Annotated in this window: 52 protein-coding genes (1 of these 52 cut by a window edge); 29 read left to right on the forward strand and 23 right to left on the reverse strand. The window is 69.0% G+C overall.

From position 1 onward, the window contains the following. Positions 1 to 49: 49 nt before the first annotated feature. From ACLJK8_RS04360 to ligD, 8 genes are all read right to left on the reverse strand, one after another. On the reverse strand, positions 50 to 409 hold the full coding sequence (locus ACLJK8_RS04360) for a hypothetical protein (protein ID WP_413148878.1): 360 nt from the start codon (positions 407 to 409) through the stop codon (positions 50 to 52). A gap of 85 nt (positions 410 to 494) precedes the next feature. After that, positions 495 to 1,118: a phosphoribosylglycinamide formyltransferase gene (purN, locus tag ACLJK8_RS04365; protein ID WP_413148879.1), complete on the reverse strand. Its 624-nt coding sequence runs from the start codon at positions 1,116 to 1,118 to the stop codon at positions 495 to 497. 3 nt (positions 1,119 to 1,121) lie between these two features. Continuing rightward, entirely contained in the window at positions 1,122 to 2,180 is a 1,059-nt protein-coding gene (gene purM / locus ACLJK8_RS04370) for a phosphoribosylformylglycinamidine cyclo-ligase (RefSeq protein ID WP_413148880.1), read from the reverse strand. Positions 2,181 to 2,243: 63 nt separating this feature from the next. Continuing rightward, positions 2,244 to 3,032 carry an exodeoxyribonuclease III gene (locus ACLJK8_RS04375; protein ID WP_413148881.1) on the reverse strand — a complete coding sequence of 263 codons (789 nt, stop codon included), beginning with the start codon at positions 3,030 to 3,032 and terminating at the stop codon, positions 2,244 to 2,246. A 6-nt stretch (positions 3,033 to 3,038) separates the two neighbouring features. After that, entirely contained in the window at positions 3,039 to 3,671 is a 633-nt protein-coding gene (locus ACLJK8_RS04380; protein WP_413148882.1) for an alpha/beta family hydrolase, read from the reverse strand. After that, the gene (locus ACLJK8_RS04385; protein ID WP_413148883.1) at positions 3,671 to 4,738 is read right to left on the reverse strand and encodes a tetratricopeptide repeat protein; all 1,068 of its coding nucleotides are present in this window, start codon (positions 4,736 to 4,738) and stop codon (positions 3,671 to 3,673) included. The genes ACLJK8_RS04380 and ACLJK8_RS04385 overlap by 1 nt, the downstream gene beginning before the upstream one ends. Beyond that, positions 4,735 to 5,640 (reverse strand): Ku protein, encoded by a 906-nt coding sequence (locus ACLJK8_RS04390; protein WP_413148884.1) that lies wholly within the window; start codon positions 5,638 to 5,640, stop codon positions 4,735 to 4,737. Before ACLJK8_RS04390 ends, ACLJK8_RS04385 begins: the two co-directional genes overlap by 4 nt. A gap of 28 nt (positions 5,641 to 5,668) precedes the next feature. Next, the gene (ligD, locus tag ACLJK8_RS04395; RefSeq protein WP_413148885.1) at positions 5,669 to 8,293 is read right to left on the reverse strand and encodes a DNA ligase D; all 2,625 of its coding nucleotides are present in this window, start codon (positions 8,291 to 8,293) and stop codon (positions 5,669 to 5,671) included. A 252-nt stretch (positions 8,294 to 8,545) separates the two neighbouring features. Between ligD and ACLJK8_RS04400 the strand changes: the two genes are divergently transcribed. The 5 genes from ACLJK8_RS04400 (at position 8,546) to ACLJK8_RS04420 (ending at position 13,726) form a co-directional block, all read left to right on the forward strand. After that, complete coding sequence (locus tag ACLJK8_RS04400; protein ID WP_413148886.1) at positions 8,546 to 9,328, forward strand: 3-hydroxybutyrate dehydrogenase; 783 nt, start codon at positions 8,546 to 8,548, stop codon at positions 9,326 to 9,328. 81 nt (positions 9,329 to 9,409) lie between these two features. Next, positions 9,410 to 10,504 (forward strand): YihY/virulence factor BrkB family protein, encoded by a 1,095-nt coding sequence (locus tag ACLJK8_RS04405; RefSeq protein WP_413148887.1) that lies wholly within the window; start codon positions 9,410 to 9,412, stop codon positions 10,502 to 10,504. 21 nt (positions 10,505 to 10,525) lie between these two features. Beyond that, positions 10,526 to 11,635: a potassium channel family protein gene (locus ACLJK8_RS04410; protein ID WP_413148888.1), complete on the forward strand. Its 1,110-nt coding sequence runs from the start codon at positions 10,526 to 10,528 to the stop codon at positions 11,633 to 11,635. A 236-nt stretch (positions 11,636 to 11,871) separates the two neighbouring features. Then, complete coding sequence (locus ACLJK8_RS04415) at positions 11,872 to 12,156, forward strand: hypothetical protein (RefSeq protein WP_413148889.1); 285 nt, start codon at positions 11,872 to 11,874, stop codon at positions 12,154 to 12,156. Between the two features lie 94 nt (positions 12,157 to 12,250). After that, on the forward strand, positions 12,251 to 13,726 hold the full coding sequence (locus ACLJK8_RS04420; protein WP_413148890.1) for an exopolysaccharide biosynthesis polyprenyl glycosylphosphotransferase: 1,476 nt from the start codon (positions 12,251 to 12,253) through the stop codon (positions 13,724 to 13,726). Between the two features lie 10 nt (positions 13,727 to 13,736). On the opposite strand, the gene ACLJK8_RS04425 is transcribed toward ACLJK8_RS04420, so the two are convergent. After that, on the reverse strand, positions 13,737 to 14,390 hold the full coding sequence (locus tag ACLJK8_RS04425) for a glutathione S-transferase (RefSeq protein ID WP_413148891.1): 654 nt from the start codon (positions 14,388 to 14,390) through the stop codon (positions 13,737 to 13,739). A gap of 132 nt (positions 14,391 to 14,522) precedes the next feature. Here ACLJK8_RS04425 and ACLJK8_RS04430 point away from each other — a divergent pair, with 132 nt between their 5' ends. After that, entirely contained in the window at positions 14,523 to 15,728 is a 1,206-nt protein-coding gene (locus tag ACLJK8_RS04430) for a polyhydroxyalkanoate depolymerase (protein ID WP_413148892.1), read from the forward strand. Positions 15,729 to 16,080: 352 nt separating this feature from the next. On the opposite strand, the gene ACLJK8_RS04435 is transcribed toward ACLJK8_RS04430, so the two are convergent. The 4 genes from ACLJK8_RS04435 to ACLJK8_RS04450 form a co-directional block, all read right to left on the reverse strand. After that, the gene (locus ACLJK8_RS04435) at positions 16,081 to 17,610 is read right to left on the reverse strand and encodes a GMC oxidoreductase (protein ID WP_413148893.1); all 1,530 of its coding nucleotides are present in this window, start codon (positions 17,608 to 17,610) and stop codon (positions 16,081 to 16,083) included. Beyond that, positions 17,600 to 17,812, reverse strand: a complete 213-nt coding sequence (locus tag ACLJK8_RS04440; protein ID WP_413148894.1) for a hypothetical protein — start codon at positions 17,810 to 17,812, stop codon at positions 17,600 to 17,602. The genes ACLJK8_RS04435 and ACLJK8_RS04440 overlap by 11 nt, the downstream gene beginning before the upstream one ends. A gap of 125 nt (positions 17,813 to 17,937) precedes the next feature. Further along, positions 17,938 to 19,017, reverse strand: coding sequence for a dipeptidase (locus ACLJK8_RS04445; protein ID WP_413148895.1), 1,080 nt, complete (start codon positions 19,015 to 19,017; stop codon positions 17,938 to 17,940). Positions 19,018 to 19,165: 148 nt separating this feature from the next. Continuing rightward, entirely contained in the window at positions 19,166 to 20,764 is a 1,599-nt protein-coding gene (locus ACLJK8_RS04450) for an ABC transporter substrate-binding protein (protein WP_413148896.1), read from the reverse strand. Between the two features lie 272 nt (positions 20,765 to 21,036). On the opposite strand from ACLJK8_RS04450, the gene ACLJK8_RS04455 reads away from it, so the two are divergent. The 3 genes from ACLJK8_RS04455 to ACLJK8_RS04465 all read left to right on the forward strand — a co-directional run bounded on the left by ACLJK8_RS04455 (position 21,037) and on the right by ACLJK8_RS04465 (position 24,117). Further along, complete coding sequence (locus ACLJK8_RS04455; RefSeq protein ID WP_413148897.1) at positions 21,037 to 22,527, forward strand: carboxypeptidase M32; 1,491 nt, start codon at positions 21,037 to 21,039, stop codon at positions 22,525 to 22,527. A gap of 250 nt (positions 22,528 to 22,777) precedes the next feature. Beyond that, positions 22,778 to 23,629 carry a BadF/BadG/BcrA/BcrD ATPase family protein gene (locus ACLJK8_RS04460; protein ID WP_413148898.1) on the forward strand — a complete coding sequence of 284 codons (852 nt, stop codon included), beginning with the start codon at positions 22,778 to 22,780 and terminating at the stop codon, positions 23,627 to 23,629. After that, complete coding sequence (locus ACLJK8_RS04465; RefSeq protein WP_413148899.1) at positions 23,626 to 24,117, forward strand: GNAT family N-acetyltransferase; 492 nt, start codon at positions 23,626 to 23,628, stop codon at positions 24,115 to 24,117. The genes ACLJK8_RS04460 and ACLJK8_RS04465 overlap by 4 nt, the downstream gene beginning before the upstream one ends. Before the next feature lie 32 nt (positions 24,118 to 24,149). Here ACLJK8_RS04465 and ACLJK8_RS04470 read toward each other — a convergent pair whose 3' ends face one another. The 3 genes from ACLJK8_RS04470 to ACLJK8_RS04480 all read right to left on the reverse strand — a co-directional run bounded on the left by ACLJK8_RS04470 (position 24,150) and on the right by ACLJK8_RS04480 (position 26,467). Next, positions 24,150 to 24,434 carry an acylphosphatase gene (locus ACLJK8_RS04470; RefSeq protein ID WP_413148900.1) on the reverse strand — a complete coding sequence of 95 codons (285 nt, stop codon included), beginning with the start codon at positions 24,432 to 24,434 and terminating at the stop codon, positions 24,150 to 24,152. Between the two features lie 117 nt (positions 24,435 to 24,551). After that, the gene (gene rimO, locus ACLJK8_RS04475) at positions 24,552 to 25,946 is read right to left on the reverse strand and encodes a 30S ribosomal protein S12 methylthiotransferase RimO (RefSeq protein WP_413148901.1); all 1,395 of its coding nucleotides are present in this window, start codon (positions 25,944 to 25,946) and stop codon (positions 24,552 to 24,554) included. A gap of 119 nt (positions 25,947 to 26,065) precedes the next feature. After that, the gene (locus ACLJK8_RS04480; protein WP_413148902.1) at positions 26,066 to 26,467 is read right to left on the reverse strand and encodes a c-type cytochrome; all 402 of its coding nucleotides are present in this window, start codon (positions 26,465 to 26,467) and stop codon (positions 26,066 to 26,068) included. A gap of 283 nt (positions 26,468 to 26,750) precedes the next feature. On the opposite strand from ACLJK8_RS04480, the gene ACLJK8_RS04485 reads away from it, so the two are divergent. Together ACLJK8_RS04485 and ACLJK8_RS04490 are read left to right on the forward strand one after the other, a co-directional pair. After that, entirely contained in the window at positions 26,751 to 27,131 is a 381-nt protein-coding gene (locus tag ACLJK8_RS04485; RefSeq protein WP_413148903.1) for a RidA family protein, read from the forward strand. Between the two features lie 125 nt (positions 27,132 to 27,256). Further along, positions 27,257 to 27,883, forward strand: coding sequence for an outer membrane protein (locus ACLJK8_RS04490; RefSeq protein WP_413148904.1), 627 nt, complete (start codon positions 27,257 to 27,259; stop codon positions 27,881 to 27,883). Between the two features lie 28 nt (positions 27,884 to 27,911). Here ACLJK8_RS04490 and ACLJK8_RS04495 read toward each other — a convergent pair whose 3' ends face one another. Beyond that, complete coding sequence (locus tag ACLJK8_RS04495) at positions 27,912 to 29,315, reverse strand: helix-turn-helix domain-containing protein (protein WP_413148905.1); 1,404 nt, start codon at positions 29,313 to 29,315, stop codon at positions 27,912 to 27,914. Between the two features lie 122 nt (positions 29,316 to 29,437). Here ACLJK8_RS04495 and ACLJK8_RS04500 point away from each other — a divergent pair, with 122 nt between their 5' ends. From ACLJK8_RS04500 to ACLJK8_RS04520, 5 genes are all read left to right on the forward strand, one after another. After that, positions 29,438 to 30,970 (forward strand): acyl-CoA carboxylase subunit beta, encoded by a 1,533-nt coding sequence (locus tag ACLJK8_RS04500; RefSeq protein WP_413148906.1) that lies wholly within the window; start codon positions 29,438 to 29,440, stop codon positions 30,968 to 30,970. A 147-nt stretch (positions 30,971 to 31,117) separates the two neighbouring features. Then, positions 31,118 to 31,363: a hypothetical protein gene (locus ACLJK8_RS04505; protein ID WP_413148907.1), complete on the forward strand. Its 246-nt coding sequence runs from the start codon at positions 31,118 to 31,120 to the stop codon at positions 31,361 to 31,363. A 43-nt stretch (positions 31,364 to 31,406) separates the two neighbouring features. Continuing rightward, entirely contained in the window at positions 31,407 to 31,757 is a 351-nt protein-coding gene (locus ACLJK8_RS04510) for a hypothetical protein (protein WP_413148908.1), read from the forward strand. A 180-nt stretch (positions 31,758 to 31,937) separates the two neighbouring features. Then, positions 31,938 to 32,117: a hypothetical protein gene (locus tag ACLJK8_RS04515; RefSeq protein ID WP_413148909.1), complete on the forward strand. Its 180-nt coding sequence runs from the start codon at positions 31,938 to 31,940 to the stop codon at positions 32,115 to 32,117. A gap of 134 nt (positions 32,118 to 32,251) precedes the next feature. Beyond that, a complete protein-coding gene (locus tag ACLJK8_RS04520; RefSeq protein WP_413148910.1) occupies positions 32,252 to 34,252 on the forward strand; it encodes an acetyl-CoA carboxylase biotin carboxylase subunit in 2,001 nt (666 codons plus the stop codon). A 4-nt stretch (positions 34,253 to 34,256) separates the two neighbouring features. Here the strand turns inward: ACLJK8_RS04520 and ACLJK8_RS04525 are convergent, their stop codons facing one another. Next, positions 34,257 to 34,826 carry a DUF4174 domain-containing protein gene (locus ACLJK8_RS04525; protein WP_413148911.1) on the reverse strand — a complete coding sequence of 190 codons (570 nt, stop codon included), beginning with the start codon at positions 34,824 to 34,826 and terminating at the stop codon, positions 34,257 to 34,259. 90 nt (positions 34,827 to 34,916) lie between these two features. Between ACLJK8_RS04525 and scpA the strand changes: the two genes are divergently transcribed. The 12 genes from scpA (at position 34,917) to ACLJK8_RS04585 (ending at position 50,657) form a co-directional block, all read left to right on the forward strand. Continuing rightward, entirely contained in the window at positions 34,917 to 37,049 is a 2,133-nt protein-coding gene (gene scpA, locus ACLJK8_RS04530; protein WP_413148912.1) for a methylmalonyl-CoA mutase, read from the forward strand. A gap of 62 nt (positions 37,050 to 37,111) precedes the next feature. Next, entirely contained in the window at positions 37,112 to 39,388 is a 2,277-nt protein-coding gene (locus tag ACLJK8_RS04535; RefSeq protein ID WP_413148913.1) for an NADP-dependent malic enzyme, read from the forward strand. A 40-nt stretch (positions 39,389 to 39,428) separates the two neighbouring features. After that, positions 39,429 to 41,333, forward strand: coding sequence for a propionyl-CoA synthetase (locus ACLJK8_RS04540; protein ID WP_413148914.1), 1,905 nt, complete (start codon positions 39,429 to 39,431; stop codon positions 41,331 to 41,333). A 153-nt stretch (positions 41,334 to 41,486) separates the two neighbouring features. Continuing rightward, entirely contained in the window at positions 41,487 to 41,693 is a 207-nt protein-coding gene (locus ACLJK8_RS04545) for a hypothetical protein (protein ID WP_413148915.1), read from the forward strand. Positions 41,694 to 41,732: 39 nt separating this feature from the next. Beyond that, positions 41,733 to 42,020 carry a molybdopterin-dependent oxidoreductase gene (locus ACLJK8_RS04550; protein ID WP_413148916.1) on the forward strand — a complete coding sequence of 96 codons (288 nt, stop codon included), beginning with the start codon at positions 41,733 to 41,735 and terminating at the stop codon, positions 42,018 to 42,020. Between the two features lie 38 nt (positions 42,021 to 42,058). Beyond that, positions 42,059 to 43,711, forward strand: a complete 1,653-nt coding sequence (locus ACLJK8_RS04555) for a sensor histidine kinase (RefSeq protein WP_413148917.1) — start codon at positions 42,059 to 42,061, stop codon at positions 43,709 to 43,711. 72 nt (positions 43,712 to 43,783) lie between these two features. Then, positions 43,784 to 45,304 (forward strand): response regulator, encoded by a 1,521-nt coding sequence (locus tag ACLJK8_RS04560; protein ID WP_413148918.1) that lies wholly within the window; start codon positions 43,784 to 43,786, stop codon positions 45,302 to 45,304. 11 nt (positions 45,305 to 45,315) lie between these two features. Continuing rightward, positions 45,316 to 46,725 (forward strand): sigma-54-dependent transcriptional regulator, encoded by a 1,410-nt coding sequence (locus tag ACLJK8_RS04565; protein WP_413148919.1) that lies wholly within the window; start codon positions 45,316 to 45,318, stop codon positions 46,723 to 46,725. A gap of 95 nt (positions 46,726 to 46,820) precedes the next feature. Beyond that, a complete protein-coding gene (locus ACLJK8_RS04570) occupies positions 46,821 to 47,219 on the forward strand; it encodes a cytidine deaminase (protein ID WP_413148920.1) in 399 nt (132 codons plus the stop codon). Next, positions 47,216 to 48,043, forward strand: coding sequence for a deoxyribose-phosphate aldolase (gene deoC / locus ACLJK8_RS04575; protein WP_413148921.1), 828 nt, complete (start codon positions 47,216 to 47,218; stop codon positions 48,041 to 48,043). The genes ACLJK8_RS04570 and deoC overlap by 4 nt, the downstream gene beginning before the upstream one ends. Before the next feature lie 14 nt (positions 48,044 to 48,057). Then, a complete protein-coding gene (gene deoA / locus ACLJK8_RS04580; RefSeq protein WP_413148922.1) occupies positions 48,058 to 49,365 on the forward strand; it encodes a thymidine phosphorylase in 1,308 nt (435 codons plus the stop codon). Further along, positions 49,365 to 50,657: a phosphopentomutase gene (locus ACLJK8_RS04585; protein WP_413148923.1), complete on the forward strand. Its 1,293-nt coding sequence runs from the start codon at positions 49,365 to 49,367 to the stop codon at positions 50,655 to 50,657. Before deoA ends, ACLJK8_RS04585 begins: the two co-directional genes overlap by 1 nt. Here ACLJK8_RS04585 and ACLJK8_RS04590 read toward each other — a convergent pair. Further along, the gene (locus ACLJK8_RS04590; RefSeq protein WP_413148924.1) at positions 50,633 to 50,980 is read right to left on the reverse strand and encodes an ArsC family reductase; all 348 of its coding nucleotides are present in this window, start codon (positions 50,978 to 50,980) and stop codon (positions 50,633 to 50,635) included. The two genes, ACLJK8_RS04585 and ACLJK8_RS04590, sit on opposite strands and share 25 nt — an antisense overlap. Positions 50,981 to 51,171: 191 nt before the next feature. Between ACLJK8_RS04590 and ACLJK8_RS04595 the strand changes: the two genes are divergently transcribed. Next, positions 51,172 to 52,581 (forward strand): phosphomannomutase, encoded by a 1,410-nt coding sequence (locus tag ACLJK8_RS04595; RefSeq protein ID WP_413148925.1) that lies wholly within the window; start codon positions 51,172 to 51,174, stop codon positions 52,579 to 52,581. A gap of 43 nt (positions 52,582 to 52,624) precedes the next feature. On the opposite strand, the gene rhaM is transcribed toward ACLJK8_RS04595, so the two are convergent. The 4 genes in view from rhaM to ACLJK8_RS04615 are tightly spaced (each overlapping or abutting the next) and all read right to left on the reverse strand, a layout consistent with a single transcriptional unit that may run on beyond the window. Beyond that, positions 52,625 to 52,939 (reverse strand): L-rhamnose mutarotase, encoded by a 315-nt coding sequence (gene rhaM, locus ACLJK8_RS04600; RefSeq protein WP_413148926.1) that lies wholly within the window; start codon positions 52,937 to 52,939, stop codon positions 52,625 to 52,627. Beyond that, positions 52,939 to 53,943 (reverse strand): ABC transporter permease, encoded by a 1,005-nt coding sequence (locus tag ACLJK8_RS04605; RefSeq protein WP_413148927.1) that lies wholly within the window; start codon positions 53,941 to 53,943, stop codon positions 52,939 to 52,941. Before ACLJK8_RS04605 ends, rhaM begins: the two co-directional genes overlap by 1 nt. Then, positions 53,940 to 54,917, reverse strand: coding sequence for an ABC transporter permease (locus ACLJK8_RS04610; RefSeq protein WP_413148928.1), 978 nt, complete (start codon positions 54,915 to 54,917; stop codon positions 53,940 to 53,942). Before ACLJK8_RS04610 ends, ACLJK8_RS04605 begins: the two co-directional genes overlap by 4 nt. Next, a protein-coding gene (locus ACLJK8_RS04615; protein WP_413148964.1) for a sugar ABC transporter ATP-binding protein crosses the window boundary here: on the reverse strand, positions 54,917 to 55,995 show its 3' portion. 409 nt of this gene lie beyond the right edge of the window; only the last 1,079 of its 1,488 coding nucleotides appear in the window; its start codon lies beyond the right edge, outside the window; it ends in the stop codon at positions 54,917 to 54,919. Before ACLJK8_RS04615 ends, ACLJK8_RS04610 begins: the two co-directional genes overlap by 1 nt.

The raw sequence follows: 55,995 nt of genomic DNA on the forward strand, positions 1-55,995 counted from the left end.
TCCTCGGGATGCCCGAAACGTTCGGGCGGGGTCGTTGTCCTCGGCTTCGTCATCCGATGCCCGGGGGGCCACGTGCCGGGTTTGGCGGCGCGTCGCGCGTGGTCGGCGGCGCGGCCGCGGCCCGGATGCGATGCGGGGCAAGCACCATGTCCCATGAGACGCCCAGCGTCGGAGGCTCGGGCGGCGCCGCGGGACCAAAGGGGCGGCAGGCTTCGCAATGCGTGATCGAAGTGGGTTCGCCGCCGCAGAGATCGGCGAGCCGGCCGCCCATGGCGAGATAGGCGTTGAGCGCCGCCTCTTCCGGGCCGCCACTCGCCAGCCGATGGGCGACGGCGGCGCCCGAGGTCGCGAGCGTCAGCGCGAGGGTGAGCGCGAGGCCGAGCAGGCGGCGGAGATGCGGCGCGGTCATGCTTCGCTGATAGCCGAAGCGCGGCCCGTCTCCAAGCGTGGTCTCGGAAGGTAAGGGCTCGGGGCGTGGGTCGAGGCGCGCCGTCTCAGGACGCGGGCTCCTCGGCGCGGAGCAGCGCGAGCTTCCGGCGATCGCCCGAGACGAACCGGCGCAGCACGGCCGGGTAGAGCAGGTGCTCGACCGGGAGTAGTCGCGCGGCGAGTGTCTCCGGACTGTCCTCCGGACGGACCGGGATCACCGCCTGCCCGAGGATCGGCCCGGCGTCGAGTTCCGGCGTCACCTCATGCACCGTGCAGCCATGCACCGCCATCCCGGCTTCGAGCGCGCGGGCATGGGTGTGAAGGCCGGTGAAGAGCGGCAGGATCGAGGGATGGATATTCAGCATCCGGCCCTGCCAGGTCTCGATGAACCCGGTCGTGAGCACGCGCATGAAGCCCGCGAGGCAGAGCAGCTCGGCGCCCGAGGCGCGGAGCGGCGCCATCATTTCCGCCTCGAAAGCGGCGCGGTCGCCCTTGAACGGCCTGTGATCAACGGCCGCGGTCGGCACGCCGAGTTCCGCCGCGAGTTCGAGCCCCTTCGCGCGTGGATCGTTCGAGAGCACCAGTACCGGCTCCGCCGGATGCTCAGGGTCGGCGAGCATCGCGCGCACGAGCGCGATCATGTTCGAGCCGCCGCCCGAAATGAGGATCGCGACGCGGGTCTTCCTCATCGCTCAGAGCGCGCCCCGGTAGCGGACACCCGCGCCCTCGGTGAGCGTGCCGATCCGGGTCACCGTCTCGCCCGCCTTCGCGAGAGTCTCGGCGATCGCCTCGGCCCGGTCGGCTGCCACGACGGCGACAAGGCCGATCCCGCAGTTGAACGTCTTCAGCATCTCGGCGTCCGCGATACCGGCCGTCCCGCGCAGCCAGCCGAAGACCGGGGGCAGGGTCCAGGCGTCGAGGTCGATCTCCGCGCCGATCCCCTCGGGCAGGATGCGGGGCAGATTCTCGGTCAGCCCGCCGCCGGTGATATGGGCGAGGCCGTGCACGCCGCCCTGGGCGATCGCGGCGAGCGCCGGCTTCACATAGATCCGCGTCGGTGCAAGCAGCGCCTCGGCGAGCGTGGTCTCACCGGAGGAACCCTCACCGAAGGGGCAGGGCGCGTCCCAGGCGAGATCGGCGCGCTCCACCACCCGCCGCACGAGGCTGTAGCCGTTGGAATGCACGCCCGAGGAGGCGAGGCCGAGCAGCACATCGCCCGCCGCCACGTCGCGCGGCAGGCTCGCGCTTCGCGACATCGCGCCGACCGCGAAACCCGCGAGGTCGAAATCGCCCGCCGCGTACATGCCCGGCATCTCCGCCGTCTCGCCGCCGACGAGCGCGGCGCCCGCCTGGACGCAACCCTCGGCGATGCCCTCGACCACGATCGCGGCCTCCGCCGGGTCGAGCTTTCCGGTCGCGAAATAGTCGAGAAAGAACAGCGGTTCGGCACCCTGACAGACCAGATCGTTCACGCACATCGCGACGAGATCGACGCCCACCGTGCCAAGCTGGCCCGTGTCGATCGCGACGCGGAGCTTGGTGCCGACGCCGTCGGTCGCGGCGACGAGGATCGGATCGTCGTAGCCCGCCGCCTTCAGGTCGAAGAGCGCGCCGAACCCGCCGAGGCCCGCCATGACGCCCGCGCGGTCGGTCCGTTTCGCCGCGGGCTTGATCCGCTCGACCAGCGCGTTGCCCGCGTCGATATCCACACCGGCGTCGGCATAGGTCAGCCCCTTCGCCTCTTCGCTCACGTCGCTCTCCATCCTTGCGCGGCGCCTGCTCTACCGCGGATCAGGGCGGATGGGAACCGCTCCTCAGGCCCGCCGCCGCGCGCGGCCGAGCCGGACCCAGACCGGCGCATGGTCGCTGGCGTTTTCCGCCGCGCGGACCTCGCGATCGACGCCCGCCTCACGCAGCTGCGGCGCGAGATCCGGCGACAGCAGCAGGTGGTCGAGCCGCATCCCGCCATCGCGCTCGAACCGGTTCCGGCGGTAGTCCCAGAAGGTGAAGACCGACCCCTCGGGATGGAGTGCGCGCAGCGCGTCGGTCCAGCCCTGGGCGATGAGTCGCGCGAAGGCCGCGCGCCCCTCCGGCGAGATCAGCGCGTTTCCGTCGTAGGAGCGGGTCTCATAGATGTCGCGCGGCTCCGGCACGATATTGTAGTCGCCCGCGAGCACCACGGGGACCGCCGCCGCCAGCAGGTCCGCGGCATGTGCCTCGAACCGATCGTGCCAGACGAGCTTCGCGTCGAACTTCGGTCCCGGCGCCGGATTGCCGTTCGGCGCGTAAAGGCAGCCGATCAGGATGCCGCGCACCGCCGCTTCGATGTAGCGGCTCTGCGCCGTCGCGTCCTCGCCCGGCAGCGCGTCGCGGGTCATCACCGGCACCGCGTCGCGTGCGAGGATCGCGACACCGTTCCAGGTGCGCTCGCCGCGCCAGACCGCGCCATAGCCCGCCTCTTCCAGCCTCTCGCGCGGGAACCGGTCATGCGCGGTCTTCAACTCCTGCAGGCAGACCACATCCGGCCGCGCGACCTCCAGCCAGTCGAGCAGGTTTCCGATGCGTCTCGTCAGCCCGTTGATGTTGAAGGTCGCGATACGCATCGCGGGTCAGCGGACCGCCTCCGCGAAGGCCCGGGTCCGCTCGGCGACGGTCGCGAGATGATCGGCGGCGCTGAAGCCCGAGACCGACCTGCGGGGCTTCAGATCATGATCGCCGTCCTCGAGCCAGACGATCTCGATCCGCTCCGAGAGCGTGTAGCCCGCCACATCGTCGCGCGTGCCGAACGGGTCGCGCGTGCCCTGAAAGATCAGCGCCGGCGTGGCGAGATGCTCCAGATGCGCGGTCCGCGTGTTCTCCGGCTTGCCCGGCGGGTGGAACGGATAGCCGAAACAGACGAGCCCCGCGACGCGCCGCTCGGCGTGGAGTTCATCGGCGATCATGCTCGCGACCCGCCCGCCCATCGACTTGCCGCCGATCAGGATCGGCCCCTCGGCCGCGAGCGCGGCGACCGCTGCACGATACTCGGGAATCACCTTCTCCGCGCGGGGCGGAGGTTTGCGGCCGGTGCCGCGCCGGCGGCTCGCCATGTAGTCGAATTCGAACCGGACGACCCGCAGCCCCGCGCCCGTGAGCGCCGCCGTCAGCGCCGTCATTCCGGCCGAATCCATCGCCGCCCCCGCGCCATGCGCGAGAACGAGCTTGGGTCCGTCCGCGGGGCCGTCGATCAGAAAATCCGGCATCAGCCCGCCGCGTCCCGCTGTCCGCGAACGAAGGCGATGCCGCGCGCCGCGCGCCGCGCCCATTCGGAGGTCGAATCGAGTTCCAGATACCGCTCCCACCAGCGCGCCGCCGCCGCGAGATCGCCCGCGTCGAATTCGAGCGACGCGAGATTGTAGACCGCGTCGGCATAGCCCGGGTCGATCGCGATCGCCCGGCCGAGATAGTCACGCGCCCGCGCCACCCGACCCCCCGCGCGCATGAGTCCTGCGAGGTTGAACCAGGCCTCGACGAAATCCGGGTCGATCGAGACGGCGCGGAACAGCGCCTCCTCCGCCTCGCGTTCCCGCCCGGAGGCGCGCAGGCAGTTCGCGCGGTTGAAGGCGGCGTCGCTGTCGTCCGGATCGGCGGCGAGGCAGCGGGCATAGAGCGCGGCGGCGCCGGCGAAATCCTCCGCCGCCTCGGCCGCCTCGGCCTCGGCGAAAAGCCGGTCGGCATCCGCGCCCGGGCCCTCGAAGCCGAGCAGAAGCTGCCCGTCCAACTCGCGCAATTCCTCGCCATGGCGGGCGTAGATCGCGCGGTCCTCGCCCAGTTCGAGCGATTTCGCCGTGAGCGAGACCGCCGGTCCCTGCCGGTGCACCGACCGCGCGATCGCGGCCCAGTCGGCGCCGCCCGCGATCAGGCCCGCGTATTTGCGCGCGAGGATCACGTCGCGGAAGGCATAGGGTTCCGCCTCCGCCGCGAAACCGTCGAAGAGCGACAGCATGTCGAGCGCGTGCGCCCGGAGCCCTGAGCGGGCAAGCACTTCGGCGCGGGTAAGCGCGCGCTCATCCTCCGGCGCGACCTCGGCGACGAAACGCAGGAAAGCGTTCTCGCTCAGGAGCCGTCGCCCGGCGGCGCCGGCCACCTCGGCCTCGATCGCCTCCGCGTCGAGCCGGCGCAGGAGCGAGCGGCCGAAGACGATGATCCGGGTTCGCCGCGTGACGCCGCGATGCAGGGTACCGCCCCGGGCGGCAACGGCACGGGCGGCGAGGCGCCGGGGCAGGCTGTCGAGCGCGCCGACGAGGCCGACCGCGAGGCGGGAGGTCACGATGTCGCCTTGGCCTTCGTCGCGCGCGGGCTCCGCGTCCCGGCCGCCGCGCGTTTCGGCTTCGGCGCCGGCTCCTCGGCTTCGCCGCCCGCGGCCGGCTTGGCCTTGGCGCGGCTCTTCGCCGGCGGCTTGGTCTGGCTGAGGCTCGCCTTCAGCGCGTCCATCAGGTTCACGACATTGCCGCGTTCCGGCGCGGCGGCGACGATCGGCTTGTGACCCTTCAGCTTCTCCTTGATCATCGCCATCAGCGCTTGCTCATAGCGGTCGGGATAATCACCCGGATCGAATTTCGTCGTCTTCTGCGCGATCAGCGCCTCGGCGAGCCCCAGCATCTCGGCGTCCGGCTTCTCGTCCGGGATCGAATCGAAATAGGCCGAAGTCGCGCGCACCTCGGTCGGGTTGCGGAGGGTCTGGACGAACATGCCCTTGTCGAGCGCGCCGATCGTCACCACCCGCTCGCGGCTCGACAAGACCAGCCGGGCGATCGCGAGCTTCTTCGCGTCCTTCAGCGCCTCGCGGAGCACGATGAAGGTCTCCTCCGCCATCGCCCCGTCGGGCGCGAGGTAATAGGGCGCGTCCTGCCAGATCGTATCGACCTCGTCGGCGTCGACGAAAGCCTCGATATTCATGGTGTGGTTCGATTCGATCTGCACCGCTTCGAGGTCGGCATCGTCGATGATGACGTATTTCTTGTCCTCGTATTCGTATCCGCGCACGAGATCGGAGCGCTCGACCAGGCCCAATTCCGGATCGACCGGCTTGATGTTGATGCGGTTGTGCGTGTCCTTGTGGAGCTGGTTGAAGCGTACGCGGTCCGAACTGCTCGTCGCGGGATAGAGCCGGACCGGGCAGCTGACGAGGCTCAGCTTCAGATAGCCCTTCCACGTGGCGCGAGGTGCCATGTCCTTCTCCCCTCAACCGCGCCCGCCCTCAGGGCAGGTCGCGCGCATACTCGTCCATGTCGGCCCAGGGATCGCCGGAAGCGGCGACCAGATCGGGCAGGGTAGCGTAATTCAATTCGCCCGGCCCGTCGATTGTTTCGAGATCATCCCAAGTCAAGGGCGCCGAAGCGGGCAGATTTCCGCGCGCGCGGAGCGAATAGGGCGCGACCGCCGTCGCGGAGCGCGCGTTGCGGTGGAAGTCGATGAAGATCCGGTTCTTGCGGTTCTTCTCACCCATGACCGTGACGAAGGTCTCGGGCGCCGTCTTCGCAACCGCCTCCGCGATCGCCGAGGCCGCCCTGTGCGTCGCCTTCCAGTCGAGCTTCCGCGTCACCGGCACGACCACATGCACCCCCTTGCCACCGGAGGTCTTGGCGAAGGGGACGAGCCCCATCCCGCGCAACGCCTCGGCGACGTGGCGCGCGGCGTGGACGATCTCGCGCCAGCCGATCCCCTCTCCGGGGTCGAGGTCGAAGATCACCCGGTCGGGATGCTCCGGGTCGTCCTTGCGCGCACCCCAGCAATGGAACTCGACGACGCCGAACTGCGCGAGCGCGAGATAGCCCTTCGCGTCGTCGATGGTGAGATAGGTCTTGGACTCGCCATCGGAATCCCTGAACGGCATCGTGCCCAGCGCCTTCGGCATCCCCGTGAACGGGTGGCGCTGGAAGAAGCAGTCCTCGGGCTTGCCGGTCGGGCAGCGGACCAGCGAGACCGGACGGCGCAGGATGAGCGGCAGCATCGCCTCGCCGATCTTCGCGTAATAGACCGCGACATCGAGCTTGGTCGGCCCGGAGCGGCCGAAGAGCCGGCGCTCGGGATTGGTGATCGAGATCTGGGCGAGGTCGGCGTCGGTGATCATGCGTTGCCTCGGCTCCGGCGCCGCCCGCCGCGTCGCCGTTTCGGCCGACCCGGTTCGACCTTGTGCGAGCCCGCGCAGGCCGAGGAAAACCGCGTGGCGCACCGAGTTGTTCCCGGTGCGCGTCGAATAGCGGATGCGCGCGCTCAGCACCGGGCGGACCGCGATCACGTCGCGCGGCGCCTCGGGGAGCGGCGGGGCGCCGTCGCGGAGCGGTTCGAGCCGGTCGAGCAGATCCGCCATCGTGCCCGCGTCGAAGCCGGTCCCGACCTTGCCCCGGTAATGAAGCTCGTCCCCCTCCCATTCGCCGAGCGCCAGCGCGCCGAGCCCGCCCGCGCGCGCCGAGGCGGTATAGCCCGCGATCACGAAATCCTCCGTCCGCGGCGCCTTCGCCTTGAGCCAGCTCCGCGACCGCCCCGGGCGATAGGGCGCGTCGGCGCGTTTCGAGACGACGCCTTCGAGCCCCATCTCGCCCACACGCTCGAAGAAGGCGGGGCCGTCGCCCTCGACATGATCGCTGAACTGGATCGCCCCATGAGTCGAGCCGGCGGGTGTCGCGGCGATCAGGGACGCGAGCAGCGCCTTGCGCCGGCCGAGCGGCACGTCGCAGAGGTCCCAGCCGTCGAGATACGGCAGGTCGAAGGCGAAGAAGGTGAGCCGCCCCTCCGGTCCTTCGGAGAGCGCCTTCTGCAACCCGGAAAAATGGCTGACACCCTTCGCGTCGAGCGCGACGATCTCGCCGTCGATGATCGCGTTCCGGTGGCCGAGCGCCTCGAAGGCCGCGCCGAGATCGCCGTAGCGGTGTGTCCAGTCGAGCCCGCCCCGGGTGATGAGCCGGGCGGTACCGCCCTGAAGAAAGGCCATGGCGCGATAGCCGTCGAACTTGATCTCGTGCAGCCAGCCGGACCCCTCCGGTGGCGCCTCGGCCGCCGTCGCGAGTTGCGGCGCGAGGCTCTCGGGCATCTCCGCCTTGACCGCGCCCTTGAGCGCCCCGGGACGGATACGTCTGGCGCGGGGCGGGGGAGCGGGCTCCGCCAGGAGATCCTCGGCGCGGCGGCCGGTTCTGACGCTTTCCGGCCGTTCCGCGAGAACGTCCGAGCCGGGGGCGGCGGCGAAGTCCTTCTCCTTGATGAGCAGCCACGGCACCTGCCGCTCGCCCTCCCTGGGTCTGAGCCGCGCGAGCATCCAGCCGCCACGGAGCTTTTCGCCGGCGAGCCGGAACTTGAACGCGCCCTTGGCGAGATCGGCCGCCGCGTCGCCCATCGGCGCCCATGTCCCCTCGTCCCAGACGATGGTCGGACCACCGCCGTATTCGCCCTTGGGGATCACGCCTTCGAAATCGGCGTAGTCGAGCGGATGATCCTCGGTCTGGACCGCGAGCCTTCGGTCGGCCGGATCGAGCGACGGGCCCTTCGGCACGGCCCAGCTCTTCAGAACGCCGTCGAGTTCCAGCCTCAGGTCGTAGTGTTTCGTGGTGGCATGGTGCTCATGGACGACGAAACGGTCGCCGCCACGCGCGCGCGCGTCCGGCTCCCCGTCCACCCCCGTCGCACCTTCCGGCTCGGCCGTCCTCCCGAAATCGCGCTTCCGGCGATAGGCGCCGAGCGCGCCATCCGAATGCTCGGCCGGATTCTTGTCCGAATGTTCGGCCGGATTCTCGCCCGGATCTTCGCCGGGATTCTGGGCCGCATGCCCGTCCTGGCGCTTCTTCGGGCCGGATGCCGTCTTCGCCGGTGCTCCTTTCCGTGCTCCCACCCGCGGTTCTCCCGGTGCTGCGCGCGGGGACGTTCGCGCATCTGACATGGAAGGAGGCTAGGGCAGCGCCGGTTTCCGTGCAATCGCATCGCGGCGTCCCGGATCGGGCGATGGCGCCCCGGTTCCCGACACGACCGGTGGGGAACAGGCCTTGATTTCGGCGCCGCACCCGTAACTGATACCGGGGACATCGGCGCCCAGGGGCTTCGCAACCGGCGCCGATCGGACCGAAACGGGACCAAGGAGACCAAGATGGCTCGATTTGACGGAAGAGTGGCGATCGTGACCGGCGCCGCCAGCGGCATCGGCAGGGAGATCGCCCATGCCTTCGCCGCGGAGGGCGCCATCCCGGTCATCGCCGACCTCAACCTCGAAGCCGCCGAGAAGACCGCGCAGGAGATCCGCGACAAGGGCGGCGAGGCGATGGCGGTTGCGATGGACGTGACGGACGAGGCGGCCGTCGACAAGGGCGTCGACGCGGTGGCCGAGAAATACGGCCGCGTCGACATCCTCGTCAGCAACGCCGGCATCCAGATCGTGAAGCCGCTGGTCGAATTCGACCTCGCCTCCTGGAAGAAGATGCTGGCGATCCATCTCGACGGGGCGTTCCTGACAACGCGCGCCTGCCTGCGGCACATGTACAAGGCCAATTACGGCCGTGTGATCTACATGGGCTCGGTCCATTCCAAGGAAGCTTCCAAGCTCAAGGCGCCCTATGTCACGGCCAAACACGGGCTCACGGGCCTTGCCAAGACGCTCGCCAAGGAAGGCGCCGAACACAACGTGAGCGCGAACGTCGTCTGCCCCGGATTCGTCCGGACACCGCTTGTCGAGAAGCAGATTCCGGAACAAGCGAAGGAGTTCGGCATTTCCGAGGAGGATGTGGTCAGGAAGATCATGCTGAAGGACACCGTGGACGGCGAGTTCACCACCACGGGCGATGTGGCGGACGCGGTGCTGTTCTTCGCGGCGGCGAAGAACTGCGTCATGACGGGCCAGTCCGTGGTGGTGAGCCACGGCTGGTTCATGCAGTAGGGACGCGGCTTCATATGGCAAGGCCGAGGCGGGCCCGGGACGCTGTTCCGGGTCCGCCTCGCGACGGAGGAGGACGGACACTTGGCGCGGAGCCCAGAGCGGGAGGAACCCGAGCGGGAGGAGCCCGAGCGCGAGGAACCTGAGCGCGAGGACGCGGAAGACGAGACCCTGCCGCCCGATCCGTGGCGGGACGAGGATCGCGAGACCCACCCGGACGTGAGCGCGCTGCCCACCGGCCGCCCGGCGCGGGACGCCAGGCAGCCGAGCGAGCTCAACCGGCGCGCTTGGAAGGGCGTTCTGGCGCGGGTGTGGAACGGCATCTCGGAGGACCACCTCTCGATCATCGCGGCGGGGGTGGCGTTCTTCGGCATGCTCGCGGTCTTCCCGTCGATCGCGGCGCTCATTGGCATCTATGGCGTCTTCGCCAATCCCGACGCGGTGGCGCAGAACCTCGAACGCGTGCGGCCCGTGCTGCCGGGCGATGTCTACACGCTGCTCGAGAGCCAGGTGGACCGGCTCCTGACGGCGGGGACGAGCAGTCTCGGGATCGCGTCGCTCATCGCGATCGTGCTCGCCCTCTGGAGTTCGCGCGCCGGGGTGATGGCGCTGATGGAGGGGCTCAACATCGTCTATCGCGAGCGCGATACCCGCAACATCGTCTGGATCTACGCAAGCTCGTTCCTGCTGACCGTGATCGTCCTCGCGATGGCGATCCTCGCGCTCGTCGTGGTCGTCGCCCTGCCGGCGGTGCTGACCTTCCTGCATTTCGAGAATTTCGGCGCGCTCGGCGCCTGGCTCGCCCGCGTGCTGCCGCTGCTCATTCTCGGCGTGGCGGTCGTTTTCGTGATCGGCGTGCTCTACCGGATGGGGCCGCACAGGAAGCCGGCGCGCAAGCGCTGGGTGACGCCGGGAGCGTTCCTCGCGACCTTCGGCTGGGTTCTCGCCTCCTATCTGCTCTCGACCTATATCTCGCGGTTCGCGAACTTCAACGAGACCTACGGCTCGCTCGGTGCGATCATCGCGCTCCTGCTCTGGCTCTATGTCTCGGCCTTCGTGGTCCTGCTCGGTGCCAAGTTCAACGCGGAGATGGAGCTTGCGACGGAGCACGACACGACCGCCGGACCGCCGCGCCCGATGGGAAAACGGGGCGCCTATGTCGCGGACCATGTCGCCTGACAGCATGTCGCCCGATCCCCGATGCGCCGCCCGATAGTCAGGGAAAGCCTGCGCCTCAGACGGCGGAGCGGCCCCGAATGGCGCCGCGTCGCCATGCGGGCCTCGGTCGCGATCGGGCTGATCGGGCTCACGCTCGCCGTCTACTGGTTCGACCGGGAGGGTCTGAGGGACAATATCGACGGGGATATCTCGTTCCTCGACGTGCTCTATTTCACGATGATCACCGTGACCACGGTCGGTTACGGCGACATCGTGCCGGTCACCGACCGGGCGCGGCTCTTCGACACCTTCCTCGTCACGCCGATCCGCCTCTTCGTCTGGCTGATCTTTCTCGGAACCGCCTATGAGCTGCTGTTCCGCAATGTCTGGGAGAAATGGCGCATGAGTCAGATCCAGTCGCACCTGCATGGCCATGTCGTCGTCGTCGGCTACGGCGCCACCGGCGCCGAGGCGGTCGCGGAACTCCTGCGAACGGGCGTGCCGCCGCAACGGATCGTCGTCGTCGATCAGAACCCGCGGTCGGTCGCGGCCGCGGCGGAGCGTGGCGTCGCGGTGCTCGAGGGCGACGCGACCCGCAACGAAACGCTGGAAGCGGTCCGGATCGACCGCGCCAAGTGCATCGCGGTGACCGCGGGCCGGGATGACACCTCGATCCTGATCGTGCTGACCGCGCATGGCATCGCACCGCATCTGCCGATCAGCGTCGTCGTCGCCGCGCAGGACAACGAGCCGCTGGCGCGGCAGGCCGGCGCGGGCACCGTCATCAACCCGGCGAGCTTCGCCGGGCTCCTGCTCGCGGGCTCCGCGCATGGGCCGCATATCGCCGAATACATGGCCGATCTCGCGGCGATCGGCGGGGATGTCATGATGCGCGAACGCGGCGTCGCCCCGGACGAGGTCGGCCGGCCGCTCTCCACGATCGCGACCGGAATCGGCCTGCGTGTGATTCGCGACCACGAGAGCTTCGGATTCTGGCACGACGGCGCGGCGATGCTTCAGGAGGGTGACCATATCATCGAGATCGTGCCCAGGGATCGAACCGGCGAGCGAACTGGGGAGCGAACCGGCGAGCAGGCCGGGACGCGGGCCGCCGACAAGGGCCATGAAAGGGGCGATGACGTGTCCTCCTGATCACGCCACCCCGACGACTACGGACCGCGACGCAGCTCGCGGCCAGGACGATAGCTCACGGAGACCTCACGGCCGCGGTGGCAGACGAGCAACAATTCGTCAACTCGGATAACGGACCCTTGCCGGTACGGGCCGCGACCTGCAAGACTGTGCGTGCCTGGTCAGCGGGAATTATTCAGCGCGAATTATGCTGAAACAACGAGAACATGGCCGGCGGCACAAAAGAGGAACCGAGCATGACAGACTCTCTTTCGAAAGCCATCTCGGCCTGGGATGGCAAGCGCCTCCGGGTCGTCACGACACTGGGCGAGTTTCAGGGCGAGGTCCGCGAGGCCGGCGACTGGCTCACGCTGATGGACGCGGAGGGGGAGGAAAGCGCCCTGATCCTGCGCGGCCATGTCGTCGCGATCGGCCTGATCGACACCGAGTTCGAGCCCCATCCGGAGCTTGAGACCTTCATCGACGAAGTCGAGGAGGTGCCCGGCATGGGGGTCTTCGCCAAGGCCGTCGGCCACTGCTGAACGTGGCGGGGTCCGAAAACGCCCGGCCGGAAAGCGGGTCTTAACGCTCGCCGCCGATAGTGCTCCCCGGAGTGGGGAGCAGGGACTGTCGGCGATGAACGTGATCAATATCGGAAGCGGACGCGCGCGCGGGGCGGAACCGACGCCAAGCGACGACGCGACGATGAGCGAGGCCGCCCGCGGGGTCGCGCGCACGCTTCGGCGCGCGTCGCTCTCGCCGGCCGAACCCGCGCTGATCGCGGCGAGCCTCGATTTCGCGGCGGCGGCGCTCGCCTTCGCACTCGCGGCGGCGACCGGCCCAGCACCTTTGGACGCGCGCGCGCTGGCGGGGGCCGCGGTCTGCGCCGCCGTGGTCGTCGGGAGCATTCACGCCTCGGGGGGCTACCGGCTCGCGGCGCTGCGCAGGTTCGGGCGCGGGCTTGGCGTCTTCACCCTCACGGCCTCCCTCGTCTGGGCGACCGGTTTCGTGCTTGGCTGGACCGCGGGGCGGCCCGAGGCCTGCCTCGGGTTTCTCGCGTTCCTCGGCGTTCCGGCGCGCGGGCTCGCTTCGGTGCTGAGCGGCTGGGCACGGGATTTCGGGCTGATCGAGCGGCGGGCGGTGGTGATCGGAGGCGGCCCCGAGGCCGAGCGGCTCATCACCGGTCTCGCCGCCAATCCCGACAACGACATTCGCGTCCGCGGCCTCTTCGACGACCGCGCCGCCGGGCGCTCGCCGGCGGTGACGGCGGGAATCCCGCGGCTCGGCACGACGCGCGAACTGATCGCCTTCGCGCGCGCGGCGGAGATCGACATGCTGATCGTGGCCCTGCCGCTCGCGGCGACCGCGCGAATCCAGCAGATCCTGCGGCCGCTCTCCGTCCTGCCGCTCGACATCCGGCTTTCGACCTACAGCGCGGACATGGGCTTTCGCCGCGCCGGCGCGGGTGGCGCCTTGCGCGTGCTGGGCTCGCGGCCGCTCGACGCGCGGGGCGCGATCCTGAAGCGGGCGATGGATCTCGTGGGCGCGAGCCTCGCGCTCGTCCTGCTGGCCCTCCCGATGACACTGGTCGCGCTCGCGATCCGGCTCGACAGCCCGGGGCCGGCGCTGTTCCGCCAGCCGCGGCACGGCTTCAACCACCGCCCGGTGCTGGTCTGGAAATTCCGCTCGATGTACGCGGACGACTGCGATCCCGCCGCGCGCCGGATCGTGACCAAGGACGATCCCCGCGTGACCCGAGTCGGTCGCTTCATCCGCAAGTACTCGATCGACGAACTGCCGCAGCTCTTCAACGTGCTGCGCGGGGAACTCTCGCTCGTCGGACCGCGCCCGCACGCCGTCGTCGCGATCACGAGCCAGCAGGTGGCCTTCGCCGAGATCGTCGACGGCTACGCGGCGCGGCACCGGATGCGGCCGGGGATCACCGGCTGGGCACAGATCGAGGGCTGGCGCGGTGAGGTGGACGACCCGGAGAAGCTGCGCCAGCGCTTCGAGCACGACCTCTACTACATCGAGAACTGGTCGCCCTGGTTCGACCTGCGCATCCTGTTCCTGACGCCGCTCCGGTTGCTCAACACGCGAAGCGCATACTGACGGGCGGGGCTCAGAACTCGACTTCGAGCTCGACGATCTCGTCGGGCTCGGCTACGGCGCCCTCGGTCCATTCCTTCATCAGATCCCAGTCGAACACCGTGTCGCAATACGCGCGCAGCAGCGGCGTGAGTTCCACCGCGTAGGTACGGAAGCGGGTGCAGACCGGCGCATACATCGCGTCGGCCACCGTCGGCCGGCCGAAGAGGAACGGCCCGCCATGCGATTCGAGGCATTCGGTCCAGATCGTTCTGATCCGCTCGATATCGGGGCGGGCGCCGGAGAAGACCTTGAACTTCTCGTGCCGCGCCTTGAGGTTCATCGGCAGCGCCGAGCGCAGGTTGTAGAAGCCCGAATGGATCTCGCCCGAGACGGCGCGGCAATGCGCGCGGCGGAACCGGTCCCGGGGCCAGAGATGGGCTTCGGGGAAGACCTCGTTCAGATATTCCGCGATCGCCAGCGTGTCCCAGATCTCCACCCCGTCATGGGACAGCCGCGGAACCAGAACCGATGGCGACAGCAGCAGCAGTTCCTGCCGGGACGCGGCATGGCTGAGGTCGACCGGCTTCTCGTCGAAGTCGAGCCCGGCCATCTTGCACAGGAGCCAACCCCGGAGCGACCAGGAGGAATAGTTCTTCGAGGAAATCGTCAGGACAGCGTCGGACATGCTCGCCTCCGGATCGTCGTTGCATCGCAGCAACAAACATCTCGCATTGCAAAACGGTTTGCACTAGCTTTTTCTGTACCGGGGCCAGGGTACCGCGAAGTCTCGCGGTCCGATCGTAGCCAGGAGTGATGCATGCTCTACCAGACGTACCAGTTGCAGGATGATCTGATCGGGCAGCTGAGGTACGCATCGACATGGTTTCGAGCGATGCTGCGCTGGGGCTCCGGGTACGAGCCGATTCGCCGCCTCGATGCCACGCTCGAACTGATCCAGCGGTTCCGCCTGACGCAGGTTCGGCCGGATTTCCACGTCAAGCCGGTGCTGATCAGTGGCCGGGAATACCCCGTCGCCGAGGAGGTGGTGCTCGACCTGCCGTTCGGAAAGCTCCTGCGCTTCGCCAAGGACATCGAGATACCCCAGCCGAAGGTTCTGGTCCTCGCCCCGCTCTCGGGGCATTTCGCGACGCTTCTCGCCGGGACGATCCAGACGCTGCTGCGCGATCACGAGGTCTATGTCACCGACTGGGCCAATGCCCGCGACGTGCCCGTGGACGCGGGCCGGTTCGGCGTCGACGAATACATGAGCTACGTGATTCGCTTCCTCGAGGAGATCGGCGGTCGCGCGCATATCCTCGCGGTCTGCCAGCCCTGCGTGCAGGGGCTCGCCGCCGTCGCGGTCATGTCGGAGAACGATCATCCCTCGGTGCCGCTCTCGATGACCCTGATGGGCGGTCCCATCGACGCGCGCGAGAGCCCGACCACGGTGAACGAACTCGCGATGGGCAAGCCGCTCGGCTGGTTCAAACGGAACGTCATCTCCAGCGTGCCTGGCCGCTACAAGGGCGCTGGCCGCAGGGTCTACCCGGGTTTCGTCCAGCTCACCGCCTTCATGATGATGAATCTCGACCGGCACAAGGAACAGCACCAGAGGCTTCATGAATATCTGGCGGCGGGGAATGCGATCGAGGCAGAGAAGATCAAGTCCTTCTATGACGAATATTTCGCCGTTCTGGATCTGACCGAGGAATTCTACCTGGAGACGATCGAACGCATCTTTCAGCGCGCGGAGCTGGCGACGGGGAAGTTCACCTATCAGGGCCGTCCGGTGAACCCCGGAGCCATCCGCAAGACGGCGCTCCTGACCGTGGAGGGCGGACGCGACGACATCTGCGCGCTCGGCCAGACCAGCGCCGCGCATGAGCTCTGCTCCTCGCTGCGCCCGCATCTGAAGCGGCACCATCTCCAGGCCAATGTCGGCCACTACGGCGTCTTCAACGGCAAGCGCTGGGAGCAGGAGATCTACCCCGTCGTGCGTAACCACATCCTCGCGATGGAGTGAGGCCGCCGGGTCCGGCCGCGAACGGCGCGGCCGCGTCGCCGACCGATCGCGTGGTTTGAACTGGGCCTTGTGAGGCGCGGGCGAGGGATGGGGCGTGTCTGGCTCTCTCGTTAGGAGATCGAGCCGACATCCCCCAGACCTCAAACCGGCGATCCGGGGCCGACCGTGGTTTGCCGGAGACCCGGTCTCTACCCGAACCGGATCAACAAGTGATCCGGCCGTGCGCGAGGAACATCCCGCTCACGCGCCCGGTATCGCGCCGCCGGAAGTCGGATGCGGTGCGCGCGCCGCGACCACGCAGCCGCGGGAGAGAGTCTGTGACCTCGCGAGAACGTTGTCCGGAGCCGCCCGCTCAGGTGGACAGGCGGCGTGTCAGGTGGTCGCCGAGCCGAAGCGCCAGCTGGGTCAGGGTATAGGTCGGGTTGGAGTGGCCGGGCGTCGAGAACACGCTCGACCCGCCGATATAGAGATTGTCCACCCCATGCACCCGGCAGTCGCCGTCGACCACGCCGTCGCGCGGATCGGTGGACATGCGCGTCGTGCCCATGTGATGCTTGCCCCCGACCTCGTCCTCGGCCGTGCCGGGGATCTTCGCCGGCTCGGCGGTCAGCCAGTCGCGGAGCTTGAGCCGGCCGATGTCCTGCTCGGCGATATGCGCGCCATAGGCCATGGCCGCGGTCCGCATCGTATGGACATCCATCTCCGACATCCGCCAGTCGAGCAGGGGCCGGCGCAGTCCGAAGGCGTCGCGCTCCGTCCCGAGACGCACCCGGCTGTCGGGGTTCAGCGCCTGTTCGAAGGCGATCCGCGTGATCGCGAGCGGCTCCGGCCGGGGCTCGCCCCGCATGTTCCACCAGGCCTCGATCCCGCCGAGATCGCAGTTGGCGAGTTCGCGCCCCAGCACCTTCTCGGCCAGCCGCTCGCTGAAATCCCGTCCGCAGGCGGCGCCCCGGATCAGCGAATCGGCGACGCCGGTTTCGGGCGGGTGGTATTCCGGTTCCAGCCGCAGGCCGAAGTTCATGATCTCGTTCTCGAACAGGAACTCCTCGGTCGGCATGAAATACTCGCGCTCCTGTTGCGGCTGGCGCAGCACCACGTCGGAGATCACGAAATGTGGATGGTCGCAGAAGAAGCGGCCGACCATGTCGGTCCGGTTGCCGATGCCTTCCGGGAACTGCTGGTCCATGGCAAGCAGGAGACGCGCGTTCTCGACGCCGCCCGTGGCGAGCACGTAGTAGCGCGCCTTGACGGTGAAGCCCCGGTCATCGGGCGCGTAGGACTTGAAGACCGCGCCCTGAACCTCGGTCCCGGCCTCGTCCATCGGCATCGCCACCAGATTGGCGTTGAGCCAGAGGTCGATACGGTCCGAATTGGTGAGCTCGTCGAGGTATTTCTCGCCGAACCGGGTCGGCGGGCTCCACCGGAACTGGAAACGGTGGAAACGGTAGGCGTTCTGCGCGAAGGGCAGGTTCGGCGCCTCGGATTCGTTCGGCACATCGAGGATCTGGTCGGCCTCGGCGCGGTAGGGGTCGAGGTCGAGCTTGGTGATCGGCCAGCCGCTCAGCCGATTGAAGCTTTTCGGAACGAAATCCACCGGCTCCATCGCCCGGCACCAGCCGGCCCAATGGTTCGACGTGCCGCCGAAGAACCTGAGCCGCGACGTATCGAGCGGGAAATAGTCGAGCCCGACGTTCTCGCCGACGTAAGGGTCCTGGGAATCGAGTTCGATCTCGAGCCCGCCCGCCTCCATCAGCGCGACCTTCGCGCCCCCGCGCGCGAGCGCCCGGGCGACCGTGATCCCCGCCGGGCCACCCCCGATCACGCAGGCGTCATAGACCTGCTCGAACCCGCCGCGGTCGGCGGCGGTGGCGTCAGACCTCATGGGACGAGATGGCGCGCAGATCGGCCGTGGTGAGGATCCAGCCATCGACGAGGTGCAGGCCCTCGCCGATGCTCTCCCCCGCCAGCGCGGTCACGGGGTCCGCGGCGAAGAGACGTGCCGCGGGGAGGCCGAATGCGATGGAGGCGAGCGCGCCCAGGGCGCCTTTCAGGAAACCGCGTCGTTCAAGCATCGTGTCTTCCATCCTTCCGCTCCGCCAACCGATCTCTGTCCGGCGCCCGGCGCCCGGTCAAGAGGGCGGGGGACCACTTGGTTACCGCGGGCGGGCCGCCGCCGCCAGCGCTTCTCGCAACCGCCTGGCATCGGCCGTCATTTCCCCAGCGTCGCCCGAAGCGCGCGGAGCCAGTTGCCGTTGCAAAGCTTCGCGATCAGGGCCTGGTCGTAGCCATGGCGCGCGAGCGCCAGGCGCAGCGCGGGCAGGCCCGCGACATCGGTGATTCCCTCCGGCACCATCGCCCCGTCGAAATCGGAGCCGAACCCGACGCGATCCTCGCCGAGCCGTCCGATCAGGTGGTCGAGATGGCGCAGGATCGGCTCCCAGCCGATGTCCGCGCCCCGCCGGCCGTCCGGACGCAGGAAGGAGGTGGCGAAGTTGAGTCCGACCATGCCGTCGCGCTCCGCGATCATGGCAAGCTGGCGATCGGTCAGGTTCCGCGTCGAGGCGGAGACGGCATGGGCGCAGGAATGCGTCGCGATGAGCGGCGCGTCCGAGACCGCGGCCACGTCGTCGAAACCCTTCGCATTGAGATGCGAGAGGTCGACGAGGATTCGCAGCTCACCGCAGGCCCGGACCAGCGCCTTGCCGAGATCGCTCAGCCCCTCGCCGGTATCGGGATCGCCCGGAAACCGGAACGGGACGCCATGACCGAAGATCGTCGGCCGGCTCCAGACCGGGCCGAGGGATCTCAACCCCATCGAATGAAAGAGGTGAAGCGCGTCGAGATCCGGGCCGATCGCCTCCGCGCCCTCCATGTGCATGATCCCCGCGACCACGCCGCGCGCGAGACAGTCCTCGACTTCCGCCGCCGTGACGCAGAGCCGGAAGGCGCCGTTCGAGACGCGCTCCATCCGCTTCAGGATGCCGGCCATCGCGAGCGCGACGGGCTGCGCCGCCGGCGCCTCGATCGGCTCGGGAAGTGCGAGGTCATAGGGCGGGTTGTCCATCAGCGCGTCGAAATCGACGCCCCGGGGTGTCGGCGAGGGGACGTAGATCGCGAAGAAACCGCCGCCGAAGCCGCCGGCGCGCATCCGGGGCAGGTCGAGATGACCGCGCCCGTCGCCCTCAAGCCAGAGCCGGTCACGCGTCCCCGGCGCCGCGCGCCAGAGACGGAGCAGGAGATCGTTGTGGCCGTCGAAGATCAGCGGGGCGGCGGGCGGGGCAGGGGTCATTCGATTTCCTGGGACGTATGTGATTGAGAGCTTCGGTCGGCCCGAGGCAGCCGGGAAGCCGGGGCGGAGGCGGGTCAGATCCGGGCCGGGCGCCGGCCGCCGCCGCGCGGGCGGGAGGCGGAGAGGGTGCGCGCCGCCCCGGAGTCGCTCACTCCTTGGTCACACCCGCGAAGGCGTTGTCCTGGAATGACGGGCCGATGGCCAGGCCCTGGACCCTGGCGCGCCGTGCCATCCGTTCGATCTCCTGGAACATGATGACGAAGGGCGAACTCTTCTGGCTCTCGCGCTGGAGGCCCTCGTACATTTCCGCGCGTTTCGCGGCGTCGGGCTCCAGCATCGCGGCGCGCGTCTCGGCGGTCTCCTCGGGGATATACCACGCGTTGCGCCAGGCGAGCGTCTTCGCCGTCGCGCCGTCGCCGTTGTCGGGGTTGCTCGCGAACGTGCCGGCATTGGCATGGGGGTCCTGGTAGTTCGGACCCCAGCGGCCGAGATGGATGTCGTGCGCGCGGGCGCGGTACCGGGTCAGGGCCTCCGCCTCGCCCATCGGCACGATCTCGACCGTGATCCCAGCCTCCGCCAGCGACCGCCGTATCGCCTCGGCCATGCCGGTCAGATCGGGCGTGTCGCGGGTGTCGAGGGTCACGGAGAAGCCGTCCGGCAGCCCGGCCCGGGCGAGCAGGTCCTTCGCCTTCGCGACGTCGAGCGAATAGGGGGCGTCCTCGATCGCGCCGAGAAAGCCCCTGGGCAGAAAGGACTGATGCGCGATCACATCCCCGCGCATGATCGTGTCGGCGATCGCCTGGTAATCGACGAGATACTTGAAGGCCTCGCGCACCTCCGGCTTCGCCAAGTATTCGTTCTTCTGGTTCAGGCCGAGGTAGTAGATCGAGCCTTTCACACCCGAATCGATGGCGATCTCCGGGTTGCGCGCCAGCACGGCGAATTCCTCCGGCCCGAGCGTCCGGGCGATGTCGATGTCGCCTTTCTCAAGCAGCAGGCGCTGGGTCGCGGGCTCCGGAATATGGCGGTAGATCACCCGCTCCATCGCGGGGGCCTCGCCCACGTACTTGTCGTTGCGTTCGAGCACCACGATGTCGTTCTCGCGCCATTCGCGCAGCCTGTAAGGCCCCGATCCCGCGTAATGCGTCCGGAGCCAATTGTACCCGAGGTCGCCGTCCTGTTCGTGGCTCATCACGAGTTCCTCGTCGACGACATAGGCGACCGTCGCGGTCAGCGCGTAGAGCACCAGCGTCGGCGCGTAGGGCTGGTCCATGGTGAAGTCGAAGGTGTAATCCGCCGTCTGGATGATCGCCTGATCGACATTGCCGCCGGTGATGCCGAACTGCCTGATGATGATGGCCGGCGGCTTGTCGAGCTTCACCGCGCGTTTGAGCGAGAAGACCGCGTCGGCCGCGGTGACCGCGTTGCCGGAGGCGAAGTTGTTGCCCTCGCGGATCTTGAAGCTGATCGTCTTGCCGTCCTCCGAGACGGTCCAGCTTTCCGCGACGACGCCGCGGATCTGCGAGACATCCTTCAGATCGTAGGCGATCAACGGCTGGTAGATGTTGCCGACGATCTCGGCGGCGGTAAACTCGAAGGCCTCGGCCGGGTCGAGCGACAGGATGTCGTCGATCATCGAGGCCTGGATCAGCTCGTCCGCGGGGGTCTCGGCACGGACCACCGGCGCGCCGAGGGCGATGGCGATCGCGAGGGCATGCCCGAGACGATGGCTGAGATGCTGTGTCATGCGTGTCCTCGCGCCTGAACGGCCGGCCGCGCCCCTCGCGAGGCCCGGACCCCATAACTGAGCGATCAGGGCGGCGCGAAGTCAAGCGGCAGAACGTTTCGATCGCGTCTTCGGCACCGCGGCGAAAATATCCGGGAGCGATCGCGCGGCGCGGCCGGAGTCGGGCGGTGGGGCCGGTTGCAGCTTCGCTTTTCCGGCACTAAACAGGGTCCGGCCTGAGGAGTCGGCGCGGGTGCCGGCCCTTCGCAAGCGCGGGACGCGGAGAGTATCAGTTGGACGAAGCCACCCTTTACGCCGAGCTCGCCGATCATTTGCGCGGTCTCGGCGCCTTGGACGAGGTGTCGAGCCTGCTGAACTGGGACCAGGAAACCCAGATGCCGCCCAAGGGCATGGCGCGGCGCGCGGAACAATGCGCCGCGGTGGCGAGCGCCGCGCATGCGCTCGCGACGGCGCCGAGGCTCGCCGAACTCGCGGAGCTGCTCAAGGACGCCGATCTCGATCCCGCCGCCAAGGTCAATGTCGCGGAGGCCGGTCGCATCTCGCGCCGGGCCACGCGGGTGCCGGCGGAACTCGCCGGCGAGATCGCCCGCGCGACCGCGCTGGCGCAGACCGTGTGGCAGGCGGCGCGGGAGTCGAACAGCTTCGCCGATTTCGCCCCGGTGCTGGAACGCGTGGTCACGCTCAAGCGGGAACAGGCGCGGCTTCTGGTCGGGAACGGGGAGACGCCCTACGAGGCGCTGCTCGACGAATACGAGCCCGGGATGACCGAGGCCGAACTGACCGGCATGTTCGAGCGCATGCGGCCCCGTCTCACGCAGCTTCGCGCGCGGATCGCGGCGTCTGGCTGGAGGATGCCGCGGTTCACCGGGTCCTACGCTCGTGCCGGTCAGATCGCGCTCTCGCGCCGGCTCTGCGATGTCTTCGGCTTCGACTGGCAGGCGGGGCGGCTCGATCTCGCGGTGCATCCCTCCTCCGCCGGTTCGGGCGGGGATGTGAGGATCACCACCCGCGTGAACGAGAGCGATCCGCGCGAGTGCGTCTATGCGACGATCCACGAGCTCGGTCACGCGGTCTACGAACAGGGGCTCGGTCCCGCGCAGGCGCTGCTGCCGGCGGGAATGTCCGCCTCGATGGCGGTGCACGAATCACAATCGCGGCTGTTCGAGAATCAGCTTGGCCGGGGTCGTGCCTTCTGCGAATGGCTCTGCCCCGCGGTCGGCGCGCAATTCGGCTCGACCGGCGTCGACATGCCGGAATCCTTCTACGCCGCCGTCAATCTCGTCGAGACCGGCTTCATCCGCACCGAGGCGGACGAGGTGCATTACAACCTGCACATCATGATGCGCTACGATCTGGAGCGCGAGCTGATCGCCGGAACGCTCGATGTCGCGGATCTCGAAACCGCCTGGAACGACCGCTTCCGCGCCGATTTCGGCGTCGCGGTGCCGGAGGCCCGGCTCGGCGTCCTGCAGGACGTGCACTGGTCGGCGGGGCTGTTCGGCTATTTCCCGACCTACGCGCTCGGAAACGTCTACGCGGCGGAGCTTTACGCGGCGATGCGCGCGGCGATGCCGGATCTCGAGCGGCTGCTCGCGGCCGGCGATGTCTGGCCGCTCGTCGACTGGCTGCGGGCCAGGATCCACGCCCGCGGCCGCCTGCTGCCGCCCGCCGCGCTGATCGAGGAGGCCTGCGGGCACCCGCCGAGCGAGGAGGCGCTGCTCGGCTATCTCGAACGCAAATACGGGGCGCTTTACACGCTCTGACGCGGGCGCGCCGCCCATGCGCGGATCTCCGAGCCGAGTCTGGAAGGCGAAGTGGGTCCGGCGGACGAATGTGCCGAGGTTATCGGTCGCGAGATTCGGCTCCGCCAGCGCCCCTTGGGTGGCCCGCCAACGCCTCGTCCCGGCCTTGACCGACCTCGCACCGCTTCGCCCCGGCTGACGAGTTTCCGGTTGCCTGGCCCCGCTCGCGCGTTTCTTATTGCCTGGAGCGCGCGCGGGCCTGGGAGTGGCGATGGCATTTTTTCTCGGAGTGGATGGGGGCGGGACGAACTGCCGCGCCGCCATCGCCGACGGGGACGGGGTCGTTCTCGGGCGTGGCGAGGCAGGATCGGCCAATATCATGACCGATCCGGAGAAATCCCGGGTGAACATCCTCGCCGCCGCCGACGCCGCGCTGCGGGCCGCGGGACTCGACGCGAGCTTCGGCGATCTCGACGCGGTGCTGGGGCTCGCGGGGGCGAATGTCCCGGCCGCGGCGCGTCGGATGGAGCGTGATCTCCCCTTCGCGAGTTCCCGGCTCGAAAGCGATGTGGTCATCGCCGTCAAGGGCGCGCTCGGCGCGGAGGACGGGATCGTCGCGCTGCTCGGAACCGGATCGGTTTTCGCGGCGCAGGAGGAAGGCATCGTCCGCACGGTCGGCGGTTGGGGCTTCCGTCTGTCTGATCTCGGCGGCGGCGCGCGGCTCGGGCAGGCGGTGCTCGAAGCGGCCCTGCTCGCGCATGACGGCCTGCGCCCGCGCTCGGCTCTGCTCGACGCGCTCGTCATCGAGGCGAAGGGGCCGGAGGGGTTGATCATCTTCGCGCACTCGGCGAGCCCCGCGGACTACGCCGCCCTGGTGCCGCGGATCTTCGGTGCCGCCGCGATGGGCGATGGCGCCGCGATCGAGGTGATCGCGAAGGCGCGCGACGATATCGCGGCGGCGATCGACCTGCTCTCGGTGGAGGGTGATCCGCCGATCTGTTTCGTCGGCGGGGTCGGGCGGCTCTTCGCCGAGCAGCTCGCGCGCCGCTACGCGGCGCGGATCAGGGAGCCGAAGGGCACCGCGCTCGATGGGGCGCTGGCGATGGCGCGGGGGCTGGTGTGACGGGCGCGCTGGGCCGGGGCGAGATCCCGGCCCTTGCCATCCGCGAGGACGACCTGACCGACCCGCGGACGATCGACCTCCTCCGCCGTCATCTCGAGGGAATGCGTGCGACTTCACCGCCCGGTCACGTTTTCGCGCTCGATCTCTTCGGGCTCGGCGCGCCGGATGTCACGGTCTGGAGCGCCTGGGATGGGGCGGAGATCCGCGGGACCGGCGCGTTGCGCGCCCTGGGCGACGGGACCGGCGAGATCAAGTCGATGCGGACCGACCCGGCCCATCTTCGCGCCGGCGTCGGCGCCGCCCTGCTGGAGCACATCATCGCCGAGGCACGCCGCCGCGGGATGACGCGGCTTCTCCTGGAGACGGGCAGCGGCCCGGCCTTCGAGCCCGCGGTGGCGCTCTATCGCCGCCGCGGGTTCACGGAGAGCGCGGCCTTCGGCGCCTATGAAAAGAGCGCGTTCAACCAGTTTTTCGGGTTGGACCTGTAAGTTTCCGGAATTCCCGTGATATCGCGTTCTCGTCAGGAGACGATGCGGAAGCCGTCCTCGGTATCGCTCGGGTCCGCCGGCGCGGTGGTCACACGATCGACGCGCGCCGCCCGCGGTCCTTCGCGCAGGCGCTCGAGCATCGCGTTCACCGCCTGATCGGAGCCGGTGAATACCGCCCGCACCGAGCCGTCGGGGTCGTTGCCGACCCAACCGGCCAGCCCGAGTTCGCGCGCCAAGTCATCGGTCCAGGCCCGAAAGCCCACCCCCTGGACCTTGCCGATCACATGGACGGTCACTGAGACAGGATTCGTCTCCATCTCGCTCTCCCTCGATCCTTCGGCAATCATGGTGGCGATATGTGCCGGATTGGCAACGGAAAACGTTGCCCGGTTCCGGGTCCGGCGGGTGGGTTCGGGGCGCGCGCCGGAGGGTCGTCAGACGGGGCGGCCCCAGAGGTCGTAATCCGCCGCTTCCTCGACCTCGACGGTCAGGATGTCGCCGGGTGCGAGATGCGCGAAACCCTCGTCGATGAAGAGATTGCCGTCGATCTCCGGCGCATCCGCCCAGGTGCGGCAGGTCGCGCCCTCGTCATCGACCGTGTCGACGATCACCTGAAGGCAGGTCCCGACCTTGGCCTCCATCTTCTCGGCGCTGATCGCCTGGGCGGTCGCCATGAACCGCTCCCAGCGCTCCTGCTTGACCGCGTCGGGCACGTGATCGGGCAGCGCATTGGCACGCGCGCCCTCGACATTCTCGTACTGGAAGCAGCCGACCCGGTCGAGCCGGGCTTCGCCGAGCCAGTCGAGCAGGTGCTGGAACTCCGCCTCCGTCTCGCCCGGATAGCCGACGATGAAGGTCGAGCGCAGCGTGATCTCCGGGCAGTCGGCCCGCCAGCGCGCGATCTCGTCCAGCGTCCTGGCCGAGGCGGCGGGCCGGGCCATGCGCCGGAGCACGTCGGGGTGGCTGTGCTGGAACGGGATGTCGAGATAGGGCAGCACCAGCCCCTCCGCCATCAGCGGGATCAGCTCGCGCACATGCGGATAGGGGTAGACATAGTGGAGGCGCACCCAGGCGCCGAACTGGCCCAGCGCGCGGGCGAGATCGGTGATATGGCTCCGGACCTCGCCGCCCTTCCAGGGGTGCGCGTCATGCTTGCGGTCCAGCCCATAGGCGGACGTGTCCTGACTGATGACGAGAAGCTCGCGCACGCCGGCCTCTACCAGCTTCTCCGCCTCGCGCAACACCGCGTGCGCCGGGCGCGAGACGAGGCGGCCGCGCATGTCCGGGATGACGCAGAACCTGCACTTGTGATTGCAACCCTCAGAAATCTTGAGGTAGCTGTAGTGCCGTGGTGTCAGATGGACGCCCGTCGCGGGCAGAAGGTCGATGAACGGATTCGGCGCGGGCGGGACCGCGCCATGCACGGCGTCGAGCACCTGTTCGTACTGCTGCGGCCCGGTGACGGCGAGCACGTTCGGGTGCTCGCCCCGGATGTAGTCTTCATTCGCGCCGAGACAGCCGGTGACGATGACCCGGCCGTTCTCGTTCAGCGCCTCACCGATGGCTTCGAGGCTCTCGGCCTTGGCGCTGTCGAGAAAGCCGCATGTGTTGACGATCACCGCGTCCGCGCCCGCGTAGTCGGGCGAGATCGCGTAGCCCTCCGCGCGGAGTCGCGTCAGGATGCGCTCGCTGTCCACGAGCGCCTTGGGGCAGCCGAGGCTGACCATGCCGATCCGCGGCTGTCCCGGACGGGATGCCTCGCGGGAAGCCTCGGGCAGAAGCGGGCGCGGCGCCCTGTCGGGGCGCAGATCGGGCGGGTTGGTGCTCATGACGGCGCGCCATACCGCATCCCGCACGCGTTTTGAAGTGGCGTCCGAGGGGGCCGGCCCAGGACAGCCGCGGAGGGAGCCCGCCTGGGATGGCCCGTCCGAGATGGTCTGCCAGGCGGCTACTGCGCGGCTTCGCCGCCGTTCGCGTCGATATAGGCGACCACGGCGTCGCGGTCCTCGACTTTCCTCAGGCCCGCGAAGGCCATCTTGGTGCCCGGGACCATCTTCTTCGGATTCTCCAGATAGGCGTGGAGCTGCTCATTGTCCCAAACCAGGCCCTCCTCGCCGGCCTTGACCATCGCATCGGAGTATTTGAAGCCCTCGAGGCCTCCCGCCTTGCGTCCGATGATGCCGTTCAACTCGGGTCCGACGCGATTCTCGGCGCCGTCGCCGATCATGTGGCAGGCGGCGCACCGCTTCCAGACCTTCTCCCCCGCGGCGAGATCGGCTTCCTGTGCCAGCGCGGGAAGGGCGAGGCAGCCAGTGGCCAGCGAGAGGGCGACGAGGATCTTGTTTCGCATGTTCCAACCCATCCAGTGATCTTCTGATCTCTTGTTCGTTCCACGTCCGGCGGTCGGGTCAGCGCCTGGGTCCCCGTGTGCCTTGGCGGAATCGAATGCGATGATAGGCGCCCGCGGCTGCCCGGCAACGGTCCTTTGGTCGCGGAAACGTGTTCACGGCCGCGAAACTTGTCGGAAAATGCCCGGAACGGCCGGACCTGTCGCGAAACGCATCACCCTGGCCGCCTTGACCGATGGTGGCCCGGCGGGAAGGATGCCGCGGACACGGGCTTTTGGAGGGACCATGCGCAGCCTCATCACGACGGGATCGCCGTTCGAGAAGGATTTCGCCTACAGCCGGGCGGTGGTCCAGGGCGATTGGTGCTTCGTCTCCGGAACCACCGGCTATGACTACCGCACGATGTCGATGCCCGCCGATCCGGGAGAGCAGGCGGCGAACGCGCTCGCGACCATCGCGGTGGCCCTGGAGGAAGCCCGATTCTCGCTCAGGGACGTGGTTCGCACGGTGATCTACCTCGCCGATGCCGCCGATCATCCGGCGATCGGCCCGGCGCTGCGCGGGGCGCTCGGCGAGGTGCGGCCGGCGAATACCACGGTGATCGCCGCGCTGATCCGGCCGGAGATGAAGGTCGAGATCGAAGTCACGGCGCTGCGCCAGGGCTAGGCGCGGTGCGCGCCGCCGGGGGGGCGGCGCTCACGATTTCGCGCGGTGGGGCGCTGGCCGCTGGCCGGGCGCGGGCATCGGCGCATATGAGCCGCGAAGCAGTTTCATCGGGTCCGGAGAAGACAATGAACATCGAGCACAGGATCATGGCGGCGGCGGTTCTCGCCATCGCGGCGCTGACGGGCGGCGCGGCGGGCGCGCAGGATTACTACATCAAGGGTTTCGGCGGCTGGACCATGCCCGATGATGACGATTTCACCCTCAATGATCGTGACACGGGGACCGGCGCATCGAGCGGCCTCGAATACGACACCGGCACCGTGCTGGGCGCCGGGATCGGTTACGACTATTCGCGCTCGCTCTCGCTCGAGGCGGAATACGTCTACCGCGACGCCGATGCCCGGCTGCGGGGCGGTGCGAACGGATCAACCGAATCGAACGCCTGGATGGTCAATGCGCTCTACAGGTTCCGGCCGCTCGGACCCGGCGAGGCGGTCCATCCTTACGCCGGCGGCGGCATCGGCATCGCCGATCTCACCGTCGAGAACGCGGGCCAGACCTTCGGGTCGGACTACGAATTCGCCTGGCAGCTGATCGGCGGCCTGGGCTATGACGTGACGCCGAACGTCCAGCTCTTCGGCGAGGCGCGCTATTTCGTGATCAACGAGGAAAGCGTCGGCAACGGCGGCTTCGATTTCAGATCCGGCTACGACAGTTTCGACGTGCTCTTCGGCGCGAGCTACCGGTTCTGACACCCGCGTTCCGACACCCCGCGCGCCGTCACCGGATCACATAGGGCAGCAGGTCGCGTTCGTTCGGATCGACCTCGACGCCCTGTTCCATCGGCGGCACCGCGCGCTGCGGGCAGCCGCGGCGCTCGCAGATGCGGCAGGAGATGCCGATCGGCTGGAAGGCCGCGTCGTCGCGGGTGTCGAGATCGTCGGCGTAGACAAGGCTGCCGGCATGGGCGACCTCGCAGCCGAGCCCGATCGCATAGCGCCGGACCGGGGCCAGGAAGCTGCCGCCCGGCTTGGAGATCGCGCGCGCGAGGCAGACATAGCGCGCGCCGTCCGGCGTTTCGGCGAGCTGGCGCAGGAAACGGCCCGGCGTCTCGAAGGCCTGATGCACGTTCCAGAGCGGGCAGCCGCCGCCGAAGCGCGTGAACTGCAGCCGCGTCGCCGAATGGCGCTTGGTGATCGTGCCGGCCTGATCGACGCGGACGAAGTAGAAGGGCACGCCCTTCGCGCCCACCCGCTGCAGCGTCGAGAGCCGCTGGCCGACCTGTTCGATCGAGGCGTGAAACTCGCCCGAGAGTGCTTCGAGGTCGTGGCGCAGGACCTGCGCGCGCTCAACGAAGCGCCCATAGGGCATGAGCGCGGCGCCGGCGAAATAATTGGCGAGCCCGGTCTTGCAGATCGACCGCGCGGCTTCGCTCCCGAACCGCGCGAGATCGAGCGTCGCCTCCAGGAGATCGCCGTGTTCGATCAGGGCGATCTGGTGCAGCGCCTGGAACGCCTGGGTCGCCCGCCCGCTGTGCGCGGCGAGGCTCAGCACCTTCGCCGCCGGATCGTAACGGCGCAGCGGCGCGGCGCTGGTGAGGACGAGCGCGATGCCGTGGCGCGCGCGCAGCCAGCCCTCGATCGCGGCGATCCGGTCTCCCTCGCCAAGCTGCGCGGCGAAACGCTCGGCGGCGCGGTCGATCGCGTCGATGTAGTTGTCGCAATAGTGGAAGAAGTCCCGCACCTCCTCCCAGGGCAGGGGGTTGAGCGGATTGTCCTCGCGCCCCAGCGTCTCGTTCAGCCGGGCAAGCCGCTCGCGGTCCTGGCGGTGCGCGCGATGCAGCGTCAGGAAGGCGCGCGCGAGATTCGGCGCGTTCGCCGCGACCAGTTGCAGATCGGAGAGCGGCGGGCCGATGTCGCCGAAGACCGGATCGGCCAGCGCCTCGCGCATGTCGGCCACCAGCCGTTCGCTGGTCCCGGCGGCGAGTTCGGTCACATCGATGCCGAATTCCTCGGCGAGACTCAGCACGACCCGCGCCGAGACCGGCCGGTGATTGTTCTCCATCTGGTTGAGATATGACAGCGAAACCCCGAGCCTCGCGGCGTATTCCGCCTGGGTCAGCGCCAGCCGCACCCGAATCTCGCGCAGCTTCGCGCCGATGTAGAGTTTGCGTGCATGTGCCATACTTCGCAAGTTTGCAATTTTCAGGCATGATTTGCAATGCACTTTGCAAATTCGCCGTTGAATGCTTGTCCGGTTCGCTCGCATCTGCCACAAAACCGTCAAACGGCCATTGGGGGAGCGCCATGAAGGACATCCTGGACGAGCTCGAAGTCCGCAGGGCGGAGGCCCGGCTTGGCGGCGGCGAGGGGCGCATCAAGTCCCAGCACTCGAAGGGCAAGCTGACCGCCCGGGAGCGCGTGGAGATCCTGCTCGACGAAGGCTCCTTCGAGGAGTTCGACATGTTCAAGACGCATCGCTGCGTCGATTTCGGCATGGCGGACACGACCTTCCCCGGCGACGGCGTGATCACCGGCTGGGGCACGGTCAACGGCCGGCAGGTCTATGTCTTCAGCCAGGACTTCACGGTCTTCGGTGGCTCGCTGAGCGAGACGCACGCGGAGAAGATCTGCAAGATCATGGACATGGCGATGCAGAACGGCGCGCCGGTCATCGGGCTCAACGACTCGGGCGGCGCGCGCATCCAGGAGGGCGTGGCCTCGCTCGCGGGCTACGCCGATGTCTTCCAGCGCAACATCATGGCCTCGGGCGTCATTCCGCAGATTTCCGTCATCATGGGCCCTTGCGCCGGCGGCGCGGTCTACAGCCCCGCGATGACCGATTTCATCTTCATGGTGCGCGATTCCTCCTACATGTTCGTGACCGGCCCGGACGTGGTGAAGACGGTGACGAACGAGGTCGTGACCGCCGAGGAGCTTGGCGGCGCCAAGACCCATACGAGCAAGAGCTCGGTCGCCGATGGCGCCTATGAGAACGATCTCGTGGCACTGCTCGAAGTCCGGCGGCTGGTCGATTTCCTGCCGCTCTCGAATCGCGAAAAGCCGCCGGTCCGTCCGTTCTTCGACGATCCGGGCCGCATCGAGGAGAGCCTCGACACACTCATCCCCGCGAATGCGAACACGCCCTATGACATGAAGGAACTGATCACGAAGATCGCCGACGAAGGCGATTTCTTCGAGATCCAGGCCGATTTCGCGCGCAACATCCTGACCGGCTTCATCCGGCTCGAAGGCTCGACCGTGGGCGTGGTCGCGAACCAGCCGACGGTGCTCGCCGGCTGTCTCGACATCGATTCCTCGCGCAAGGCGGCGCGCTTCGTGCGGTTCTGCGACGCCTTCGAGATCCCGATCCTGACCTTCGTCGATGTGCCGGGCTTCCTTCCGGGGACGGGCCAGGAATACGGCGGCATCATCAAGCACGGCGCGAAACTGCTCTTCGCCTTCGGCGAGGCGACGGTGCCGAAGGTGACGGTGATCACCCGCAAGGCCTATGGCGGCGCCTATGACGTGATGAGCTCGAAACATCTGCGCGGTGATTTCAACTACGCCTGGCCGACGGCCGAGATCGCGGTGATGGGGGCCAAGGGCGCGGTCGAGATCCTCTACCGCTCCGAGCTCGGCGACGCGGAGAAGATCGGCGCGCGCACCAAGGACTACGAGACGCGGTTCGCCAACCCCTTCGTCGCGGCGGAGAAAGGCTTCATCGACGAGGTCATCATGCCGCATTCCACGCGCCGCCGCGTCGCCCGCGCCTTCGCGAGCCTTCGCACCAAGCGGCTCAGCAACCCGTGGAAGAAGCACGACAACATTCCGCTCTGAGCGGGAGCGCGCGGCGCTCGCAAGCCGCGGCCATTGGGAGTAGACTGGCCATGGGATCGATCATGGGTTCGATCGCGCATGTTCTCGGCGCGCATGTCTTGGGCGCGCATGTCTCGGGCGCGCAATTCCTCGGGAGGGGCCGGAGCGATGATACGCCGGCTATGGATGTCGCTGCCGCGGCTTGTCCGGTTCATGCTCACGCATATCGCGAACGGGATGGTGCTGGGCTGTTCCGCGCTCCTGCTGGCGATCTGGACGGATTTCGCCGGGATCGGCGGCGTCGTGGCGCGGGACGGGAGCGGGCTCGCGACCTTCCTGCTCTTCTTTCAGACCGCGATGACCTTCGGGGCGGTCTCGATGGGGATCGCGGTGATGAATCTCGGCGAGGATTGAGGCGCCGCCCGGCATCCCGCTCGCCGAGCCGCGGGGGGACGCCATGCTGAAGCATCGCGGTTTCCCAGGGCGGCTGCCCAGTTCGGATCTGCAGTTCGTGATCCGCCGCGCCTCCAAGGGCGGGGCGACGCCGATCAAGGCGCGGGAGCGGTTCGCGGATCGCCGCCCGGTCGAGGTCGCCGCCGATCGTGAATTCCTGCGCGCGCTGATCGAGCATTTCGGCGACGCGCCCTTCGAGCGCGGCAATCTCGACGCCGGCCGGATCGGCTGGCTCTTCGGGCGGGAAATCGTCGCCGCCGAGGACCCGTTCGATCCAGCGAGCTACGACGCGCTGCTCCGGGTCGATCTCGACCGCGCGCGCCGCGCTTTTCCGGAGATCTTCGAGGATGACTAGGCTCGTCTCCGGGAAGGCTTCGGCCCATGCCGCTCCGCGGGACGAAGCGGGCAGCGCCCGGTTGATGGCCGCCGCTGGATCGGTTCGCGATTCCGGGCGTTTGCCCTGCGGCCGCGCGACGGGCGCGGAGATCCGGGTCCGCCGCGTCGGCGCCCCGGCGACATTCGGGGAGGAAGAAACATGGCCAAGTTCGGAATGGTCGCGGTCTTCGGGGCCGCGCTGCTACTCGCCGCCTGCGGCGAAACACGGACCCAGCGCGTCGTCACCGGCGCGGCGGGCGGCGCGCTCGCAGGCCAGGTCATCGCCGACGAGCCGCTCATCGGCGCCGCCGTCGGCGGCGGCATCGGCGCGGTGCGCTAGAAGCCGCGCGGCACCGCCGGCGGAGCGACACGCCGCTTCGCGCGGCAACCAGACGGCGGCGCACGCCCGGCCCGGAGCGATCCGGACCTGGCAGGGCGCCGCCACGGCCCGGATCAATTGCCCTGAGAGGACCCATGTTTGAGAAGATCCTGATCGCGAACCGGGGCGAGATCGCCTGCCGGGTCATCAAGACGGCGCGCAAGATGGGTATCAAGACCGTCGCCGTCTATTCGGACGCCGACGCCGGCGCCCTCCATGTCGCGATGGCCGACGAGGCGGTCAACATCGGCCCGGCGCCGGTGAACCAGTCCTATATCGTCATCGACAAGATCCTCGATGCGATCAAGCGGACCGGCGCGCAGGCGGTGCATCCGGGCTACGGCTTTCTCAGCGAGCGCGCGGAATTCGCCGAGGCGCTCGACAAGATCGGCGTCGCCTTCATCGGCCCGCCGGTCGGCGCGATCGAGGCGATGGGCGACAAGATCACCTCGAAGAAACTTGCCGCCGAGGCGGGTGTCTCGACGGTGCCGGGCTACATGGGGCTCATCGACGACGCCGAGCACGCGGTAAAGATCGCGACCGAGATCGGCTATCCGGTGATGATCAAGGCCTCGGCCGGCGGCGGCGGCAAGGGGATGCGCATCGCCTGGTCGGACGACGAGGCGCGCGAGGGTTTCGAGCGGTCGAAGTCCGAGGCCGCGTCCTCCTTCGGCGACGACCGGATCTTCATCGAGAAGTTCGTGACCCAGCCCCGGCATATCGAGATCCAGGTGCTCGGCGACAAGCACGGCGACTGTATCTACCTCGGGGAGCGCGAATGCTCGATCCAGCGCCGGAACCAGAAGGTGATCGAGGAGGCGCCCTCGCCCTTCCTCGACGCCGCGACCCGGCGGGCCATGGGCGAACAGGCGGTGGCACTCGCGAAGGCGGTGGACTACTGCTCCGCGGGCACGGTCGAATTCATCGTCGATGGCGAGCGGAACTTCTACTTCCTCGAGATGAACACGCGGCTTCAGGTCGAGCATCCGGTGACCGAACTCATCACCGGCGTCGATCTCGTGGAGCAGATGATCCGGGTCGCGGCGGGCGAGAAGCTCGCCATCACGCAGAACGACGTGAAGCTCAATGGCTGGGCGATCGAGAGCCGGCTCTACGCCGAGGACCCGTACCGCAACTTCCTGCCCTCGATCGGCCGGCTGACGCGCTACCGCCCGCCGGCCGAGGAGGCGGGCTCGGGGCACGCCGTCCGCAACGATACCGGCGTCTTCGAGGGCGGCGAGATCTCGATGTACTACGACCCGATGATCGCCAAGCTCTGCTCCTGGGGTCCGGATCGCAACGCGGCGATCGAGACGATGCGGGGCGCGCTCGACGCCTTCGAACTCGAGGGGATCGGGCACAACCTGCCGTTCCTCTCCGCGGTCATGGACCATCCGCGCTTCGTCTCGGGGGCGATCACGACCGCCTTCATCGCCGAGGAATACCCGGAAGGCTTCGCCGGGGCCGACCTGCCCCGCGAAACCCTGCGCCGGCTCGCCGCCTTCGCGGCCCACGCGCATGTGCTGAGCGAGGAGCGGGCGTCGAAGATCCTCGGCGCGATCCAGCACCACGGGCGCCACATCGGCCGCGACTGGGTGGTGCAACTCGGCGGGGAGCGCTTCGAGGTCTCGGTGGAGCGCGAGGGCTGCGACAGCGCGGTCAGCTTCCCCGACGGCCCCGCCACGCGCGTTTCCTCGACCTGGCAGCCGGGCGAGCCGCTCGCTCGCGCCACCGTGGGCGGCCAGGCGGTGATCGCCAAGGTCCAGCCGATCGCCGGCGGCTTCCGGGTCCGGCACCGGGGCGCGGATCTCAAGGTCTCCGTCCTCTCGCCGCGCCACGCGTCGCTCGCCGCGCAGATGCCCGAGAAGGCACCGCCCGATACGTCGAAGATGCTCCTCTGCCCGATGCCCGGGCTCATCGTGAAGATCAGCGTGGCCGAGGGTGACGAGGTCTACGACGGTCAGCCGCTCGCGATGGTCGAGGCTATGAAGATGGAGAACGTGCTGCGCGCCGAGCGCAAGGCGAAGGTCTCGAAGATCCTCGCGAAGCCCGGCGACAGCCTCGCGGTCGACGATGTGATCATGGAGTTCGAGTGATGGCTCACGGCCGGCGCGATCCGGTCTCGTCGCGGCGGGACGGCATCCGGTCGATGAGGCCCGAGATCTCGCGGACCTGCATCGGCGCCGGGCGACGGAGCGCCACGCGGCCGTCGATGTCGATCAGCACGACGCCGAAACCCCTCGGCCTGAGCGCGCGGCGCAGCGGCCCGACGGCGGCGGGATCGGTGTCGGTCAGCACGACGACCTGGCGTTCGGAAAGCTCCTCCATCCCGGCCTCGATCCGGCGCATCTGCTGGATGTATCTCGGGTCGCGGTCGGTATCGGCGAAGATGACCAGCGGTCGCGCGACCCAGAGCAGATCGTCGAGCGAGGGCGGTTCCGGCGCGGTTGTGATCGAGCGCGCCTCCGGCGCGGTGTCGGGCGAGCGCGCCTCCGGCGCGGTTTCGGGCGAGCGCGCGTCCGGCGCGGTTTCGGGCGAGCGCGCCTCCGGCGCGGTGGCGCCGGGCACGTCCCCGCCGGTCGCGGTCGGAGCCTCCGTCGCGGGATCGGGTTGCGCCCGGGCCGCGGTCGCGGCGACGACGAGCGCGAGCATCAAGAGACGAACTTTCATGCGGGCGTCATCCTGTTCCCAACATAGGCGGTCCGGCCGGGGATGCGAGAGGGCGGGCGCGGGATTCTGGAATACGTGGAGGGCGTGGGCATGAGCAAGGCAACTCTCGATGACTGGCGGGCGCTGGCGACGCGGGAACTGAAGGGCGCGGAGCCGGAGAGCCTGGTCTGGAACACCCCCGAGGGCATCGACGTGAAACCGCTCTACACGGCGGAGGACCTGAAGGGGCTCGATCATCTCGACACCCTGCCGGGTCTCGCGCCCTACACGCGGGGACCGCGGGCCACGATGTACGCCGGCAGACCCTGGACGATCCGGCAATACGCGGGCTTTTCCACGGCGGAGGAATCGAACGCCTTCTACCGGCGCAACCTCGCCGCCGGGCAGCAGGGCGTCTCGGTCGCCTTCGACCTCGCGACACACCGGGGCTATGACAGCGACCACCCCCGCGTCGTCGGCGATGTCGGCAAGGCGGGCGTCGCGATCGACTCGGTCGAGGACATGAAGATCCTCTTCGACGGCATCCCGCTCGAGAAGATCTCCGTCTCGATGACGATGAACGGCGCGGTCATCCCGATCCTCGCGAGCTTCATCGTCGCGGGCGAGGAACAGGGGGTTTCAAGGGCGCAACTCTCGGGGACCATCCAGAACGACATCCTGAAGGAGTTCATGGTCCGCAACACCTACATCTACCCGCCCGAGCCCTCGATGCGGATCATCTCCGACATCATCGCCTTCACGGCGGAGGAGATGCCGCGGTTCAACTCGATCTCGATCTCTGGCTATCACATGCAGGAGGCGGGCGCGAACCTGGCGCAGGAACTGGCCTTCACGCTGGCGGACGGGCGCGAATATGTCCGCGCGGCGATCGCGAGCGGCCTCGATGTCGATGTCTTCGCGGGGCGGCTGTCGTTCTTCTGGGCGATCGGCATGAACTTCTTCATGGAAGTCGCGAAGATGCGCGCCGGGCGGATGCTCTGGGCGCGGATCATGTCGGAGTTCGAACCGAAGAAGGCGTCGAGCTCGATGCTGCGTACCCACTGCCAGACCAGCGGCGTGAGCCTGCAGGAGCAGGACCCCTACAACAACGTGATCCGCACCGCCTACGAGGCGATGGCCGCGGCGCTCGGCGGCACGCAGAGCCTGCATACGAACGCGCTCGACGAAGCCATTGCCCTGCCGACGGAATTCTCCGCCCGGATCGCGCGCAACACGCAGCTCATCCTGCAGGAAGAGACCGGGATCACCAACGTGGTCGATCCGCTCGCCGGCTCCTACTACGTCGAGAGCCTGACGGCGGAGATCGCCGCCAAGGCCTGGGAACTGATCGAGGAAGTCGAGAGCCTCGGCGGCATGACCAAGGCGGTGGCCTCGGGCATGCCCAAGCTCCGCATCGAGGAGGCGGCGGCGCGGCGGCAGGCGGCGGTCGACCGCGGCACGGAAACCATCGTCGGCGTCAACAAGTACCGGCCCTCGACCGACGACCATATCGAGATCCTCGACGTGGACAATGTGAAGGTGCGCGACTCCCAGATCGCGCGGCTCGAAAGGATCCGCGCGACACGGGATCAGGCGGCCTGCGACGCGGCGCTCGCGGCGCTGGAGAAGGCGGCGGGTTCGGGCGGCAATCTGCTCGCCGCCGCGGTCGAGGCGGCGCGCGCGCGCGCCACTGTCGGGGAGATCTCGGACGCGATGGAAAAGGTCTTTGGGCGGCACCGCGCCGAGGTCAAGACGCTCGCGGGCGTCTATGGCGCGGCCTACGAGGGCGACGAGGGTTTCGCCCAGATCCAGTCGGATGTGGCGAAATTCGCCGAGGACGAAGGGCGGCGGCCCCGGATGCTCGTCGTCAAGATGGGCCAGGACGGGCACGACCGGGGCGCGAAGGTGATCGCGACCGCCTTCGCCGATATCGGCTTCGACGTGGACGTGGGGCCGCTCTTCCAGACGCCCGAGGAGGCGGCGCGCGACGCGGTCGACAACGATGTCCATATCGTCGGCATCTCGTCCCAGGCGGCGGGCCACAAGACGCTGGCGCCGAAACTGATCGAGGCGTTGCGGGAACAGGGCGCGGGCGACATCCTCGTCATCTGCGGCGGCGTGATCCCGCAGCAGGACTATGCCTTCCTGAAGGACGCCGGCGTCGCCGCGATCTTCGGTCCGGGTACCAATATTCCCCGCGCGGCCCGAGAGATCCTTGACCTTCTGACCGCTGCCAGAGCATGAGCTTGGGCGTGCCCTTCCTGGAGGCGGCACGCCCGGCCAACCATGAGAGGGGAGGATAGCCAATGTCCGAGGGGAGCAGCGACGCCCGTTCCGCGGCGCTCGAGTACCACGAGTTTCCGACGCCCGGTAAGCTCGAGATCCGCGCGACGAAACCGATGGCGAACCAGCGCGACCTGAGCCGCGCCTACAGCCCCGGCGTCGCGGAGGCCTGCCTCGAGATCAAGGCGAACCCCCAGGACAGCGTGCGCTACACCGCGCGCGGCAACCTCGTCGCGGTGGTCTCGAACGGCTCCGCCGTGCTCGGGCTCGGCAATATCGGCGCGCTCGCCTCCAAGCCGGTGATGGAAGGCAAGGCGGTTCTGTTCAAGAAATTCGCCAATATCGACTGTTTCGATATCGAGGTGGACGAAACGGATCCGGTGAAGCTCGCCGAGATCGTCGCCTCCCTGGAGCCGACCTTCGGCGCCATCAACCTCGAGGACATCAAGGCGCCCGACTGCTTCATCGTCGAGCGGCTCTGCCGCGAGAAGATGAACATCCCCGTGTTCCACGACGACCAGCACGGCACGGCGATCGTGGTCGGCGCCGCGGCGACCAACGCGATCAAGGTCGCGAACAAGACCTTCGAGCAGATCAAGGTCGTCTCGACCGGCGGCGGCGCGGCGGGCATCGCCTGCCTCAACATGCTGCTGAAGCTCGGCGTGAAACGCGAGAACGTCTGGCTCTGCGATATCCACGGCCTCGTCCATGAGGGCCGGGAGATCGACATGAACCCCGAGAAGGCCGCCTTCGCGCAGAAGAGCGAGCTTCGCACGCTCGGCGAGGTGATCGAGGGCGCGGATCTGTTCCTCGGCCTCTCCGGTCCCGGCGTGCTGACCGGCGAGATGGTAAAGCGGATGAACGGCGATCCGATCGTCTTCGCGCTCGCCAACCCCAATCCGGAGATCGACCCGGCCGAGGCGCGGGCGGCCAATCCCGATGTGATCATGGCGACTGGCCGTTCGGACTATCCGAACCAGGTCAACAACGTGCTCTGCTTCCCCTTCATCTTCCGGGGCGCGCTCGACGTGGGCGCGACCGAGATCAACGACGAGATGTCGATCGCCTGCGTCGAGGGGATCGCGGCGCTCGCGCGTGCCTCGTCGAGCGCCGAGGCCGCGGCCGCCTATCAGGGCGAGCGGCTTTCCTTCGGCCGCGATTACCTCATCCCGAAGCCCTTCGACCCGAGGCTGCTCGCGATCGTGGCGGGCGCGGTCGCCAAGGCGGCGATGGACAGCGGCGTGGCGACCCGGCCGCTCGACGATCTCGAAGCCTACAAGTCGCGGCTGAACGCCTCGGTCTACCGCTCGGCCTTCATCATGCGGCAGGTCTTCGACGTGGCGCGCGAGGGTGACCGGCGCATCGTCTTCGGCGAGGGCGAGGACGAGCGCGTGCTGCGCGCCGCCCAGGCGATGCTGGAGGAGGGCGTCGGCCGTCCGATCCTGATCGGCCGTCCCGAAGTCATGACACTCCGCTGCGAACGGGCGGCGCTGCCGATCCAGGTCGGCGTGGATTTCGACTATGTGAACCCGGAAGGCGACCCGCGCTACCGCGAGTACTGGGGAACCTATCACCAGATCATGCAGCGCCGGGGCGTCACCCCGGATCTCGCCCGCGCGATCATGCGCACGAATTCGACGGCGATCGGCGCCGTCATGGTGGCGCGGGGCGAGGCGGACAGCCTCATCTGCGGGACCTTCGGCCAGTATCTGTGGCACCTGAACTATATCCGGCAGGTGCTTGCGACGCCGGCGCTGGCGCCGGTCGGCGCGCTGTCGCTCATGATCGCGGAGAAGACGGTGCTCTTCGTCGCCGACACGCAGGTAAACCCGGAACCCACGGCCCAGCAGATCGCCGAGACCGTGATCGCGGCCGCGCGCCATGCGCGCCGCTTCGGCGTCGAGCCGAAGATCGCGCTCTGTTCGCATTCCCAGTTCGGCAATCTCGACACCGATTCCGGCCGGCGCATGCGGGCGGCGCTCGAGATCCTCGACGCGCGCGAGGCCGATTTCGAATACGAGGGCGAGATGCATTCCGATCTGGCGCTCGATCCGGAGCTCCGGTCGCGCATCTACCCGAATTCGCGGCTCCAGGGGGCGGCGAATGTGCTGGTCTTCGCCAATACCGACGCGGCGAGCGCGGTCCGCAACATCATCAAGATGGTGTCCGGCGGGCTTGAGGTCGGGCCGATCCTGATGGGGATGGGCAATCAGGCGCATATCGTCACGCCCTCGATCACCGCGCGCGGCCTTCTCAATATCGCCGCGCTCGCGGGGGCGCCCGTGCATACCTACGGCTGAGCTTGCCGCCGGGTCGCGGCGGTCACGAGAGGAGGACAGGATGGCATACCGGGACATCTACGAAGGCTGGCGGAACGATCCGGAAGCGTTCTGGCTCGAGGCCGCCAAGGCGGTCGACTGGATCCGTCCTCCCTCCCGGGCGCTCGACGAGAGCCGGGCGCCGCTCTACGGCTGGTTCGCCGATGCCGAATGCAACGTCTGCCAGAACGCGGTGGACCGTCATGTCGCGGCGGGCCGGGGCGATCAGGTGGCGATCATCCATGACAGCCCCGTCACCGGCGCGAAGTCGAAGATGACCTATGCCGAACTGCTCGACCAGGTCTCGCGCCTCGCCGGCGCGATGGCGGCGCGCGGCATCACCAAGGGCGACCGCGTGCTCATCTACATGCCGATGGTGCCGGAAGCCCTGGTCGCGATGCTGGCCTGCGCCCGGATCGGCGCGGTGCATTCGGTGGTTTTCGGCGGTTTCGCGGCGCCGGAACTGGCGGTTCGCATCAACGATGCGAGCCCGAAGGCGATCCTGCTCGCCTCCTGCGGCATCGAACCGGGCCGGGTCGTGGCCTACAAGCCCATGGTCGACGCGGCGATCGAGATGGCGGAGACCAAACCGGACTTCTGCTTCGTCCTCCAGCGGCCCCAGTCCGAAGCCGCGCTGGTCGAGGGGCGCGACGAGGACTGGGCGACGGCGGTCGCACAGGCGGAGCCCGCCGATTGCGTCGCCGTGGGCGGCATGGACCCGCTCTATATCCTCTACACCTCGGGCACGACCGGCCAGCCGAAGGGCGTGGTCCGCGCGTCCGCGGGCTATATGGTCGCGCTCCTCTGGACGATGCCGAACGTCTATCAGGTGAACCCCGGCGAGGTGTTCTGGAGCGCCTCCGATGTGGGCTGGGTCGTCGGCCATTCCTACATCTGCTACGCGCCGTTGCTGCTCGGCGCGACGACCGTCGTCTATGAAGGCAAGCCGGTCGGCACGCCCGATGCCGGGGCCTTCTGGCGGGTGATCGAGGAACACGAGGTGAAGAGCTTCTTCACCGCGCCGACCGCGCTCAGGGCGATCAAGCGCGACGACCCGGCCGGCGACCGGCTGCGCGACTACGACACGTCGAGCCTCCGGGCGCTCTATCTCGCCGGCGAGCGCGCGGACCCCGACACGGTGGAATGGGCGGCGCGGATGCTCGACGTGCCGGTGATCGACAACTGGTGGCAGACCGAGACCGGCTGGCCGATCTGCGCCAATCCCGCGGGGATCGAACTTCTGCCGGTCAAGCTCGGCTCGCCGACGCTGGCGCTGCCGGGCTACGATGTCCGGATCCTCTCACCCGAGGGACAGCCGATCGCCGCCGGCGAACTGGGCGCGGTGGCGATCAAGCTGCCGCTGCCGCCGGGGACGCTCTCGACGCTCTGGCACGCCGAGGAGCGCTACCTGAAGTCCTACCTCACGACCTTCCCCGGCTATTACGAGACCGGGGACGCGGGGATGATCGACGAGGACGGCTACCTGCACATCATGGCGCGCACCGATGACGTGATCAACGTCGCGGGGCACCGGCTCTCGACCGGGGGCATGGAGGAAGTGCTGGCGAGCCACCCGGACGTGGCCGAATGCGCGGTGATCGGGATCAGCGACGCGCTGAAGGGCCAGCTGCCGATGGGCTTTCTCTGTCTCAACCGGGGCTGCGAGCGCGATCATGACGAGATCATCCGCGAATGCGTCAAGCTCGTGCGCGAGAAGATCGGTCCGGTCGCTGCCTTCCGCGACGCGGTCGTGGTCGACCGACTGCCGAAGACGCGTTCGGGCAAGATCCTGCGCGGCGTGATGGTGCGGATCGCGGATGGCCAGGACTACAAGGCGCCCGCGACGATCGACGATCCGGTCGTCCTCGACGAGATCACCGACAGCCTGACGAAGATCGGCTACGGCAAGCGCGCCGACGCGACCTGAACCGCCGGCTTCCGCCAGACCTCCACCGTCGCGCCACCGCCTCGGCCACCCGGAAAAGGGTGGCCCGTGCAGCCTATGCGAGTGAAATCGACTTGATTTCAACCCAGCATAGTGCTTGCTATGGCTGGGGGTTTCTCGGCTCCGCCTGGTGACATGATCGGACAGAAGGTAGCAGTGGTGGTGGTCGGCAAGGGTCGTTTTGGGACATGTCTCGCCGCGTTCGCCCTGATTCTGATACTGACGGCGCCGGGAGGCCGGGCCGGAGCGGTCGGTCCCGAGGCTCCGGCCCTGACCGCGGTCGCCACGGACCCCGAGGCCGAGACGGCGCTCTCGCTCGGTGATCTGCGCGCGCTGCCCTAAACCACGGTCGCCACGCGCACGCCCTTCAACGACGGTGTGGTGGCCTATCGCGGCCCGCTGATGCGGGATGTCCTTCACGCGCTCGGCCTCAGGGACGCGGCTTCGGTCTTCTGTCTCGCGGTGAACGATTACAGCGTCGAGATACCGACCAGGGATTTCCACGACTGGGATGTCATTCTGGCGATGGAGGCGGACGGCGCGCCGCTGCCTCCGCGCGAGACCGGGCCGCTCTGGATCATCTATCCGGTCAGCGACCATCCCGAACTCGGGGGCCGGGTCTACAGCGAGCGACTGATCTGGCAGCTCATCCGGATCGAGGCGCGCTGACATTGATGGGCCCGGCTCCGCGTTACCTTGGGATCGTCATGCTGCTCGCGGCCGGCGTGATCGCCTTGCTCGGCTACGCGGCGATGCGGCGCGACGCCGAGATGCTCGACAAGAACGGGCGGAGCGCCACCCTCTGGTGGGGCACGCAGACCGAGATCGAGATGCTGCGTTTCGAGCTCCAACTTGCCAACATGCGCGCGCTCGGCACCGAGCAGGCCGTCGAGGAGGTCCGCAAGAGCTTCGATGTGCTGTGGAGCCGCGTGGCGATGATCGGCGCGGGCTCGATCGGCGCCCGGCTGCGCGAATTCGATCGCGGCGAGGGGGCGCTCGCAGACCTGTCGCGGTTCCTGCGCGCCGCGGACCCGGTGATCGCCGAGTTGCGCCCCGGAGATGCCGCGCGCGCGAGCGAGCTCCTGCGCCGGCTCGAAGGCTTTCACCAGCCATTGCGCCTCTACACGTTGAGCGTGATGCGCGAGGACGCGGCGATCGCCGAGCGGCTGCATGATCGCATCGCCTGGAGCGCGCGCGCCATCGTCTCGGTCAGCGGTCTCGCGCTTTTCGTCGCGCTCACGTCGCTGTTCCTCATCCTGCGCGACAACCAGGGCCAGCGCGCCCTGGCGCGGGTCAGCCAGCGCGCCGCCGAACAGGCCGAACTCGCCAGCCGGGCGAAGTCGCGGCTCCTGACCATGATGAGCCATGAGTTGCGCAATCCGCTGAACGGGGTGCTCGGCCCGCTGGCGCTGCTCGGCCAGAGCGAGATCGGTTCGCGCCAGCGCCGTCTGGTCGAGCAGGCGAGCCAGTCGGGCCATGCGATGTCGCAGCTGGTCGAAAGCCTGCTCGACTATGGCGAGATCCAGGACGGCAGGTTCGAGACCCGGTCCGAGCCGATGCGCGTCGCGACGCTGGCCGAGACGATCCGGGAGCGGGTCAGATCGTCGACCGGCGTCGGTCTCGCGGTGACGGTCGCGGAGGGCACGCCCGCCATGCTGCGGGGCGATCAAAACCGGCTGAGCCAAGTCTATGTCCACCTCGCCGAATATCTGCTGGGAAGCAGCGATCCAGGGGGGATCGCGCTCGACCTGAGCCACCGGCCGGGGGAACTGGTCGGCACCCTGCGACTCGGGCAGGCGCCGGAACTTGGCTGGAAGCTGGAACTGCTGCTCGAACTCAGCCATGCCGCGTCCGACCAGCTCGCCAGCGACAAGCTCGGAAGCGACGCGCTTCAGCCGCTGATCGCGCGCAGCCTGATCGCCGCGCTTGGAGGCGGGCTCGTGCTCAAGCACGACTCCGCCGGCGGCCGTGCGATGATCGTGACCGTGCCGGCACGGGAACTCGCGTTGAGGCCGATGCGGATCGTGCTCGACACGCGCTCCCGGGCGCTCGCCGCGATCTACCGGGCCGCGTTGCGCTCGCCGGAGATCATCATCGGGGACCCGGCCGGTTCGGACGCGGCGGATCTGGTCCTGGTCGACGCCGCCCGCGCCGAGGACGAGGCGGAGACGGCCGGCCTGCGCGCCCGCTATCCCGGCGCGCTTCTCTTCGCCATCGGCCGGCCGCGCACCCCATCCGCCTTCGACGAAGTGGTGGAGGAGCCGAACGACCTGGCGGGCCTGCGCGCCCGGATCATGCGCCGGATGGTACCAGAGGATGAAGCTTTGCCAAGGCGCGCGGCCCGCGGTAACGTTCGCTGAGGTCGCGGCGACGTTTTCAGCCTTGAGACTTGGCGCCTGGAGAGGCGGCGCGCGCGAACGGGAAGAACTGGAATGAGCATCATCGTCTCGCCGTTCGAAGCGGAACGGTCGCGGCCAGGGGGCGTTCGAAGCCAGCGGGCCGAGCTTCTCGACCGGGCGCTTCTCGCGCATGATCTGCGCGGCGGGCTTAGCGACATATCGGGCGGGCTCTCGGCCATTGACCCGGCATCGCTGCCGGTGGAGACGCGCGAGCAGGTCGAACGTGTCCTCGCGGCCGCCGACGCGGTGGGGTCTCTGGTTCACGCCGCGCTTGGCGAATATCGTGAGGAGCCGGACCCGGCGGCGGGCCTCGATTTTCAGGGCGTCGATGTCTCGCGCCTGCTCGATCACCAGCGCCGGCGATGGACGGCGGAGGCGCGGCGGAAAGGCCAGTCGCTGCGGATCGTCGCGGAGGCGGACGCGCCGACGCGGCTCGACATCGATCCGGCGCTCTGCGGGCGGATGCTGACCAATCTCGTCGCGCACGCGATCGGGCGCTGCGAGGCCGGAGGGATCGAGCTCGTGGCGAGCGCGACGCGCGAGGGAGGCATCCTGCTCCGCGTCGCCGATACGGGGCCGGCCGTCCGGCAGGACACGCTGGAACGCATCCTCGGGCTCGGCGCGGATGATCCGGCCATGTCGGCGGGCGTCGAGGGGCTGGAACTCATGGCGGCGCGCCGGCTGGCCGCGCGGATGGGTGCGAGATTCGCGCTTCGCAACCGTTCGGGCGGCGGGTTCGAGGCGCTGATCGAGCTCGGCGAGCCGTGGTGCTCGCGCGCCGAACCGGCGGCCCCGGAGCCCGAAGCCGATCTGGCGGGCGCGCGCATCCTGCTCGCGGAGGACAATCCGACCAACCAGATGGTCGCGACGCAGATGCTGCGCGCGCTCCGGGCCGAGGTGACCGTCACCTCGGACGGCGCCGAGGCGATCGCCGCCTTCGAGGCACAGGAGTTCGACCTGGTGGTGCTCGACATCGAGATGCCGCGGGTCTCGGGGCTCGACGTGATCCGCCGGATCCGGTCACGCGGCGACGCGCGCGCGCGGGTGCCCATCGTCGCGCTGACGGCCTATGCGATGCGCGATCATCAGGATCAGATCGCCGAGGCGGGAGCGAACGCGCTGGTCTCGAAGCCGATCAGCGGCATCGAGCAACTCGGACGCGCGCTCGCGCCGCATCTGCCATCCGGCGTCGCGGCGCGCAGGCCGCGGGCGCCGGGCGCCGGGGACCCGGTGGTGGACGCCGCGATCTACGGCGCGCTCGCCGATGCGATCGGGCCGGACCTGATGAACGAACTGTTCGAGAAGGTCTTCGCCGATCTCAGCGCGGCGCGCGCGGAACTCGAAGCGGCGCGTGCCCCGCGAAACACCCAGGCGATCCGCTCGGCCTCGCATATCCTGATCTCGGTCGCGGGCGCCGTCGGGGCGGTCCGGCTGCAGTCGATGGCGCGCTCGCTGAACGCGCTCGCGCATGAGAACGCCCCGCTCGACGCGGCCCTCACCGGCTGCGTCGCCGAGATCGACGCGGTGCTGGCCTTCCTCGCGCGGGACAGATGAGGGAGGGACGCATGCAACCGGTGCTGCTGGTCGAAGATACCTCCTCGCTCGCCATGCTCTACGGCGCCGTTCTCGCACGCGCGGGCCATCCGGTCGATCACGCCGCCACGCTCGCCGAGGCGAGGGCCCGATGCGCGCGCGGGATGCCGCGCGTCATGCTTCTCGACCTGCAACTGCCGGATGGCGACGGGCTCGACCTGCTCGCGAGCCTCTCCGGGGCGAACTGCCGGGTGATCGTCATCACCGCGAACGGATCGATCAACCGCGCGGTGCAGGCGATGCGGGGCGGCGCGTTCGACTTTCTCGTCAAGCCCTTCGATGAATCGCGGCTCGTGACGGCGGTCGAAAACGCGCTCTCGGCACGCGGCGCAATCGAGCCGGAGGACGCGCCGGCTACTGAGAGCGCGGGGTTCGAAGGCTTCATCGGCCGTTCGGCGGCGATGGACGAGATCTATCGCATGGTCCGCGCGATCGGCCGCTCCACGGCGACGGTCTTCATCACCGGCGAGAGCGGCACGGGCAAGGAAGTCTGCGCCCGCGCGATCCACGCGGTCTCGAACCGGGCGAAGCGGCCCTTCGTGCCGCTCAACTGCGCCGCGATCCCGCGCGATCTGCTTGAAAGCGAGGTCTTCGGCCATCTGAAGGGCGCCTTCACCGGCGCGCTCTCTGACAAGCCGGGCGCCGCGGCGGTGGCGGACGGCGGCACGCTCTTCCTCGACGAGATCTGCGAGATGGATCTCTCGTTGCAGACGAAGCTCCTGCGGTTCCTGCAGACCTCCACCATCCAGCCGGTGGGCGCCGCGCGGCCGGTGCAGGTCGATGTCCGCATCGTCTGCGCCACCAACCGCGACCCGGCGGAGGAGGTCCGTCGAGGACGGTTCCGGGAGGATCTCTACTACCGGCTCCATGTCGTGCCGATCCACATGCCGCCCTTGCGCGCGCGGCCCGACGACATTCTCGACATCGCCCGGGCGAGCCTCGCGACCTTCTCGCGCGAGGAAGGCCGCGGCTTCCAGGGCTTCACCGAGGAGGCCGAGCGGGTTCTCATGGAGCGGCCCTGGCCCGGCAACGTCCGACAGCTTCTGAACGTGATCCGCAATGTCGTGGTGCTGCACGAGGGTACGCTGGTGCGGCCCGAGATGCTGCCCGGCGAGATCGCGCCGCTGCAGGTGCCCGAGGCGCCGCCCAGGCCGGCGAATGTCGCGACGCTGGCGCAGCAGCGGACGCCGCCGACGGATCTGCGCGCGCTGGTCGAACCCCTGATCGGCCGCTCGCTCGCCGATGTGGAGCGCGAGTTCATCGAGGCGACGATCTCGGCCTGCGGCGGATCGATCCCGCGGGCGGCGCGGATGTTGTCGCTCTCGCCGTCGACGGTCTATCGCAAGCTCGATTCCTGGGGCGTCGGCCAGCGGCGCGCCTGAGCGCCGACGCCCGGATCACCTTCCGCGTCGCTTGCATCGCGGCGGCGCCGGGGATCATACTCAAGGGCGTCACGCGCAATGTCCCGGATGATCCCATGAGCCTTTTCGAACTCGCCCTCGCATCCCGCGCGAATGCCTATGCGCCCTATTCCGGCTTCAGGGTCGGGGCGGCGATCCGCTGCGCCGACGGGACGCTCCATGGCGGCTGCAATGTCGAGAACGTGGCCTATCCCGAAGGGACCTGCGCCGAGGCGGGGGCGATCGCGGCGATGGTGCTCGCGGGCGGGCGGGAGATCGCCGAGGTGCTGGTCGTCGCCGACGGCCCCGAGCCGGTGACGCCCTGCGGCGGTTGCCGGCAGAAGCTCGCGGAATTCGCCAGCGCCGGGACGCCGGTCATCCTCGCCGATCTCGCGGGTGAGCGGGCGCGGACCACGGTCGGCGCGCTCCTGCCCGGCGCCTTCGCGCTTTCGCATCTCGGGCGGGCCGACGGATGACGGATCACCCCGGCGACTTCCCGAACGAACCCCGTGAGACCGCCCGGCGTGCTATCGCCTGCCTCGACCTGACCAATCTCGACGAGGGCTGCGACGCGCCCGCGATCGAGGCGCTCTGCCGCCGCGCCCGGACGCCGGCCGGTCCGGTGGCCGCGGTCTGCGTCTGGCCGGCCTTCGTCGCCCAGGCGCGCGAGGCGCTGGCCGGGTCGGGCATCCGGATCGCGACCGTTGTCAACTTTCCCCGAGGCGAGGACACCGAAGCGGCGGTACTGGCGGAGACCGCGCGGGCGCTGGCCGATGGCGCCGACGAGATCGATCTCGTCGTGCCCTGGCGTGCGCTGATCCGGGGCGAGTCGGGGCGGATCGGCGATCTGACGCGCGCGGTCAAGGCCGCCTGCGGGGAGGCGCCGTTGAAGACGATCCTCGAAACCGGGGAACTGCGCGAGGCCTCCCTGATCGCGCGGGCGAGCCGCGAGGCGCTTGGCGGCGGCGCGGATTTCCTCAAGACCTCGACCGGCAAGGTGCCGGTGAATGCCACGCCCGATGCGGCGGCGATCCTGCTGACGGCGATCAAGGAGGCAGGTCGGCCGGTCGGGTTCAAGGCGGCGGGCGGCGTGCGTACGACCGCCGACGCCGCCGTCTATCTCGACCTCGCCGCGCGGATCATGGGGCCGGACTGGCCGACTCCGGAGCGGTTCCGGATCGGCGCCTCGGGCCTTCTCGACGCGCTGCTCCGGACACTGGACGGGGACGGCGCGCCGGGTGAGAAGGCGGCGGAAGAGAACGCGGGCGACGCGGCCGAGAGTCGCGGCCCACGGTATTGACGAAGGAGGTCCCGATGCTGCCGCAGGAACTGATCGCGCGCAAGCGCGACGGGGGAAAGCTGACCGGAGCCGAGATCCGTTTCCTGGTGGCCGGCCTCACCGCCGAGACCCTGACCGAAGGGCAGGTGGCAGCCTTTGCCATGGCGGTGCTGCTCAAGGGCATGGAGACCGAGGAACTGGTCGCGCTGACGCTCGCCATGCGCGATTCCGGCGCCACGCTGAAATGGAAGCTGCCCGGTCCGGTCATCGACAAGCACTCGACCGGGGGGATCGGCGACAATGTGAGCCTGATGCTCGCGCCGGCGCTGGCGGCCTGCGGCGCCTATGTGCCGATGATCTCGGGCCGGGGGCTTGGCCATACCGGGGGCACGCTCGACAAGCTCGACGCGATCCCGGGCTACACCACCCGCCCGGATACCGGGAAGTTCCAGGAGGTGGTGCGCGAGATCGGCTGTGCCATCTGCGGCCAGACCGCCGATATCGCGCCGGCCGACCGGCGCCTCTACGCCATCCGCGACACGACCGGGACCGTCGAATCGATCGCACTCATCACCGCCTCGATCCTGTCGAAGAAGCTCGCGAGCGGGTTGCAGGGTCTCATCCTCGACGTGAAGACGGGTAGTGGCGCTTTCCTCCCCGAACTTGAAAGCTCGCGCGCCCTGGCGCGGACTCTGGTCGAGGTCGCGAAGGGCGCGGGTTGCAAGACCCGCGCGCTGATCACCGACATGAACGAACCGCTGGCGACCGCCGCCGGCAACGGCCTCGAAGTCATGAACGCGGCGCGCTTCCTGAGGGGCGACGCCGTCGACTCGCGGCTCTGGGACGTGACCGTGGCGCTCGGCGCCGAGATCCTCGCGCAGGTCAGGATCGCGCCGAGCGTCGAAGAGGGCGCGGACCGGATGCGGATGGTGCTCGAATCCGGCGCGGCGGCCGAGAAGTTCGACGCGATGGTCGCGGCGCTCGGCGGACCGGTCGGTTTTCTCGACGATTTCGAGCATCATCTGCCGGGAGCGCCGGTGATCGGCGAAGTGCTGGCGGAGGATGAAGGCTTCGTCACGGGCATCGACACGCGCGCGCTCGGTCTGGCAGTGGTCGAGCTCGGTGGCGGGCGGCGGCGGCCGACCGACAGGATCGATCCCGCCGTGGGCATCGACATGCTGGAGGGGATCGGCCTCGCGGTCGAGCCGGGGACGCCGCTCGCCCGCATCCACGCCGCGACCGAGGCGGGACTCGCGGCCGCGACCGCGCGCGTCCGCGCGGCCTACCGTGTCGGGGAGGCCGCGCCGGAGGAGCCGCCGCTCATCGTCGAGCGGATCACCTGATGGGGCGCGCGATCCTGATCGTGCTCGATTCCGTCGGTTGCGGCGGCGCGCCCGACTCGGCCGATTTCGGCGACGAAGGCGCCAACACGCTCGGCCATATCGCCATCGCCTGCGCCTCGGGCCGCGCCGAGGAGGGGCGGAGCGGGCCGCTCGCGGTGCCGAACCTCCGCCGACTCGGGCTCGCCTCGGCGATCCGGCTGGCCTCGGGGCTGACGGTGCCGCTCTGGTACGAGGCGCCGGAGGGCATCTGGGGCGCGGCGACCGAGGTCTCGCGCGGCAAGGACACGCCCTCGGGCCACTGGGAACTCGCCGGTGTGCCGGTTCCCTGGGACTGGCACTACTTTTCGAAGGCGAACCCGGCGATCCCGGAGGAAGTCACGGCCCCCCTGATCGCGCGCGCGGGCCTGCCGGGAACGCTCTGCAACGCGCATTCCTCGGGCATGCCGGTCCTGCGCGACTACGGCGCCGAGCATGTCGCGACCGGCAAGCCGATCCTCTACACCTCCGCCGACAGCGTGCTGCAGATCGCGGCCCACGAGGAACACTTCGGGCTGGACCGGCTCTACGAGACCTGCGCCATCGCGGCGGAGATCGTGCATCCGATGCGCGTCGGGCGCGTGATCGCCCGGCCCTTCATCGGCGAGAGCACCGGGACCTTCGAGCGGACGCCGCATCGCCGGGACCTCGCGATCCCGCCGCCCGAGCCGACGCTGCTTGACCGCGTCCACGAGGCCGGTGGCGAGACCCGGGCGATCGGCAAGATCGGCGACATCTTCGCCCACCGCGGGATCTCGCGGCTCACCAAGGGCAAGGACGACGCCGCGCTGATCGATGCGACTCTGGCGGCGCTCGCCGAGGCGCCGGACGGGGCGTTCATCTTCACCAATCTCGTCGATTTCGACACGCTCTACGGCCATCAGCGCGACGTTTCGGGCTATGCCCGCGCGCTCGAAGCCTTCGATGCGCGGCTGCCCGAACTGATCGGCGGGCTGCGGCCGGGGGATCTCATGATCCTGACGGCGGATCACGGCAACGACCCGACATTCCGGGGCACGGATCATACGCGAGAGCGGGTGCCGGTCCTCGGCGTCACCCCCGGCGCGCGGCCGAAGGCGCTGGGGCTGATCGGGTTTTCCGACGTGGGCGAGACGCTCGCCGCGCATCTCGGGCTGCCCGCCGGGCGGCACGGCCGGTCGGTGCTCGGGCACCGGGAGGCGGAGATGCCGGACGGAGGCCCTGAGGCCCCGGGCTGGTTGGGCGGTCGCTGTCAGGCCGGGAAGACAGTTTCGTAATCGTCGGGCTTGAATCCCAGACGCAGCGTCTCGCCGGTGTCGAGCAGCGGGCGCTTGATCATCGAGGGCTGGGCGAGCATGAGCGCGATCGCCTTCGTTCGGTCGATCCCCGCCTTGTCGGCGTCGGGAAGCTTGCGGAAGGTCGTCCCCGCGCGGTTCAGCAGCGGTTCCCAGCCGAGCCGGTCCGCCCAGGCGGCAAGCTCGGCCTCGCTCGGCGGCTCGGTCTTGTAGTCGCGGAAGCGGTAGTCGATCCCGCGCTCGTCGAGCCAGCGCCGGGCTTTCCGCACCGTGTCGCAGGTCTTGATACCATGCAGTGTGATCATGCCCCGGCCTCCCGCTCCGTCCCGAGGCGCCTAGCGGATCGGCCCCGGCGTGGCAAGCCGTCGCGGGAACGGATGGGTTTCGCACCGGCTCTACGCCGATTAAGGATAGAGCCAATCAAGGCGGGTTAACATCGGCTCCGCCACGGATCGGCGCCTGTCACGCGCCCGTCGGAATCTTGGAGACGCATCGGATGAAATTCGGAACGAGCGGGCTGCGCGGCCTCGTGTCGGACATGACGGACGAGGTATGCGCCGAATACGCGGCGGCCTTCGTCGAACATCTGCGCGCGGCCGGTCGGACGCCGGAGGCGATACTGATCGGGCGCGACCTGCGGCCGAGTTCGCCCCGGATCGCCGAGGCCTGCGCCGGCGCGCTGATCGCGCGCGGCATTCAGGTGATCGACTGCGGCGCGCTGCCGACCCCGGCGCTCGCCCTCGCCTCCGCGACCCGCGGCATGCCCGCGATCATGGTCACGGGGAGCCATATTCCCTTCGACCGCAACGGGCTGAAGTTCTACCGCGCCGATGGCGAGATCACCAAGGCCGACGAGGCGGGGATGCTGGCCGCGCTCGGCGCGGGCGCCCCGGCGGCGACGCCGGCCGAAGTCGTCTCCGACGAGAACGCGGCGCGGCTCTATCTGCGCCGGGGCGTCGGCTTCTTTCCGGCCGGCGCGCTCGAGGGCAAGCGGATCGGCGTCTATCAGCACAGTGCCGTCGGCCGCGATCTCACGCTCGAATCCCTGCGCGCGCTTGGCGCCGATGTGATCCCGCTCGGCCGGGCCGAGACCTTCGTTCCGATCGACACCGAGGCGGTGCGGCCCGAGGACGAGGAACTGGCGCGCGGATGGTGCGCCGAGCACGGGCTCGACGCGGTGGTCTCGACCGACGGCGACGGCGACCGGCCGCTGATCGGCGATGAGACGGGGACCTTCCTCCGGGGCGATGTCGTCGGCGTGCTGGCCGCGCGCTACCTCGGGGCGGAGGCCGTCGCGACCCCGGTTTCCTCGAACACGGTGCTGGAGCGGAGCGGCTGGTTCCCGAGGATCAGCCGCACGAAGATCGGCTCTCCCTATGTGATCGAGGCGATGGAGAGCCTCACCGCGGGGGGCGCCGGGCTCACGGTCGGCTATGAGGCGAACGGCGGCTTCCTTCTCGGCGGGCCGGTGACCGGCGCGACCGGGGCGACGCTCGCGCCGCTCGCCACCCGCGACGCCATGCTGCCGATCCTCGCGATCCTCGCGATGGCGGCGGAGTCGGGTCGCCCGCTCTCGGGGCTCGCCGCCGACCTGCCGCCGCGTTTCACCGCGAGCGACCGGCTCGCCGAATTCGCTCCCGCCCGGAGCCGGTCGCTGCTCGACGCGCTCGCCTCGGACGAGGCGGCGCGGGCGGGTCTGCTCGCGGCGATCGGCGTGGCCGGGACGGCGGTCGATCTGACCGACGGGGTGCGGATGACGCTCGAAAACGACGAGATCGCGCATCTGCGGGCCTCGGGCAACGCGCCGGAACTGCGCTGCTACGCGGAGGCGGCGACGCCGGAGCGCGCGCGGGAGATGGTCGCCGCGCTGCTCGCTCGCGCGGGAGAGATGGCGCCCGCCGCCTGACCGTTACGGGAAGGCGGCCGGGGCAATCGCGGCGCGGGTCCGCTCACTTCAGATGGAACAGCGTCTCCAGCGGGACGGCGACGGGCGACCTGTCCGGGTTCGACTCCATGATGTCGGCCATGTGGTCCCACCATCGCCGCATCACCGGATGGTTCGGCAGATCGTCCATCCCGTGATCCTCGCGCCGCCAGAGCACGCCGAAGAGCATGCCCGTCTCGCGGTCGAGGTGGATCGAATAGTCATAGATCCCCGCGGCGTGCAGGAGATCGACGAGTTCCGGCCAGATCTCGTCGTGCCGGCGCCGGTACTCGGCTTCCTTGCCCGGAAGAAGCCGCATCCGGAACGCGTATTTCTCCATCACGTCCTCCTTGGTCCGAGCCGCGCGGCGAGGCGGGGCAGGGCGATCACCGCGATGAGCAGCAGGCCGATGAAGATCGACATCACGATGCCGGGCACGTTGAGGAGCCCGAATCCGAAGGTCACCATCCCGAGCACCAGGGCCGCGATGACGACGCCCGGGATCGAGCCCGAGCCGCCCAGGATCGAAACGCCGCCGAGAACGACCATGGTAACGATCTCGAGTTCCCAGCCGAGCGCGATGGAGGGCCGGGTCGAGCCGAGCCGCGAGGTGAGGCAGATCGCGGCGAGACCGGAGAAAAGCCCCGTCATCAGGAAGAGCAGGAACTTCACCCGGTCGACGCGGATGCCCGAGAACCGCGCCGCCGCCGCGTTGTTGCCGACCGCGTAGACGATCCGCCCGAAGCTCGTCCGGTGCAGCAGCACGCCGAAGCCGATGGCGAGGATGAGAAAGAGCACGAGTTCGAAGGAGATGACCCAGAAGACATAGCCCTGCCCGAAATAGCCGAAACCATCGGGATAGGCGGTATAGGCCTGATCGCCGAGGATGATATAGGCGATGCCGCGAAAGAGGCTCATCGTGCCGATGGTCACCACGATCGACGGCAGGCCGAGCCGGGTGACGAGCGTCCCGTTGACCGCGCCGCAGAGCAGTCCGACGCCGAGCCCGACCAGCACCAGCCCCGACACGCCGAAGCCCGCCTCCGCCGCCATGCCCATCGCCGTGGAGGCGAGCGCGATGATCGCCGCGACCGACAGGTCGATCTCGCCCGCGATGATGAGCAGCGCCATCGGGAATGCGATCATCGCCTTCTCGGTGAAGTTGAAGGTGGCGTCGGAGAGGTTCCACGGATCGAGGAAATAGGGCGAGGTGAAGGAGTTGATCGCGAAGACCAGCACCGCGACGACGAGAAGCAGCGCCTCCCAGCTCCGGAACAGCCGCGCGGCGGGTGTCGTCAGCCGGTCGGGTATCGCGCGGCGCGGCTCCCGCGTCTCGATGCTCATGCCCCACGCTCCGCCGATTTGAGGATGACCCGGCCTCTGGTCCGTTCGGCCCGCGCGTTGAAGGCGACGGCGACGATGATCGCGGTGCCCGAGATCGCGAGCTGCCAGAAGGGCGAGATGTTGACCACGGGCAGCGCGTTCTTGATGACGCCGAGAAAGAGCGCGCCGAGAACCGCCCCCGCGACCGAGCCGATGCCGCCCGCGATCGAGATGCCGCCGATCACGCAGGCGGCGATCACGTCGAGTTCGAAGCCGCCGGCGATATCGACATAGGCGACGGCGTAGCGCGCGACCCAGAGATAGCCGCAGAGCCCGGCGATCGTGCCCGAGAGGACGAAGGCGAGAAAGCGCGTCCGGCCGACGTCGATCCCGGTATAGACCGCCGCGTTGGCATTGCCGCCGACGGCGTAGAAGGCCCGGCCCGCCGGCGTCCGGGTGTAGACGATCCAGGCGCCAAGGATGACGAGCATGGCGATCCAGCTCAGCACCGGCAGGCCGAGCACCGCGCGCGGCAGATCCTTGAAGCCCGGGCTCATCTCATGCGCGTTCACCCAGGCCCCGCCCGAGATCACGAAGATGAGCCCGCGGTAGATCGTGAGCGTGCCGAGCGTCGCCACGATGGGCGGGATGTCGAGCTTCCAGACCATGAGCCCGTTCAGCGCGCCCAGGGCCGCCCCGAGCCCGACCGCGAGCACGATGAGCAGCGGGACTGGAATCCCCGGCATGGCGCTGTTCAACATCGCCACGACCATGCCGTTGAGCGCCAGGTTGGCGGCGACGGAGAGGTCGATCGACTTGGTGAGGATCACCGCCATCTGGCCGAGCGCCAGCATGATGAGGATCGCGGTGTCGTTGAACACATTGGCGAGGTTCGCGGGCCCGGCGAAGGCCGGGAAGCGGAGCGAGATCATGAGGATGAGGGCCACGATGGCGAAGGCGAGGATGAGTTCGCGCGATTTCAGCGCCCGCTCCATCACGCCGCCTCCCGGATGCCGGCGGCCGCCCGCACCAGTCGCTCGGGCGTCAACCCTTCGCGGGCGTATTCGCCGACCATCCTGCCTTCGCGCATCACGATCACCCGGTCGGACATGCCGAGGATTTCCGGGATCTCGGAGGAGACCATGATGACCGCGAGCCCTTCGGCGGCAAGCTCGGCCATGAATTCGTGCACCGCCGCCTTGGAGCCGATGTCGATGCCCTTGGTCGGCTCGTCGAGGATGATGACGCGGGGCCGCGTCGCCAGCCATTTCGCGATCACCACCTTCTGCTGGTTGCCGCCCGAAAGCTGCCCCAGTTCCTGGTCGAGCGCGGCGGCCCGCAGGTCGAGCCGGGTCGCATATTTGCGCGCCAGCGCGAATTCCTCGGCGAGCCGCAGGAAGCCGCTGCGCGAGGTCTGGCCGAGCGAGGGAAGGGTGATGTTCTGGAAGATCGCCATCGGCCGGATCGCGCCCTGCGCGCCGCGGTCCTCGGGGACATAGACGATGCCGCGCCCAATCGCATCGCCGGGATCGCGGATCGCCGTGACTTCCCCGTCAATCGAGCCTTTCGACGGTTCCGTCACGCCGAAAAGCGCCTGCATCAGCTCGCTCCGCCCCGCGCCGACCAGGCCGTAGAAGCCGAGGATCTCGCCCCGGCGGAGCGAGAAGCCGATGTCGGCGAATTCGGTCGGGTGGGAATAGCCCTCGACGCGCAGCACCTCCGCGCCGATGTCGCGCGCGCGTTCGGGGAAGATCGCCTCGATGGAGCGGCCGACCATCATGCGCACCAGATCGTCCTCGCTCACATCGGCCATGCGGCCCTCGCCGACGAAGGCGCCGTCGCGGAAGACGGTGTAGCGGTCGGCGATCCGGAAGATCTCGTCGAACTTGTGGCTGATGAAGAGGATCGCCTTGCCGTCGGCCTTCAGCGTCTCGATCAGGTCGTAAAGTTCGGCGATCTCCTTGTGCGAAAGCGCGGCCGTGGGCTCGTCCATGATGACGACGCGGGCGTCGATGGAGAGCGCCCGGGCGACGGCGACGAGGTGCTTGCTGGCGATGCCGAGATCGCGAAGCC

Source organism: Amaricoccus sp. W119 (assembly GCF_047275745.1).
Classification (GTDB): domain Bacteria; phylum Pseudomonadota; class Alphaproteobacteria; order Rhodobacterales; family Rhodobacteraceae; genus Amaricoccus.

Excerpts from the sequence above, each read along its gene's own strand:
- ACLJK8_RS04545 (WP_413148915.1), top strand. The coding sequence starts at position 41,487 with ATGATCGGACAGAAGGTAGCAGTGGTGGTGGTCGGCAAGGGTCGTTTT.
- ACLJK8_RS04490 (WP_413148904.1), top strand. The coding sequence starts at position 27,257 with ATGAACATCGAGCACAGGATCATGGCGGCGGCGGTTCTCGCCATCGCG.
- ACLJK8_RS04485 (WP_413148903.1), top strand. The coding sequence starts at position 26,751 with ATGCGCAGCCTCATCACGACGGGATCGCCGTTCGAGAAGGATTTCGCC.
- ACLJK8_RS04430 (WP_413148892.1), top strand. The coding sequence starts at position 14,523 with ATGCTCTACCAGACGTACCAGTTGCAGGATGATCTGATCGGGCAGCTG.
- ACLJK8_RS04410 (WP_413148888.1), top strand. The coding sequence starts at position 10,526 with ATGCGCCGCCCGATAGTCAGGGAAAGCCTGCGCCTCAGACGGCGGAGC.
- ACLJK8_RS04595 (WP_413148925.1), top strand. The coding sequence starts at position 51,172 with ATGAAATTCGGAACGAGCGGGCTGCGCGGCCTCGTGTCGGACATGACG.
- rhaM (WP_413148926.1), bottom strand. The coding sequence starts at position 52,939 with ATGGAGAAATACGCGTTCCGGATGCGGCTTCTTCCGGGCAAGGAAGCC.
- ACLJK8_RS04420 (WP_413148890.1), top strand. The coding sequence starts at position 12,251 with ATGAACGTGATCAATATCGGAAGCGGACGCGCGCGCGGGGCGGAACCG.
- ACLJK8_RS04525 (WP_413148911.1), bottom strand. The coding sequence starts at position 34,826 with ATGAAAGTTCGTCTCTTGATGCTCGCGCTCGTCGTCGCCGCGACCGCG.
- ACLJK8_RS04470 (WP_413148900.1), bottom strand. The coding sequence starts at position 24,434 with ATGGAGACGAATCCTGTCTCAGTGACCGTCCATGTGATCGGCAAGGTC.
- ACLJK8_RS04590 (WP_413148924.1), bottom strand. The coding sequence starts at position 50,980 with ATGATCACACTGCATGGTATCAAGACCTGCGACACGGTGCGGAAAGCC.
- rimO (WP_413148901.1), bottom strand. The coding sequence starts at position 25,946 with ATGAGCACCAACCCGCCCGATCTGCGCCCCGACAGGGCGCCGCGCCCG.
- ACLJK8_RS04565 (WP_413148919.1), top strand. The coding sequence starts at position 45,316 with ATGCAACCGGTGCTGCTGGTCGAAGATACCTCCTCGCTCGCCATGCTC.
- ACLJK8_RS04440 (WP_413148894.1), bottom strand. The coding sequence starts at position 17,812 with ATGGAAGACACGATGCTTGAACGACGCGGTTTCCTGAAAGGCGCCCTG.
- ACLJK8_RS04555 (WP_413148917.1), top strand. The coding sequence starts at position 42,059 with ATGCTGCTCGCGGCCGGCGTGATCGCCTTGCTCGGCTACGCGGCGATG.
- ACLJK8_RS04480 (WP_413148902.1), bottom strand. The coding sequence starts at position 26,467 with ATGCGAAACAAGATCCTCGTCGCCCTCTCGCTGGCCACTGGCTGCCTC.
- ACLJK8_RS04400 (WP_413148886.1), top strand. The coding sequence starts at position 8,546 with ATGGCTCGATTTGACGGAAGAGTGGCGATCGTGACCGGCGCCGCCAGC.
- ACLJK8_RS04445 (WP_413148895.1), bottom strand. The coding sequence starts at position 19,017 with ATGACCCCTGCCCCGCCCGCCGCCCCGCTGATCTTCGACGGCCACAAC.
- ACLJK8_RS04610 (WP_413148928.1), bottom strand. The coding sequence starts at position 54,917 with ATGGAGCGGGCGCTGAAATCGCGCGAACTCATCCTCGCCTTCGCCATC.
- scpA (WP_413148912.1), top strand. The coding sequence starts at position 34,917 with ATGAGCAAGGCAACTCTCGATGACTGGCGGGCGCTGGCGACGCGGGAA.
- ACLJK8_RS04360 (WP_413148878.1), bottom strand. The coding sequence starts at position 409 with ATGACCGCGCCGCATCTCCGCCGCCTGCTCGGCCTCGCGCTCACCCTC.
- ACLJK8_RS04515 (WP_413148909.1), top strand. The coding sequence starts at position 31,938 with ATGGCCAAGTTCGGAATGGTCGCGGTCTTCGGGGCCGCGCTGCTACTC.
- ACLJK8_RS04540 (WP_413148914.1), top strand. The coding sequence starts at position 39,429 with ATGGCATACCGGGACATCTACGAAGGCTGGCGGAACGATCCGGAAGCG.
- ACLJK8_RS04380 (WP_413148882.1), bottom strand. The coding sequence starts at position 3,671 with ATGCCGGATTTTCTGATCGACGGCCCCGCGGACGGACCCAAGCTCGTT.
- ACLJK8_RS04520 (WP_413148910.1), top strand. The coding sequence starts at position 32,252 with ATGTTTGAGAAGATCCTGATCGCGAACCGGGGCGAGATCGCCTGCCGG.
- ACLJK8_RS04560 (WP_413148918.1), top strand. The coding sequence starts at position 43,784 with ATGAGCATCATCGTCTCGCCGTTCGAAGCGGAACGGTCGCGGCCAGGG.
- ACLJK8_RS04425 (WP_413148891.1), bottom strand. The coding sequence starts at position 14,390 with ATGTCCGACGCTGTCCTGACGATTTCCTCGAAGAACTATTCCTCCTGG.
- ACLJK8_RS04605 (WP_413148927.1), bottom strand. The coding sequence starts at position 53,943 with ATGAGCATCGAGACGCGGGAGCCGCGCCGCGCGATACCCGACCGGCTG.
- ACLJK8_RS04510 (WP_413148908.1), top strand. The coding sequence starts at position 31,407 with ATGCTGAAGCATCGCGGTTTCCCAGGGCGGCTGCCCAGTTCGGATCTG.
- purN (WP_413148879.1), bottom strand. The coding sequence starts at position 1,118 with ATGAGGAAGACCCGCGTCGCGATCCTCATTTCGGGCGGCGGCTCGAAC.
- ACLJK8_RS04535 (WP_413148913.1), top strand. The coding sequence starts at position 37,112 with ATGTCCGAGGGGAGCAGCGACGCCCGTTCCGCGGCGCTCGAGTACCAC.
- ACLJK8_RS04435 (WP_413148893.1), bottom strand. The coding sequence starts at position 17,610 with ATGAGGTCTGACGCCACCGCCGCCGACCGCGGCGGGTTCGAGCAGGTC.
- ACLJK8_RS04415 (WP_413148889.1), top strand. The coding sequence starts at position 11,872 with ATGACAGACTCTCTTTCGAAAGCCATCTCGGCCTGGGATGGCAAGCGC.
- deoA (WP_413148922.1), top strand. The coding sequence starts at position 48,058 with ATGCTGCCGCAGGAACTGATCGCGCGCAAGCGCGACGGGGGAAAGCTG.
- ACLJK8_RS04505 (WP_413148907.1), top strand. The coding sequence starts at position 31,118 with ATGATACGCCGGCTATGGATGTCGCTGCCGCGGCTTGTCCGGTTCATG.
- ACLJK8_RS04495 (WP_413148905.1), bottom strand. The coding sequence starts at position 29,315 with ATGGCACATGCACGCAAACTCTACATCGGCGCGAAGCTGCGCGAGATT.
- ACLJK8_RS04450 (WP_413148896.1), bottom strand. The coding sequence starts at position 20,764 with ATGACACAGCATCTCAGCCATCGTCTCGGGCATGCCCTCGCGATCGCC.
- ACLJK8_RS04460 (WP_413148898.1), top strand. The coding sequence starts at position 22,778 with ATGGCATTTTTTCTCGGAGTGGATGGGGGCGGGACGAACTGCCGCGCC.
- ACLJK8_RS04570 (WP_413148920.1), top strand. The coding sequence starts at position 46,821 with ATGAGCCTTTTCGAACTCGCCCTCGCATCCCGCGCGAATGCCTATGCG.
- ACLJK8_RS04390 (WP_413148884.1), bottom strand. The coding sequence starts at position 5,640 with ATGGCACCTCGCGCCACGTGGAAGGGCTATCTGAAGCTGAGCCTCGTC.
- deoC (WP_413148921.1), top strand. The coding sequence starts at position 47,216 with ATGACGGATCACCCCGGCGACTTCCCGAACGAACCCCGTGAGACCGCC.
- ACLJK8_RS04500 (WP_413148906.1), top strand. The coding sequence starts at position 29,438 with ATGAAGGACATCCTGGACGAGCTCGAAGTCCGCAGGGCGGAGGCCCGG.
- ACLJK8_RS04585 (WP_413148923.1), top strand. The coding sequence starts at position 49,365 with ATGGGGCGCGCGATCCTGATCGTGCTCGATTCCGTCGGTTGCGGCGGC.
- ACLJK8_RS04375 (WP_413148881.1), bottom strand. The coding sequence starts at position 3,032 with ATGCGTATCGCGACCTTCAACATCAACGGGCTGACGAGACGCATCGGA.